This window comes from Streptomyces meridianus, assembly GCF_023703325.1.
Taxonomy (GTDB): domain Bacteria; phylum Actinomycetota; class Actinomycetes; order Streptomycetales; family Streptomycetaceae; genus Streptomyces; species Streptomyces meridianus.
In genome coordinates, this window is record NZ_JAMQGM010000037.1 from 1 (window position 1) to 56459 (window position 56459).

Sequence of the window (56459 nt, forward strand, 5' to 3'; positions counted from 1 at the left end):
CCAGACCGTGCAGCAGACCCTTTTTTGGGTGGCATGGTCGGCAAGCTGGCGGCGAAGTACGGGATGCCGTGGAAGTGGGCCAAGGCCGTCGCGCTGGGCAAGAAGCTGTGGAATCTGGCGGGCAAGCTGATCGACGGGCTGAAGGGCTGGTGGAAGAACTCCAAGATCGCGCAGAGGTTCGCCAAGAGCTGCAGTATCGCGAACAGTTTCGTGCCTGGGACGCGGGTATTGATGGCCGACGGGTCGACCAAGGCCATCGAGGACGTCGACATCGGCGACAAGGTCCTGGCCACTGACCCGGAGACCGGTGAGACCAAGGTCGAGACGGTCACCGCGGAGATCAAGGGCAAGGGCGCCAAGAAGCTCGTCAAGGTCACCATCGACATCGATGGCGACAAGGGGTCGAAGACCGCCTCGGTCACCGCGACCGACGGTCATCCCTTCTGGGTCCCCGAACTCGGCGAATGGATCGACGCCACCGACCTCAAGACCGGCCAGTGGCTGCGCACCAGCGCCGGCACCCACGTCCAGATCACCGCGATCAAGCGCTGGACGGCCCAGTCGGCCACCGTCCACAACCTCACCGTCAGCAACCTCCACACGTACCATGTGCTGGCAGGGACCACCCCGGTACTCGTTCACAACTGCGGCGGCGGGGCGGCCGACCTAGGTCATCTGACCGATAGGGCCGACGACTTGCATTCTCTGATTCCGTCAGGCGGCCAGCGGTACAGGACTACCGGGGTGTTGCACGCCGACGGCGTTGGTGGAGGCAATGATCTGTCTGCTGTTGGAGCGAGGAGTAACCTCACTCTGATTCAAAGGGCTGATTCTCTTGACGCTGGAGAATTGGCTATATCGATGAGTAATGGTGCGCATGCTGAAGTGAAGCTAGTAACTGCAGCTCAGCACCTAGGTCTTAGTCCTGGTGGGATTGCAGCCAGTAGGCCTTTCTGTCCTGCTTGTTCTCAGTTCCTGACAAATCAGGGTGCGACACTTGTGAGCCCTAGGACCGCTCTCTGGCTTCCGCCCGGCGTAAGGTAACTCTCGATCGTGGCGGCATCGGAAGGGGTGCAAATGCTCACAAAGGAAGAGATTGGCCGGATCGAGGCAGCGTGTGGCGAGCTGGCCCTGGAGAGAGTCTTCGTGCTCTCTCTGGCCGCAGCCCACCGGACTCTTCCCGTCTATCAGGCGTACAGCGAGGCTCACGCTGAGCTGGAAGGATACGGATTGGTTCACGATGGCCTGGTGGGGGCGTGGCGAGTTCTGCGCGCCAGGCCGGGCGCCTCTGCCATCGAACTTTCTCCCAGGCTTGAGGCTGCGATCAGGAGTGCAGAGTCAGACCTTGAGTCGATCAACACGGTTGATGAATTTGGCCTCGCGCAAGCTTTGACTGTGGAGTCAATTTCTACCGCGATTCTGGCGTTGCGCGCCTACCTCGAAGAATCGCGAAGTGGCGCATTCGGTGCCATTGTTGGCGCTCTTGAGGTTGATTCTGTTTGGGCGGAAGGCGAGGCCGAACGTCCAGGCGCCGAAGGCGACGTTTCGTGGGACAGGTTGATGACTCACTACGGGCAGCAAGTGCGGGATATCGCCCTCCTGACTGGTGCTGATGAGTCTGACGAGAAGCTCCTGTTCCGTGATGTTGCGATGCGCGCCGAAAGGGAAGGTATGCCTTTCCTTGTCCGGATGAGGGAATTGGTGTCGACCACGACCCCTTGATCTCATAAGGGGTCGTGTGCCGCCGTGTGGTGGACGGGCAGGGGCGAGGCCATCAGCAGCCCCCTTCGGCCGCGAACTGCCGTTCCAGTTCCTTGCGGTGCCAGACACCGGCGGCGAGGAGGGCCGCACCGGGGCCGTAGCCCGAGCCGAGGTAGTCCCAGTGGCCGACGACGAGGGTGGTGCCCGGGTCGTGCTCGGGCAGGCTGGCGTGGGCGCGGGCCTGTTCGGTGCGCCAGGCACGGCGGGCGTCGCGTAGCGCGCCGAGCGTGGTGGAGTAGGAGCGGGATTTGGTGGAGAAGTGGCCTCGGAAGCCGAGCATGTGGGCCCACTTCCAGAGCTTGAGATCCGCGAACTCCGGCAGTCGGCCCAGGTCCCAGCAGGTGCGGATCATCTGCCGCATGTGCCGGGCGACGGCGAGGTGGGACAGCGGCCGGGCCTGTCCGGTCCCGTCGCAGGCCGTGCACGGGAGCGGAGTTCCCTGAGGCAGGAGGGTGGCACCGCGCCCCTGGCAGGGGCGGCAGATCAGGGAGCGGTCGAGGGTGCCGGAGGCATCGGCGGACTTGGTGGCGTACTTCGCCACGTACGCGGCGACCGCTTGATCGGTCAGTTCGGCGTCGGTGCCGAAGGCGGCGATCTCGCGCACGTCGAGCTGTTGCCCCCAGCCGAGTTCGCGCTCCCCGACCGCGTCCGAGACGACGGAGATGCGGGCGCGGGGTGCGGCGGCCCGGATGGCGTCGGTGAGCACGCCGACGGTGGCGTACGGGGGCGGGGGCTGGGTACTGCCGTCGGGGCCGTCGAGCCGGATGACGGCGTGGAAGTGGACCAGGCCGCGCTTCTGGTACTCGGCGACCTTGGCGAAGGACACCCGCAGAACTGCGCGGGCGGCCTTCTGGGTGAGGCCGAGCCGGACGGCGAGTTCGCGGCGCAGGTAGGTGGTGAAGCGCGCCCACAGGGCTCCGGCGTGGGCGTTGAAGAGGACCGCGCCCGCGTAGTCGTACGTCGCCGGGTTCAGCGGCGTGCCGAGCAGAGGGTCAGCGGGTTCGTGGCGGGTTCCGCAGCGGCAGGGCCGGGCGTCGGGGCGGTTGTGGACGGGGCCGAAGGAGGGTGCGGTGAGGGTGGCGAAGACGCGGGGGTGGGTGCGGACGGTGTCGGGCACGGTCTTGCCGCCGGAGAGGCCGGCGCGGATGAGGTGGTAGGTGTCGGCGGCGTAGAGACGGGAGCAGGCCGGGCAGCGCGAGGCGCGGCGGTTGCCGCACGTGGTGAGCAGGCTGCCCGTCGGCTCGGCGGTGGAGGTGTAGGAGCGCAGCACTTCGCCGGTCGTGGTGTCGACGGTGGTGGTCTGTCCGGTCAGGCGGATGGGTTCGGCGCAGCCGCCGAGGCGTTCGATCTGCTGTTGTGCGCGGTCGAAGTCGGGGTGGTTGACGAGGTGGAGCAGGTCCCGTACGGCGGGGCTTGCCACGTGGCGCAGGTCCAGGGTGACCATTCGGGGCGTGTCCCTTCTGTTCGGGTGGGTGGCCCCGAGCAGCAACCAGCGGAGCCAGAGGGCGTGTTGGTGCTGCTCGGGGCATGACGAACCAGGCCCAGGGGCGGGCGTGGGTTCAGCGAGGGGGATGTGGCCGGTGGGGGCCGGGGCTCAGAGCTGAGCGAGTGCGGTGGTGGCCACCGGGAGGGCGATGCCCATGCGTGTGCCCAGGTGGGCGGCGGTGATCGGTGTTCCGTGCTCGGCGCGGTGAGTGTCCGCGATGCGCCGGGCCGCGTCCAGCAGGGCGGCCGGAAGGGCAGGGCCGGAAGCGGGTCGGCCCGTCGTGGTGACGGCGACCGGCAGAGCGGCGGCCGCAGCGGGCTCCAGCTCCTCGATCAGGGAGGCGGCGATCTGCGGGGCGGTCGTCGGGGGTGCCGATTCGGGTGATGGTGCGACGTCGGGCACCGGCTCGGTGGCAAGGGTGGCGGCGGTGGCCTCCAGGTGGGGGTTGGGGCGGGTGTGGGTGTGGAACTGGGCGAGGAAGGCGGGGCCGACGTGGCCCCAGCCGAGGAGCAGGAGCGGGGCGACGGTGTCCAGGCAGGCCCGTCCGTAGCGTCCGGCCAACAGCGGTTCGGCGGTGTTCAGCGCGAGGGTGAGCAGGCCGCACAGGTGCAGCAGCCGGGCGCCGGCCTTCAGCTCCGCCTTGGGGACGCCGCGCAGAGCGAGGAAGCGCAGGGCGACCAGGAGCCCGACGACGGACAGGTCGACCATGGGGGCGATCAGTGGCGCGATCGGGTGGGGGACGCCGAGCCGCAGGGCGAGGGCCCAGACGTTGCCGAAGGAGAAGACGAAGGCCAGGGCCGCGATGACCGCCATGACCACGGTCACGGTGCGCCGGGTGAACCGTTCCTCCGCCATGTCCTCAACCTCCTTTCCGGTGTGGGCTTTCGGGGCTACTTGGCGGGCGACGGCCGGGGTGCCGTGGTACGGCCGGTCGAGGAGAGGAGGGCGTCCAGGCACAGGTCCGGATCGGCGGTCAGGTGCGAGGTGGCTTCGGCGACGCGGGCGGCGTCGGCGTCGGAGACGTAGGGGGTGCGGATGCGGGTGTAGCCGGGGCGGCCCTGCATCGCCATCACCCCGACGCCGACGTAGGCGGAGTCCTGCAAGGTGACCGGGCTGGCATCGGGCCAGTTGCGGATGTCGTCACCGAGCGCGGCCACCGCGGCTTCCACGGTCTTCTGCGCGAAGGACAGCCCGATGGGGCACACGTCGCGGATGAAGGTGGGGATGGCGTCGCCGGTGGTCTTCTGGCTGATCAGGATCACCAGGATGCCGACACTGCGGCCCTTCTTGACCAGGTCCTCCACCAGGCGGGCGTTCTCCGCCGTCAGCGCGGCCAGCCGTTTGGTGGTGGCGTCGCTGCCCTTGTACTCGCGGAAGAACGTGTGCGCCTCGTCGATGATCAGGACCGTGAGCGGCCACTGCGGCGAGGGGCCGACGTGCCACATGTTCTTCACGCCCAGCACGTCCCGGATGGTTGCCGAGCGCCGCTTGCGCAGTTCCACCAGGCGCTTGAACAGTGCATTCGCCTCATCCAGGTCGTCCCCGCAGAACGCGAACATCCGCTTGACCAGGTCGGCGTAATCGCCCTCCGAGGCCCGTGACACCTTTCCGTCCGCCGTCGCGATTTGCACGGCCGGGGACGGTGCGAAGTCGCAGACGAACTTGTTGACCCCCGAGGTCTTGCCCGCACCCGGGACGCCGGCCACGGTCACCCCGGGAACGTTGGCCAGGGACACGCACACCCGGGCGGCATACTCGTCCACGCCCAGCTCCCAGCGCGTCAGGTCCGTGGGAGGGTGGCCGGTGGGGCGGTGTTCGGTCGGCGTGGTCAGCGGGTCGGAGCGCACGCCCCGGATCACCACCCTGCCGGGGCCGTCCGGCAGCACGGACACCCGCGTGCACCGCCAGGCGTCCGCCAGGAACCGCGCCGACTTCTGGTACTCCTCCAGCCCGACCTGCGGCAGTGTCCGGGCCCGCACGATCACCCCGAACCGGTCGGGCTTGACCTTGATCTTCGGTGTCAGGACGCGGGGCGCGGGGGCGGGGCCGTCCTTGGACGCGGTGATCTGGGCGAGCAGGCCGGGGGTCTTGTCGGTGACCGTCAGCCCGGCCATCCGCGCGAGGCGTACCCAGCCCCAGCGCACCCGCACGGCCTGTCGCATGCTGACCCGCGTGCCCTTGTCTGCGCGGACGTAGCGCACCACCGTCACCAGCAGCCACGCGCCGACCAGCACGACTGAGACCAGCAGCGCAACCGTCGCGTATCCCGTGATGGCTTCCATGTCAGGCCCCCTCTTCGTGTATCAGGTGGAGCACGTGGGCCAGGTCGAGGCGGGCCGCCTGCTCCGGGCTGAGGCTGAGCAGATCGAGCACGGCTGCCGAGACGGCGAACGTGGCCTTGCCCTGAGTCCCCGGCAGGGGCCGGAGCGGAGACAACTCCCGCCCCGGCACGCGGCGTGCGAAGCGGGTCACTGGGTTGCCTCCACGGTGATCAGCTCCAGACGGGCCGCCCGGTAGGCGACGCCGTCGGACAGCTGACCGTTGAAGATCCGCGCCCACGGGGTCGCGAACAGCTCCACCGGCCGCACCATCGCCCCCGGCTTGAGCCCGGCCGCCAGGCCCGTCTCCGGGACGGTGATCTTCAGGACCTCGGCGCGGCCGTCCTCCATGAGCATCACGGTCACCGTGTACAGCGACGCACCGGTCTCCCGGTCGGTGGCGACCTCCCCGGTCTGCTGGTCCTTGATCTTCAGCACCGGTTCAGTGCCCGCGATACACACCGCCGACGGCAGCAGGGCAACACGGATACGGGTCATGGCCATGCCATCACATCCTTAGTTCGATGGAGTCGCTCGATCGACTCGATCATGACCATAGCGCTACAGCGATACGGATGCAACGCACGCATAGGTGGGACGGTCGATAAGGGCGGTGGTGCGGGCGTGTGCGGCGGGCGCTACGGACGCTACGGTTGGCCCATGACCCTGCCCTTGGACGACGACCCGCGGCCCCCCTATCTCCAGGCCGCCGAAGTGCTGCGGGCCGCCATCCTCAGCGGCGAACTCCAGCCCGGTGAGCGCCTGCCGTCGGCGCGTGAGCTGCAAGAGCGGTTCGGCGTCGCCAGCTCCACGGTCCAGAACGCCCTGCGCGTCCTGCGACAGGAGGGGCTGGTCTACTCCGTCCTCGGCCGGGGCAGCTACGTCAGCCTGCCCCTTGACCAGCAGGACACCGGAGAAAAGGACGGCGACGAAGGTGCGGCAGGAGACGGCCCCTTCCCTCCTGGGTGGCGTTCGGCCCGCGCAGAGGACAACCGCCCCCCCTTCGTCCGGACCGCGGACACCCTGCGCGAAGAGATCAAGGAAGGACTCTTCCCCCCGGGTAGCAAGCTGCCCTCCGCGCGTGAGCTGCAAGAGCGGTTCACCATCGCCAACTCCACCGCGCAGAACGCCCTTCGCCTCCTCAAGAGCGAGGGGCTGATCTACGCCGTCAAGGGGCGCGGCGTCTTCGTCCGCACCGCCCCGACACCCGGCAAGAACTACAGCTCCAAGGTCGTCCAGCACCTCCAGCGCGAGGAGGTCGAACGCCAGGCCCACAGGGCTGCTGGCGAATTCGCACATCTCGCCGACGCCGAGCTCAAAGCGCTTGCCGACCAAATCCATGACGAGCTCAACCAGACCCGCACGGCCTACCAAGCAGCGGTCGAGAAGGGCCGGAAGGTCACCCGCGAACTGGCCCGCCGTGGCCAACTCGCGCCACCGCTCCACGACGATCCCGCAGCCGCCCGCAAGGAACTCGAAGAGAGACTCGCCGACGCGAAGAAGCGCCGCCAGCAGGGCCCCTGACGGACATGCTGACAGCTCGGCCCGTGGGTGAGCTGTTCAGAGTTTCCTTACTTGATCAAGGCGGCCCGCTGTCGCGGCCCGCGCGCGCTCCGGCCCTGCGGGGCCGCCGCCCGCTCCTGTCTCCGCCCCGCTTGCCGTCGGCCCCGCCGGTCCGGGCGCGCAACAGCCAGCAAGCAAGCTACCTGGGGCTCTGCCCCAGACCCCGGCCCTCCCTCGGAGGGGCAGGGGGCCGTCTGCGGGTGCGGCTTCGTCGTGGTGTGGGATCGCGGTCGCGGGAGGGGGTCCCTCGTCGCCCGGTCACCGAAGGCGTACCAGGAACCCCCGGGGGCCGCCAAGGCCGAGCGCACGCGTCACGGAGTGAGCCTTGGCGGCCCCCGGGGAACCCTGGCACGGCGAAGCTGCCCGACCGACGAGGGACCCCCACCCGCTCAGGCCCGGATCGTGCCGGGTGCTGGCCCTGGCCGGTGAGTGCCTTCTCCGAGGGCGCTCAGGACGCCAGCAGTTCGGCGACTTCGGGCACGTCGCGAAAGGCCCGCAGGCGGTCCAGGACGATCCGTGTCCGCTCTGCTGTTCGTTCGCTGCCGCTCTGCCCGAGGGCGAGCATGCGACCCGCGGTCTGGGCGGCGGCTTCGGGCTCGTTGGCGTCGGCGTAGGCCACGGCCAGCCATGAGAGGTACAGCGCCAACTCCCGGGCGTGGCTGGCGTCGTAGCGCCCGAGTACGTCCGCCAGCAGGGGTACGGCGCGCAGCGGACGGCGTAGCTCGGTGTAGACGCGGGCCTCCATGACCTGCAACTCCCCGGCGTCCATCCAGTACAGGTAGGTCGGTGATTCAGTGCCGGCCGAGTCCTCGGCCAGAGCCTCGGCCGCTTCTCCCAGGGCGGTCATCGCCGGGCGGTCCTGCCCGGCACGGGTATGCGCCCAGGCCACGCGGTCCAGGTACAGTGCGCGAGCCTTCGGGGGGGCATCCGGACCGGCGTCCTCCAGCGCGGCGTGGGCCAAGCCGACCGCGTCAGTCGTGCGCCCGGTGTTGCTCCATTGGTAGGCCAGCGAGCCCGCCACGTTCCCGGACAGCACGCCGTCCCCGGCGGCCTGCGCTGCGCTCATACCGAGCCGGTAGATCCGCTCCGCCTCGGCATGCTCCCCGGCATCAGAGGCCACCCACCCGGCAATCTGCGCCAACTCGCCAATGGCTCGAAGTAGTTCGCGACCTACTGCTTCGCTGTGCACGCCCTCGCGGTAGAGCTTCACCGCCACCCGCAGCTCGCGCAGCGCGGGCCCGATCAGGTCCTTGCCGTACACCACATCGTCGGCCAGCCGCAGGCCGTGCACCCGCTGAGCCAGGTCAGCCACCTGCCCGGCCCCGATCCGCCGGCCCGTACGGGCACGCAGCGGGGAGAGCGGGTCGCCCTCGGGCAGGAAGTCGGCCACCGACCGCACCGGCGGCGTGAGCTCGACAGGGTGAACGGCCTTCGCCGCTTCCAGCATCTCGCGCGGGACCTCCAGAACCCGCGCGAGGAACGGCAGCCACTCACGCGGCGACCGCGTCCCGATCTCCCAGCGGGACACGTCATTCCGCGTCGGAGGAACGCGACCAGGAGCAGCCTCGGCCAGCGCCTCGGCGAGCCGCCGCTGACTCCAACCACGCGCCACGCGCAGCCGCCTGACCAGTTCCCCGACCGTCTCCCGCACTCCACCAGCTTGGCAGACAGAAAGGCAGACACGCTGGCTACTCCGCAAGGTCCACACCAGCGAGACCCTGATCAACACCCCCGAGCCAAGCAGAGGAGAGGGCAACACGATGGCCGAGCACGCGACACCGTGGCCAGGGCGTCCCGCAGCAGAGGGCCCACGCCTGCTGCCCTGGAACACCGCCGAGGGGAAGCCCTGCTACCAGGTCAGGAAGGCACTTTCGCGTTTTCGCCCAACCAGCCGCCGTACCCAACCGAAACGGCGAGGCTAAGGGATGTCGACCCGCGCCATTCCGAACTGCAAAGCTGAAGCCCCGTCAGGTGTGTCCTGACGGGGCTTCTGCATGGGGTGACGGCAGTAGTTGACGGCAACGTCAGCGGACGATGGCTCCGCACGGTGGCGGGTCGTTGCCGTCGCCGCGGGTCGGCTCGTGGCCGGCAGGACCGTCGAGCACGGTGCTGAGGGTGTCGATGGCGTCTCGCTGGAGGCGTAGTCGGACGTGGGCGTAGACGGTGGCGGTGACCGATGTGGGCGTGACCGAGTAGTTCCTTGATCACGACGAGTTCGACGCCTTGCTCCAGGAGGAGGGTCGCGGCGTTGTGCCTGAGGTCGTGGAACCGGATGCGGCGGAGGCCCGCGTGGTCGAGGAGGGTGGTGAAGGTTCGGGTGAGGTTTGTGGGGTCGATCGGCCGGCCGGTGGGCGTGACGAAAACGTAGCCGGTCTCCTGCCAACTTTCCCCGGCCTCGGCCCGCTCCTCTCCCTGGCGCTGCTGATGGCTCTGAAGCGAGCTGACGCACGTGGTGGGGAGGGTGATGCGGCGTTCGGAGCTGGTGGTCTTGGTGGGCAGGGTGCTCAGGCCGTGGCTGTGGGTTCGTTGGAGGGTGCGGCGGATGCTGGCGGTTCCTGTCTCCACGTCGAGGTCGGTCCAGCGGAGGCCGAGGAGTTCGCCTTTGCGGGGCCCGGTGTGGAGGGCGAGCTGGAACAGGGCGTGGAGGCGGTGGCCTTCGGCGGCTTGGAGGAGCTGGCGGGCCTCGGCGGTGGTGAGGGGCTCGGTGCGCTTGGGCCGGGGTGTGCCTGCTGGCACGTTGCGGGCGATGTTGCGGGAAAGTTCGTCTTCGCGGACGGCGTGCTGGAGCGCGGATTTGAGGACGGAATGCACATAGTTGACGGTCAACGGCGACAGCCGCTTGCCGCAGCACGTCCCGACGGTGCAGCAGACGCCCTGGGTGTCGAGCCCTCGTGCGCAGCATTGGCACTGGGTGCGGAGCTGGTCGAGGAGAGCACGCACGTCCTTGGTAGTGAGCCTGCCGAGCTTCTTCTTGCCCAGGATCGGGGTGATGTAGAGGCGGGCGGTGGCGCGGTAGCGGGTGTGGGTGGTCTCGCGGAGCTGGTGGACGGCGACGTTGTCCAGCCAGTGCTGGAGGTAGACGCCGATGGTGCAGTCGGCGGCGGGGGAAGTTCATCCACGCCCGCCTCGACCAGGAAGCCGCCGCCTGATGCCGTCCCCGCGCCGTGCCTGCAAGTCCCGCGCCAACGGCGAAGGCATCGTCTACCAGCGCAAAGACGGCCACCTCACCCCCGGCGCGAAACTCCCGCCCCGGCAGCAATTGGCCGACCAGTACGAGGCTCCCGTCACCGTCGTCGACGCAGCCCTCGACCGGCTCATCGACGGCCACTGGCTCCGCCGCGACGAGAACAGCACCGACGTCCACGTCCAGGACGCCAACGACCCCGCCATGGCGAACCGGCTCGCCCACGCCACTCTGACCCGGAAGATCGACGACGGCAGCCTCGCCGAGGGCACCGAACTCACCACCGAGGCCGCAGCCGACCTCCTCGACACAGACGCACGGACCGCGCAGCAGGCACTGAACCTGCTGACCATGGAGCACAAGGCCACCCGCGTACGCCGCGGCGCCACCACCAGAGACGGCGGCATGAGGGTCGAGGAAGTCACCGTCATCGGACCCGACCCAGCACAGGGAACCCCCGGAACCCTGGAAGCCTTCACGGGCCCCAGCCCTGAGGAGATGCAGGCCCGCACTCGCATGGACGCACCGGCAGACGCGCTGGAAGACGCCCTCGGCCGGATCCAGGAACTGCGCGAACGACTCGACCGCATCGAAGGCGGCCACCCCCAGGACTGATGACGGCAGGACTGCACCTGGCTGGCCATGGGCGCGCCGTGGTGAGGGTTGCGTCGATAGTCTCTCTGCGGTTTCAAGGCAGGCCCGCTGATGCGGACCCGCGCGCGGCCGGTGCGCGGGCCCGGCCGCTATGGCGCCGCCCCGCTGACCCGAACCCGGCCCCTGGCCGCGCAAGACCAGCACCCCGGAACAGCCGGAAGCCACCAGAACACGCGACGGGCGAGCACCCCCGGCAGCCCGGGCCAGCCATGGGTGACCACACGCCGACGTCTACCTCGACGGACCGCTGCATAGCACGCGTGTTCGGGTAATCGCTTATGGCAGCGGAACCCGGTGTCAGCAGGCGAGAGCGCCCGTATGCTGGCCACGTACCGTCCGTCGAGGTCACACTGGGACTTGCCGGTCGGATGAGGAGGTGAAAGGGATGAGCGTTGCCATCGATCACGTCGGGCCCTGGACAGTCGCCGACGTCCTGGCACTGCCCGAAGACCGCACCATGCGTTACGAGCTGTTGGGGGAATCCCTCGTAATGTCCCCCGCTCCCGGTGTCCGCCACCAGCGGGCCTCATTCCGCCTCCACGTCGCGTTGGACGCGGCCGCCCGGGCCGTCGGTGCCCCGGTGGAGATCCTGGAAGGCGTCAACGTCGTCCTGCCGTCGGGGTTGGTCGTGCCTGACCTGGTCGTGGCCGACGCCGGCGCGACCGCCGACGACCCTGTCACCGTCGACCTCGATGCCGTCCAGCTCGCCGTCGAACTCGTCTCCCCCGGCAACCGCACCATGGACCGCAAGGTCAAGCCCATGCTGTATGCGGAGGCTGCCGTCCCGCACTTCTGGCGACTCGAGTTCGACCCGGCACCGATGCTCGCCGTCTACGAACTGGAAGGCGGGCGGTACGTGGAGCGGACGACCGCTCTCGCGGGCGCGACCACCCACCTGGATGCCCCGTTCCCCGTTGCAATCGACCCGGCGGGTCTCTCCCGGCAGTAGATGCCGTCTGACGGCAACGCCGACGGCAACCGGACCCGCCAACGGCATACATCAGCGGACGTCCCCGCATACACGAATCGGTGCTGACCTGCAAAAATGCAGGTGATAAGCCCCTGCCCAGCACACGTACTATGTGCTGGCGGGCGAGACTCCAGTCCTGGTTCACAATTCAAACTGTGCACCTGCCGAAACGGTCAAAAACCTGCCGGAGGTCACGGCCCCCAAGCCCCTTAAGCCTTCTCAGGCCGATCAGGCGTGGAGTGATTTCTTGGGGCCTGGTCCGTACACAAACATTCACCCGCGAACTGGGCAGGTGGATCCCAACCGTCTCGTGTCTTCCGATGGGGCGCCGCAGCAATCCGGAAGGGGGATCACGAGATGAACAGCAAGCCCACGAAATTCTACTTCCATATGGAGACGTGGGATTGGAACTCCGTCACAGATGAATGGACTGTCGGCAATACGATGCAGCGAGTTCCCTTGGGGGTGAAATGATGAGAGTAGAAGTTCTGCAAGTCCTGACCCCATCGCAAGGGATCGTGCGTTTCAAGTGCGAGTCTGGCATCGCATCTGGCCGCTGGATGGGGGCGAACCCCGCTGAAGTAGGTCAATTCGATGTCGAGATCGAAGTTCCGGAAGAGGTCGCAGATTGGATGGCGGGCCCCTCGGGCGCCACTTCCCTCTCGGAGGTCGGGGCAGATTCTGCCACCCTCATCACGGGCCGAGTTGTCAGATTCGACGATGGCGATGATTCGGTCGTGGAGATCAGAGTAGGGTCGGACATTCTCCTGATTGAAATCCCGGCCCGAAGGTCGGAGCTTCCTGTGGAGGGTTTCATTTCCTTCCGGGCCTCCGAAATGAAACTCTACCCGTATGACCTGTAAGTGACCCACCCGAAAGGCGTAGGTAGGAATTCCACGGGATTCACCCTGGAGGTCCCTGCGTGGGTTCTCGTGAGATTGGTGTTTGACTCTCGGGCCGCTATCCCGCACTTCTGGCGTCTGGAGGTCGATCCTGCGCCGATGCTCGTCGTCTACGAACTGGAAGACGGCCGGTATGTGGAGCGGACGACCGCCCTCGCGGGCGCGACCGCCCACCTGGACTCCCCGTTCCCCATCGCAATCGACTCCGCTGGACTCTTCCGGCAGTAGCTGCCATTTGACGGCGACCGGACCCGCCAACGGCATGCGCCAGCGGACTTCCCCGGACGCACGGATCGGCGCTGACCTGAAAAAACGCAGTCGATAAGCCCTCGCCCCGCACACGTACTACGTGCAAGCGACCGTGGGCGAGGAGGCGCAGGCCGCCGGTGGTGCGGCAGGGGGACCGGTGACGCGTCCGACACCGGGGGGCTCGCGTTCACGGGCGCCGGTGGTGTGCTCCTCGGCATCGGGTCCGCTGCGGTTGCCCTGGTCACGGGGGCGGTCCTCTTCGTGGCCTCGCGTCGCAGCGGAGTGAGTGAGGACGTGGCAGCGGTTTGACGATTCGCTTGACGATCCGTCCCGGGCGTATCCGGCGAAGCGGGGTAACCGGGACGGATCCGAGTGACCTGAGGAAAATTTTGAAACGGGCAAAAAGGACCGTGCTGCGATATCCGCATATCAAGTGAAACGCCCAATGCCTTGTAATCGCAGGTCATTCTCTCGTTCAACCTTGCTCGCTGCAACTCGCGTCCACCTGCGGCGGCAATATGCAAGATCACTTGCCTCGCGCGCCATTGTTACGTCTGCGAATTCAGCAGCACCTAGCGTCCTGTCCCATGGTTCAGGTAGACCCGCGGCTCAGCGCCGCAGAGAAGGCAGGCGGTACCGGCGGCGCTCAGCGTGCGTCGTCCCCGAAGGACATCACCCGCAAGGGCCTCAGCGGCAACTCGGTCGGTCTGGTCGGCAGTGCGGTCATCGGCGTCTCCGCCGTGGCGCCCGTCTACTGCCTGACGGCCACGCTCGGCCCGACGGTCGGCGAGGTCGGTGTGCAGATGCCGGCGATCTTCCTGGCGGGCTTCCTGCCGATGCTGCTCGTCGCGTTCGCCTACCGGGAGCTGAACAAGGCCGTCCCGGACTGCGGCACGTCCTTCACCTGGTCGGTGAAGGCTTTCGGCCCGCGCATCGGTTTCATGTGCGGCTGGGGTCTGGTGATCGCGACGATCATCGTGCTGTCGAACCTGGCAGGCGTCGCGACCTCCTTCTTCTACCTACTGCTGGGCGAGATCACCGGCAGTGAGGCAGTAGCGGCCCTCGACGACAGCAAGCCGGCGCACGTCGCGACGTGTCTGGTCTTCATCGCCGTCGCCACCGCGATCAGCTACCGCGGGATGACCGCCACCAAGGGTCTCCAGTACGCGCTGGTCGGGCTCCAGCTCGCCGTCCTCGCCCTGTTCGCCGTGATGGCGATCGGCAAGGCCGGCTCCGGCGACCTGCCGAACTCCATCGACTTCTCCTGGACCTGGATGAACCCGTTCGCGGTCCAGTCCTTCGCCGCCTTCACGGCCGGCCTCTCCCTGTCCATCTTCATGTTCTGGGGATGGGACACCTGCCTCACCGTCAACGAGGAGACCCAGGGCAGCGACCGCACCCCCGGCCGCGCCGCGATCCTCGCCATGGTCGTGCTCGTCGGCGCCTACCTGCTGACGGCCGTCGCCGCGCAGATGTACGCGGGCATCGGCGAGAAGGGCACCGGCCTCGGCAACCCGGAGACCTCCGACAACGTCTTCGCGACCCTCGCGAACCCGGTCATGGGCACCGGCCTCGGCGTCCTTCTGTTCCTCGCCGTCGTGGCGTCCGCCGCCGCGAGCCTGCAGACGACGTTCATCCCCGTCGCGCGCACCGTTCTCGCCATGAGCACCTACCAGGCGCTGCCGCCTTCGTTCGCCCGCGTCCACCCGCGCTTCAAGTCCCCGGGCCGGGCGACGATCACCGCGGGCGTCGCCACCGGCGTGTTCTACGCCGTCATGACGTTCCTCAGCGAGAACGTGCTGATCGACACGATCTATGCGCTCGGCCTCATGATCTGCTTCTACTACTCGATCACTGCCTTCGCCTGCGCCTGGTACTTCCGCCGCGAGCTGCGGAATTCCACCCGCGACCTGGTGTACAAGGGTGTCCTGCCGGTCCTGGGCGGCGTCCTGCTGGCCGCGGTGTTCGGCAAGACCCTGTACGACATGTGGGACCCGGCCTACGGAACCGGCAGCTCGGTTCTCGGGGTGGGCAGTGTGTTCGTCATCGGTGTCGGCCTGCTGCTGCTCGGCGCGGTGGTGATGCTGGTGATGCAGCGCCGCAGCCCCGCCTTCTTCCGCGGCGAGGTGCTGACCCGGGAGACCCCGGCGCTGGTCGTCGAGGACTGAGGCTCGCTGGTCCGCTGAGCGCCCGTACCGCGGTTCCGGCCGCCGGTGCGGGCGCTCAGCCGTGGCGTCGGACCCACCCCTCAGCCCCGGCGCGGCGGGCTGTCGTCGTTGCCGCGACGCACCGTCCGCAGGGGCGCGCCCGGCCGCCACACCTGCACGACGAGGTCCGGGTCGGCGACGGTCGTGCGCACCACCTCGGCCGGCTCGAGGCGGAAGAGGTGAAAGGGGCCCGGCGGCGTCTCGACCTCCCCGGTGAACCGGGAGATCGCCTCGGGATCGGTGACCTCGACCGCCCGTCCGCTGATCCGGACGTCGCCGTCGGCCATCGAGTCGTCCGGGCCCGGGTTCGCCTGGAGCGCGCACCGCGGATCGCGCCGAAGGTCCAGCGCCTTGCGGGAGTTCGGCATCATGCCGAGCCACAGCTCACCGAACCGGAAGTTCGCCTCGATGCCCGTCACGCGCGGGGAGCCGTCGGCCCGCACGGTGGCCAGAACGTGGTGCTTGTACTGCTGGAACCGGGCCGCACGGTCTGCGCGAACTCCGGCTCGGCCGCCTCGACGTCTGCCCAGCTGGTCGTCATGGGTCCATGATGGCGTCGAGGACCGACAACGGCCGGTCGGCCGGCCGGACAAGGAGTGCTCATGACCGCAGTAGTGCTGGTGCACGGGCTGTACGAGGGGCCGGAGCACTTCGCGCCCGTCACGGAACGGTTGCGCGCGGAGGGTGTCGAGGTCGCCGTCCCCGAGCTGCACCGCGGCTCGCTCGCCGCCGACACCGCGGCGGTCCAGGAGGTCGTGGACGCGATGGGCGGACCGCCGATCGTGGTCGGCCACTCCTACGGGGGGTCCGTGATCACCGGCCTCACCGGCGTCCGTCACCTGGTCTACCTGGCCGCTTTCGTCCCCGACGAAGGGGAGAGCGCGGCCGGCCTCAGCGTCGACACCAACCTGATCGGCCCGGCGATCGTCAAGCGCCCGGACGGTCTGACCGACCTCGACCCGGTGCTCGCCCGGACCGTGCTGTTCAACGACTGCACGCCCGGGCAGACGGACCGTGCCGTGGCCCTGCTGCGCCCCCAGGCGCTCGGCTGCGGGCGGGGCATTCCCGAGCGCCAGGCGTGGAAGGACGTCCCCTCCACGTACGTGGTTTGCACGGAGGACCGCACCGTCGACCCCGGCCTGCAACGCACCATGGCGAAGCGCTGCGGATCGACCCGCGTCTGGCCCACCGGCCACGCGCCCTTCGTCAGCCGTCCCGATCTGCTGACCGGGCTCATCGCGGAGTTGCTGTCGCGGAAGGGGAGTTGACCCGGAACATTGCGTCCCGTGTCGGCTTGCAGCTCTCGATGGCCGACAATCGGTCCATGGACAGCGCACCCGATCAGGACCGGTTCCGCTCCACCTTGCGCGGACTGCGCGTGTGGGACGTCGAGCTGCCCGGCTTCGACCCCGATGCCGCGCCCGCCGATCCGTTGCCGCTGTTCCGGCGGTGGCTGTGCGAGGCCGCGGACGCCGGGCAACCCGAGCCCCACGTCATGTCGCTGGCCACGGCCGACGCAGACGGCCGTCCCGACGCGCGGATCGTGGTGCTGCACGACGCCGACGAGCACGGCTGGCACTTCGGCTCGCACGCCGGCAGCCGCAAGGGGCGGCAGCTGGCGGACCGGCCCGAGGCCGCGCTGATCTTCTACTGGCACACCGTGGGCCGTCAGGTGCGAGTGCGGGGGACCGTGACGACCGCAGCGCCCGAGGAGAGCGCGGCCGACCTGCACGCGCGCTCCACCGGAGCACTCGCCGCCGCGCTCGTCGGCCGGCAGAGCGAAGTGCTCCCATCCGTCGCTGAGTTGGAGCGCGCCTCGGACGACGCCTGGCAGCGGGCGCAGGACCAACCCGAGGCGGATGTGCCGAGCTGGACGCTGTACCGGCTGGACCCCGACGAGGTCGAGTTCTTCCAGGGCGACGCCCGCCGCCGCCACGTCCGGCTGCGCTACCGGCGCCACGCGGGCGGCGACGTCTGGACGCGCGAGCTGCTCTGGCCCTGAAGCGCTCTGCTCCCTTCGCAAGCTCAGGAAGGAGATTCCGCCCTCCCTTGCGGTGGGAGGCGTGGATGGTCGGGGAGGGTCGGTGCCCGGATGCGCCGCGTCCCGTGCCCGGGACCCGACCGTTCCACACCTCGACGGCGTCCGCATCGTTCAGCCCGAACTTCCAGTTGCAGCCGATGCAGGTGGCGTGCGGGTGCGCGGGCACCACCAGCCCGCCCACCCGGCGAATCTTCCGCGCGTAACTGCCGAAGGCGTTGTCGCGGGCCCGGTGGCGCCAGTCGACGAAGACACCCGGGTCGATGCCGAGTGCCACGACGTGCCCGTTGCGGGTGGGTGACCTCCTCGCCGGAAGAAGGTGACCGTAAGCGCCGCTGACGCACCGGTCAGGACGGACGCGCGCAGCAGGCCGCGGCGGTCCCCTGCTCGGGGCCGGTGGACGGGTTTCGACGGGGATGGTCCTCGCACATGCCGTGGCTCCCTGGGGTCGAGAACGAGAAGGGCAGAGTGGTGCTCCGGGTGGTACGGGGGTGCGGATCGAACTCTCGTATTGAGCCGCCGACTCGTCTGCAAGGGCAGCCCGCAGGAAGGAAACGGCGTCTTTCGTTCCGGTGGTCGCCCGGATCGGGCCGGCCGCGCACGCCTCGGATCGGAGCGGCCCGTTCCCGCGCATCTGCCCGATCACGGCCCCGGCCCGGGTGAGTCGCCCTCGGCCGGGCACGGTTAGGGGGAGGATCGGATCGCCGTCCCGCATTCCCATCACGGAGGTCGCCCGTGCGGATCGCCACCACGATCTTTCTCACCGACGAGACCATCACCCCGGTCCGGCTCGCCCAGGAGCTCGAACAGCGCGGATTCGCCGGTCTCTACCTGCCCGAGCACACCCACATCCCGGTCAGCCGCGAGACGCCCTACCCGGCAGGGGGACCCCTGCCGCGCGAGTACGGGCGCACCCTCGACCCCTTCGTCGCCCTGGCCCAGGCCGCAGCCGTCACCGAACGGATCGGGCTTGCCACCGGCATCACCCTCATCGCCCAGCACGACCCGATCGACCTCGCCAAGAAGGCCGCCACGCTCGACTTCCTCTCCGGCGGCCGGTTCACCCTCGGCGTCGGCTTCGGCTGGAACGTCGAGGAGGCCGCCGACCACGGCGTCGACTGGTCCCGCCGCCTCGAACTCGGCCGCCAGCGCCTCGGCGTGATGCGCGCCCTGTGGGCGGACGAGCCGACCGCCTACGACGGAACCCTCGCCTCCGTACGGGCCAGCGACGCGTACCCCAAGCCCGTACAGCGCCCGCGTGAGCACCCGGACGGCCCGTTGACCGGCCCGCGCACCCTGATCGGCGGCGCGGCGTCGCCCAAGCTGTTCCGGCGGATCACCGCGTACGGCGACGGCTGGCTGCCGATCGGTGGCAGCGGTCTCACGGAGGCGGTGCCCCAGCTCCGGCGGACCTGGGAGGACGCCGGACGGGACCCGAAGACGCTGCACGTCGTGCCGTACGCGGTCCTGCCGTCCCCCGGCAAGCTGACCCGCTTCGCCGACCTGGGCATCGAGGAGGTGGTGCTCCAACTGCCGCCCGCCGACGAGGGCGAGGTGCTGCGGACGCTGGACGCCTACGCCCAGTACCTCTGACGCCGTCCGATCCGCCGTGGAGGCCGGACCCCCGCTGTGGGGCCCGGGCCCCGGCCGACGTGACCAGCGGAACATACCTGCTGGTCAGCAGAGAGGCGACGGGCCGATCGCCCGCTCGTATGCTCGGGGGATGACGACCAGCGAGCCCGGACCGCAGGAAACCGCACCCACCGCCAACGCCATGCGCCGGGCATTGCGCCGCGCGCGGGACGGCGTCGCGCTGGACGTCTCCGAGGCCGCCGTGCTGCTCCAGGCGCGCGGCGGCGACCTCGCAGACCTGTGCGCCACCGCCGCCCGGGTCCGCGACGCCGGGCTCGAGGCGGCGGGCCGCCCGGGTGTCATCACCTACTCGCGCAAGGTGTTCATCCCGCTGACCCGGCTGTGCCGGGACACCTGCCACTACTGCACCTTCGTGACCGTTCCCGGCAAGCTGCGCCGTGCCGGCGAGGGCATGTACCTCTCCCCGGACGAGGTGCTGGAAATCGCCCGCCGCGGCGCCGAACTCGGCTGCAAGGAGGCTCTGTTCACGCTCGGCGACCGCCCCGAGGACCGCTGGGGCGAGGCCCGTGAGTGGCTGGACGCGCACGGCTACGACGACACCCTCGCCTACGTGCGCGCCATGGCGATCCGCGTCCTCGAGGAGACGGGACTTCTGCCGCACCTCAACCCGGGCGTGCTGTCCTGGACCGACCTGCAGAGGCTCAAGCCCGTCGCCCCCTCGATGGGCATGATGCTGGAAACGACGGCGACCCGGCTGTGGTCGGAGCCCGGCGGCCCGCACCACGGTTCGCCCGACAAGGAGCCGGCCGTCCGGCTGCGGGTGCTGGAGGACGCGGGCCGCTCCAACGTGCCGTTCACCACCGGGATCCTCATCGGCATCGGCGAGACGTACGAGGAGCGCGCGGATTCGCTGTTCGCGCTGCGCCGCACGGCACGCGCGTACCACGGCATCCAGGAAGTCATCGTGCAGAACTTCCGCGCCAAGCCGGACACGGCGATGCGCGGCATGCCCGACGCCGAACTGGAGGAGCTCGCCGCGGCCGTCGCCGTCACCCGGGTGATCCTGGGGCCCGCCGCCCGCATCCAGGCGCCGCCCAACCTTGTCGACTCCGAGTACGCGCTGCTGATCGGCGCCGGCATCGACGACTGGGGCGGCGTCTCCCCGCTGACCCCCGACCACGTCAACCCGGAGCGGCCCTGGCCGCACATCGGTGAACTCGCCGAGCGCACCGCCGCGTCCGGCTACACCCTGCGGGAACGGCTCACGATCTACCCCGAGTTCATCCACCGCGGCGAACCCTGGCTGGACCCGCGGGTGCTGCCGCACGTCCGCGCGCTCGCCGACCCGGAGACCGGGCTGGCCCGCGAGGACGCCGTTCCCGCCGGTCTGCCCTGGCAGGAGCCGGACGAGGGGTTCGCCGCCGCCGGCCGCACCGATCTGCACCGCACCATCGACAGCGAGGGCCGCACCACCGACCGGCGCGACGACTTCGACGAGGTGTACGGCGACTGGGAGGCGCTGCGCGAGGCCGCCGTTCCCGGTATGCGGCCCGAGCGCGCCGACGCCGACGTGCGGGCCGCGCTCGCGCAGGCGGCCGACGACCCCACCCGGCTGACCGACGAACAGGCGCTCGCCCTGCTGCATGCCGACGGCCCGGCGCTGGACGCGCTGTGCCGTGTCGCGGACGACGTCCGCCGCGACACCGTCGGCGACGACGTCACCTACATCGTCACCCGCAACATCAACTTCACCAACGTCTGCTACACCGGCTGCCGTTTCTGCGCCTTCGCCCAGCGGCGCACCGACGCCGACGCCTACACCCTGTCGCTGTCGCAGGTGGCCGACCGGGCCCGGCAGGCGTGGGACGTGGGCGCGGTCGAGGTGTGCATGCAGGGCGGTATTCACCCGGACCTGCCGGGCAGCGCCTACTTCGACATCGCCCGCGCGGTGAAGGAAGGCGTTCCCGGCATGCACGTGCACGCGTTCTCGCCGATGGAGGTCGTCAACGGCGCCACCCGGACGGGGATGTCCGTGCGCGAATGGCTGACCGCCGCCAAGGAGGCCGGGCTCGACTCGATCCCGGGCACGGCCGCCGAGATCCTCGACGACGACGTCCGCTGGATCCTCACCAAGGGCAAGCTGCCGACGGCCACCTGGGTCGAGGTGATCACGACGGCGCACGAACTCGGCCTGCGGTCGTCCTCCACGATGATGTACGGGCACGTGGACCAGCCCCGTCACTGGCTCGGGCACCTGCGGCTGCTCGCCGAGATCCAGCAGCAGACCGGTGGGTTCACCGAATTCGTCACCCTGCCGTTCATCCACACCAACGCACCGGTCTACCTGGCCGGGATCGCCCGGCCGGGCCCGACCGACCGGGACAACCGGGCGGTGACGGCGATGGCCCGGCTGCTGCTGCACCCGCACATCCCCAACATCCAGACCAGCTGGGTCAAGCTGGGGACCGAGGGCGCCGCCGAAATGCTGCGCTCCGGGGCGAACGACCTCGGCGGGACCCTGATGGAGGAGACCATCTCCCGTATGGCGGGCTCCGGTTACGGCTCCTACCGGTCCGTACGCGACCTCGTCGCCATCGCGGACGCAGCCGGGAGGCCCGCGCGGGCGCGCACCACGACCTACGGTGAGGTCCCCGCCGAACGACAGCGCACCGCAGCCGAGTTCGACGGCCACCTGCCGGAACTGCTGCCGGTGCTGGGGGACGCGTAGCAGGTGGTCCCGGTCCCGGCGAAGGGTCCGCGCACACGGCGTCCGGGTGGCAGGATTCCGGTACGTGAGCGACGAGCGCAGTGTCTTCCGGACCGTGGTGAGAGCAGCCGCGCCGCTGTACCTGACCACCCTCGCCGCCTCGGCCGGCGCCCTTGTGGACACCGCGCTCCTCGGGCGGCACGCCACCGTCTCGCTCGCCGCCTTCGCGGTGACGCTGGCGGTGTTCGGTCCGGCCACCGCCACGGTCGCGGGCGCGCTGCGCGGGGTGATGCCGTTCGTCGCGCCGCACCGGGACGCCCCGGAAGGACTGCTGCCGCTGGTGCGCAGCGGCATGTGGCTGGCGTTCGGGGTGGGCGGCGTGTGCGCGGCGACGGTGGCTGCCGTGCCGCTGATCGGCAGAGTATCGGGAGTGGATCGCGCCGCCCTGCTTCAACTGGGCGCTTTCCCCTGGATGCTGGCGGGCAGCGTGCTGCTGATCGCGGTCGGCTCGTCGGCGGCGTCGGTTCTGGTCGCGCTCGGCCACTCCGCGCGGGTGATGCGGGCGGGCCTGCTGGGCACCGCCGCGTCCGTCGCGCTGTCCGTCCTGCTCGTGGGCGGGCCCGGACCGCTGCCGGGCCTCGGGCTCACCGGGGCGGGGATCGCCATGCTGGCGTCGAGCCTGATCAGTGCGGTGCTCAACCAGGTGGCGCTGCGGCGTGACGCGGTACCGGCCGGCCTGCCCCTGGGGCCGGGCAGGCCGGACGTCCGGCAGATTCTCCGGCTGGCCGCGGTGGGCGTCCCGCTCGCCGGAACGGTGCTGGTCAAGTTCTCCGTGCTGGGTGTTCTGACGTTCGCGGCGGCGCGGCTCGGCACCGGCAGCGCCGCGGTGCACAGCGTGTCCGAGTCACTGGTGAACGTGTTGTTCACGGTGGCGGTCGCCGTCGGCCAGGCCGTGGTGCCGCTGATCGCCCGCAGCGCCGCCGAGGGTGACGTCGAGGGTGTCCGGCGGAGCATGTGGGCCGGGGTCCGGGTGGTGCTGTGCGCGGTGACGGTGCTCGGGACGCTGCTGCTGACGGCGGGAGGTCCGGTCGCGGGACTGTTCACCGAGGATCCGGCCGTGGCCCGGCAGGTGGCCGGGTTGCTGCCGTTGGTCCTCGTGGTGCTGGTCGGCGACGCACTGCAGGCGGTGGCGGGATTCGCCCTGGTCGGGCTCAAGCGGTCGGGGCCGAGCCTGGTGTCGACCCTGGTGTGGTTCGGCGGCCTGGCCGCGGTGGCGGTCCCGGTCGCCGACACGACCGGGCTGACGGGGCTCTGGATGGCGCTGGCCTGCGCGAATCTGCTTCAGGCCGTGACCAAAACGGTGTCGTTCCTGCGGCACGGAGACCGGGTGCGTGCGGCGGAGGCGGCGGGCGCGGTGCCGGTGCCGGCCGGGGGAGTGCCCGTCCCGGAGGCCGGGGGCCGGCACGTCCGATAGCCCGGTGCCGGCTGCTCGGTCGCTGCCGGCCCGGCGCGGTCCCTATGCCCCTGTGAGACGCCGTGGCGGCGTGGACCGTTCGAACTCCGTGCCGTTCGTTCCGGCCACGGAGCCGGCCAGGATCCCGGCATCCGCCAGGCCGCCCGGGGTGCCAGGGGAGTGCAGCAGCGGGCTGTCGTGGCGCAGCAGCCACTGCCGGTACGTGGGATTGGCCCAGGCCACCTCGCGGTAGGCCGCCACCAGGTCGTCGAAGAGGGCACGGTTCGCGGGCGCGTTCTCGGCCGACGGGGTGCGGGTGAACATCAGTAGCCGTACCGTCAGCGGATCCCCCTGCAACGGGCGGATGGCCATCCCGTGCCGGGGCATCGACGTCGGCTGGCACAGACTCACCGCCTCGCCCGCGGAGACGAGTTCGGCCGCCGTGGTGACGTCCCGGACGTACACGAGACGGGGGTTGAGACCCGCGGCGGTGAACGCCCGGCGCATCGCGGCACATTCGTCGTCGACGGTCGGGTCGGCCATCCACTGCTCCTCCGCGAGCCCGTGCAGCGGAACCGCGGGCAGCCCGGCGAGCGGGTGGGTGGAGGCCATGGCGATGAACTGCGGTTCCCGGTCGGCGACGACCCGCTGCTCCAGGCCGGCCGGAACACGCAGCGGAAATCCGTCGAGCTCGTGGACGAAGGCCACGTCGAGCTGGTGCTCCGCGACCATCCGCAGCAGCGTGTTCGCGGACATGTCGATGTGGATGGTCGTGTCGGTGTCGGGCAGTCGGGTGTGCAGCCGGCGCAGCCAGCCCGGGATGGCCCGGCTTCCGCTGCTGCCGAGCCGCAGCCGCGCGCCCTGGGCGTTGACCGCGGCGTCCCGGGCGGCGGTGACGAGGGCGCTCATGTCGGCCAGTATCGGCCGGGCCCGGGAGAGCACGGAACGGCCCAGGGGAGTCGGCAGGCTGCCGGTCCGCTCCCGGGTGAACAGCAGACCGCCGATGGTCCTCTCGATGCGCCGCAGCTGTGTGGTCAGGGACGGCTGCGACATGCCCAATTGCCGTGCAGCCTTTCGCATGCTGCCGGTGTCGGCTATCGCGCACAGTGCACGGAGGTGCCTCACGTCGAGCTCCACAACCGGAGCATAACGACGCCTCATCGGCCGCACCAGATGAAGGAACCGCACGAACCCCTCATGAATGAGTAATTCTGACGACTATTCATCATGTGCCCACGCTATTGCGCTCTGCTCGGGTGCCGATAAGTGCAGGGTATATAGCCGGGGGTTATCGCGAGTTGACAACATCCCGGGTGCGCAAATCTCTCCGACACTTCTCGTACCGGAAGTCCACCCCCACGGGACACCCCGGTCGTCACCCCACAGGCGACCCGTCCCGGACGAGAAGGAGAACTCCCCATGCGCCTTACCAAGATGGCTCTGGCCGTGGCCGTCAGCGTCGGTGCGGCTCTCAGCATCGCCGCCGTGCCGGCCGGCGCGGCAGTCGCGCCGCAGACCTCTACGCCTTCCACCATCGCCGCCTACACGGGGTCGGCACAGGACGAGGCGAACACGAAGGCCTTCTACGAGGCCGTCATGGAGAAGGTCAAGGAGAAGCAGGCCGCGCAGCCCGGCATCCAGTCCGTGACCGTCTACTACAACGCCAGCAACGCGCCCAGCTTCGCCTCCGAGATATCCCAGAGTGCCTCGATCTGGAACTCGCGGGTGTCCAACGTCAAGCTCGCCGCCACCAGCGGCAGTGGGGACTTCGCCTACTACGAGGGCAACGACACGCGGGGTTCGTACGCGAGCACCGACGGCCACGGCAGCGGCTACATCTTCCTCGACTACGCCCAGAACGAGCAGTACTACTCGCTGCGGGTGGTGGCCCACGAGACCGGGCACGTGCTCGGCCTGCCGGACCACTACTCCGGCCCGTGCAGCGAGTTGATGTCCGGTGGCGGCCCCGGCACCTCGTGCACCAACGCCTACCCGAACTCGACGGAGGCCTCCCAGGTCAACTCCCTGTGGGCGAACGGTGTGGCTCCCTTCGACAAGCCCGAGCTCACCAAGGTGCGTTGATCGCCGAATCGATCGCCCGCACCGTGCAGCGATGGCTGCAGGCACGGTGACATGAACGCTGTTGCGCCCCGCCGGGAAAATCCGGCGGGGCGCATCGCGTTGCACCGGCAGTGCGTCACGCAGGGAAAGCACGGGAAACCGAGGCATTACTCCGGGTCACTTTCCCGGCGGGGTGAACCACGCAATACCCGGACACGTAGCGCATTCCACAGGTCCTTCCCCGGCCGGTCCCGGATCGCCCGCATCCCGGTCGATTACAGTCTGGGCGGGACGGGGCGCGACGGATTGGCGCCGGTGGAAAGGAGAAGCCGTGGTCGCATCGGCCGGCGGTGGGCCGACCGCCATATGGGGACGCACGGAGCAGCAGGACTTCCGCAGCCGGGTCCGCGGCTGTCTGCTCGGCGGCGCGCTGGGTGATGCGCTCGGCGCCGGGATCGAGTTCCTTTCCCTCGGCGACATCAGGTCCCGGTACGGTGCGGAGGGTGTGACCGACTTCGTGCCCGCCTACGGGCGCCGGGGCGCGGTCACCGACGACACCCAGATGACCCTGTTCACCGTGGACGGGTTGATCCGGGCCCAGGTCCGACGGGACACCGGCGCCTGGCACCCGCCGACGGACGTGTACCGGGCCCATCTGCGGTGGGCCGCCACCCAGCACGACTGGGGCCCCGACGAGCGGCGCAAGGACAGCGGCTGGCTGGCCGGTCAGGAGTGGCTGTACGCCCGGCGCGAACCGGGCCAGGCCTGCCTGTCCGGCCTGTCCGGCGGCACCATGGGGACCCTCGAGAAGCCCCGCAACCCGGACTCGAAGGGATGCGGGGCCGTGATGCGCTCCGCACCGTTCGGGCTGCTGGTGGGCTGGGAGCCGCAACTGGTCTTCCAGCTCGCCGTGGAGTGCGCGGCCCAGACGCACGGCCACCCGACCGGGTACCTCGCGTCGGGGGCGTTCGCGGTCATCGTCCATGCGCTGGCACGGGGCGAGAGCCTGGACGGGGCCGTGCAGCGGGCGCTGGGCCTGCTCGCGGCCCGGCCCGGCCACCAGGAGACGTCGGACGCGCTGCGGCACGCGCTCGGGGCTGTCCGCCAGGGCATGCCGTCCGCGGCGCGTGTCGAGACGCTCGGGCAGGGCTGGACGGCGGAGGAGGCGCTGGCGATCGCGGTCTACTGCACGCTGGTCGCCGAGGACGTGCGCCACGGACTGCTGCTGGCGGTCAATCACAGTGGGGACTCGGACTCGACCGGCTCGATGTGCGGCAACCTGCTGGGCGTGCTGCACGGGGACACGGCACTCCCCCCGGGCTGGGTCGCGGAGGTCGAGGGGCGGTCCACGATCCTCGAGATGGCGGACGACTTCGCGATGGAGATGACGCAGGGTCCCGCGCTGCACGGGCCTGCGGGCTCCGCGCCCGGCTGGCTGGCCCGCTACCCCCGTGCCTGACCGGCATCGCCCCGCCCCGTGATCCGTCCCGCCCTGCGCCGGAGCGGGACGAGCCCCCTCGGCCGGAACGGGGAGCCGGCCGAGGGGGCTCTCGAGGGGGTGGTGCTTCCACCCGGTCTGTCAGCGCAGGTCGAACCGTCCGGACGCGACCTCGGTCACGAACGCCGTCCAGGCCTCCGGGCGGAACCCGAGGGAAGGCCCCTCCGGGTCCTTGGAGTCACGCACGGCCACGGTGCGAATCGCGGGGGACTTCACTTCGACGCATGCGCCGTTCCCGGTCGAGTAGGTCGACTTCGTCCACATGTCGGTGGCGCCTTGCTGGATTGCCATGTCTGCTCCGGTGCTGCCCTGGGGGTTTGCCAACGTTTTTGCAGGCGTGATCGACGCTACTCGCCAACATCGCTGAGTGAGACGGCCGTTCACTCGACCGGATGGCATATTCCTTGCAACGCTTCCGTGTCGCACACGGTGCGTGTACCGTCGCGCGCCCCCGGCAGGCGTGTGTTCCGCGGTCCGGGGCGTCCGCTCAGCGCACGTACTCCTTCGCGATGCCGGCGATGAACTCCCGCGTCTGGTCGGCGTTGAGTGCCTGGGCTCGCAGGTGCTCGTACATCACGCTGTAGCTGTGGACGTCGTTGGCCTTCTCCAGGTAGAGGTCGCTGGTCACGCCCTCCAGGTAGACCACGCTCGAGTCGGAGGCGTCGGGGAACTCGAGGATGGCGTACTGCCCGTTGACCCCGGGATGGGCGCCCATGTCGAACGGCATGACCTGCACCGTCACGTGCGGCAGCCGCGACAGTTCGATCAGATGGCCCAGCTGGTCCCGCATGATCTGCCGGTTGCCGACGACCCGGCGCAGTGCCGCCTCGTCGAGAACGGCCCACAGTCGCAGCGGATGCTCGTCGGACTGTATGCGGTCCTGACGGCGGAGCCTGACCTGCACCCGCTTGTCGATGTCGGCGGATGTGGCCTCGGGCAGTGCACCGCCCACCACGGCCTCCGCGTACGCCCGGGTCTGCAACAGCCCCGGGACGACCTGCGGTTCGTAGACGCGCAGTGATGCCGCGTCCGTCTCCAGCCCGATGTAGACGCTGTACGGGATGTCGCCGAAGGCGTGCCACCAGCCCTGCTGGCGCGAGTCCTTGGCCATCTGCATCAGCGACTCCACGATGCGGTGGTCCTCCACCTCGTAGACCCCGCACAGGTCGCGGACGTCACGCTGGCTGATGCTGCGGCGGCCGTTCTCCAACCGGCTGATCTTGGACTGGGAGACCAGCAGCCGCTCCGCCACCTCCTCCGCCGTCATGCCCTTGAGCTCACGGAGCCTGCGCAGCTCCTGGCCCAACCGGCGTCGCCTGACCGTGGGATTGACGTTGGACGCCACCAGGACCGTCCCTCCGAGTCGTGCCGCTGTTGTCCAGCAGACTGCCACCCCTGACCAGGGCGGCGCTGGGAAACGGCAACAGAGGGTCCTCCCGCGGCCACAGCGGGCAGCATCGAGGTCCGCAGGCTCAGGGCTTCGACGTGGTGCGGGCGCAGAGCCTCCGGGACGGACCGTCCGCTCGCCCCGGAGACCCTGCGCTCCTGTCGTCGGTGATGCCGGACCGCGGTGCGCTTGTGGCGCGGGCGGTCATGCGGTTGTGGTGTTGCCCTGCGGCCTCGTCAGTGCGCTGCGGCGCGGGCCATCGCCGAGTGCCGCGTCTGCGCCGGAATGCCTGCCGGGGCGGAACGGACCGCCTGCGGCCGCCGGGCTGCGACGCCGTTCTGCACGTCCATCACGGCGTGCGCGACCAGGCCGCCCATCGGGTCGTGCCTGATCAGGTCCCGGAGCCTGGAGCGGCAGGACCGCCCCTCGTTGCCCGGGTAGAGGTGCTTGCCGAGACCGACCGCGTGGGCCAGGGCGGCGAGCGCCGCCGTCCGCGGGTCCGGCGGTACACCGGTGCGGATGGCGCTGTCCAGCCGGGCCCTGATCTCCCGGCTGATGTCCGAGTCGACGGCCTGGTAGCGCGTCGTCGGAAGCACCCCGCACATCTGGCCGGCCACGGCATGAACCATGCCGCACCGCTCCAGGTGCGAGAGGTACGTCTGGCGCAGCCCCAGCCGGGGCCCGCCGATCCAGTGCACGGCCCGCACCGGACTGCCGCGCCTGCGCAGCAGTTCGAGTGCGGAGTCCAGCGTCGGATCTCCTGTCGGCCGTGGCAGCACCACGGCGATACGATCCCCATCTGGGGCTATCCGTCCTGCCAGAGCCAGCTCCACTAGCTGTGCCCCGGCGAGGCCGAGGTCGAGCGACTGCGGCTGCGCCGTGGTTCCCGTGGTCGGGTCCAAGGCGAGCAGCAGAAGCTCCTCCGGAATTGTTCTGCGGCTCCTGCCCATCCAAGCCTCCCCGCGTGGATGAATGACAGGGTGACCCCTGCCACATCGGTCTGTCGAGGGTGCGTGGGTCTTTTGTGCACTAATCGATAAGTATGTCTTTCTCGTATCGCGGGTCATTGCGCTCCGGCGTTGCCGGGATGTGACCTTGGAGGGCCGTCCGGCGTTCCGAGGCGACAGCTGTGTTGTGTCGTGGTGAACATCCGGCGGCGGAGGGCAGGACACTGGTATGGCGACGGGCAGTGGGGCGTGGCCGCCGGAGGGCGGGGGGCGTCTTGTGGGAGACCTTGAGGAGGCATCGGTGGCGGGCGAGTCCCCCGACAAGTCGAAGCAGCAGGAGTCGTCGGGGGAGGCGGCCCGGATCCCGGCGGATCCGGGGCTCGGCGTTCTCCGGGAACGCGAACCGGCCGACACGCTGTCAGCGGGTGCCGCTGCGGGAGACTCCGACGGCCCGGCCCATGGCCCCCAGGGCGAGGCCGGCGTCGACCGCGGGGACGCCTCCGTAACCTCCGCCGGTGCGGGCGGGGGCGACGATCCGGCGCCGGACAAGGGGGACGAACGGCTGCGCGCGGCGGTCGCCGCCTGGATGGCGAGCGGATCGGAGGACTCCGAGGATGATCCGACGACCGCCGGCGAGCCTGCTGCCGCAACTGGGGACGGCGTCGGCGCCGGCGCCGGCGAGGCACGTGCGGAGACCGCCCGGCCTGCGGACCGGCCTACATCCATGCTGCGTGTGGCGTCCCTGCCGCCGGTGGCCGAGGACGCCCGGGCGAAGGCCGGCGTCGAGGAGAGCGCTTCCGGCACCGCTTCCGGCGCCGGGGGTGACCGGGACGGCGCCGCCTCGGGAACGGACGCGCGCCGCGACGATGTTCCGGACGCCGCCGGGGAGAGGGCCGGGAAGAGCGAAGCGGACGCCCGGGGGCGGGGGGAGCGCGCGAACGCCGCCGTCGACGTGGACGCAGATGTCGAGGCGGGGGATGCCGACGTCGTGGACACGGACGGGTCGACGGTCGAACGGGCCGTCGGCGACGGCGAGTCGGACCCTGACGGCGGGGCGAGCGGGAACGCCGCTGACGCCGCTGCGGCCGAAGCCCCGGCCGGCACGCAGGACCGCACCCATGGCGCCGTGGAGGACGATGCGGAGGTCCGTGCGGAGCGCGCAGAGGGGCCGGCCGAGACCGGTGAGGAGTCCGATGAGGACGCCGGGGGCCGGGCCGGGGCCGCAGGTGAGGACGATGTTGCCCCGGCCGAGGGCGCCGACGCGAAGCGGTTGCGGGATCAGCCCACGACCGCGCTGGTCCTCCCCGACGCCGGGCAGCCCGGCGCCGCGCAGCGCGACGCCGACGCCGGCGCCGAGGCCGACGCCGGCGCCGAGGGTCGTGGCGAGGAACCGTCCGAGGAGGAGCTGTCCGAGGAGGAGGCGTCCGGCAGCGGCACGGACGCAGACGCTCCGGGCGACCGGGCGACCCGGATGTTCCGGGCCGTGAAGCCTCCGGCGCCCACCGCGCCGAAGGACGCCGGGGGCCGGGGTGACGATGCCGCCGGCGCGTCCCCGGCGGACCGGACCCCCGACTCCGGCACCCCCGACTCCGGCACCCCCGACGTCGCGAAGGCCGCCGCAGCAGCGAGCGCGGGGGGCGGAGGCTCGCCCGAGTCCCGCGCCGTCGAGCGGCCCGCCGAACGCACCAGCCGCTTCGTGCCGTTGCCACCGGAGACCCCGCTCGGCGGCCGCACCGTCACCTCCGCCTCGCGCACCGGCACCACCACCGCGTCCCGCCCCGCCGGCGCTCCGCCGATGCCCCCGCACCGCCCCGGCTCCGGCCCGCTGCCGGAATCGGAGCGGACGAAGAAGCAGCCGTTGCCGCCCCAGCCCTCCGAGGGCCCGTCGGCCCCGCTGGATCTGCTGGCCCAGCTGACCAACACCCCTCCGCCGCCGGAGACTCCGCTGCGGATCGCGTTGCGCCGGGTGAAGATCTGGACGCCGCTGCTCGTCCTGCTGCTGATCGTCTTCGCGACCGCGCAGGCCCTGCGTCCGCTGCCGGATCCGGAACTCGCGCTCACCGCACGTGCCACGTACACCTTCGCGGGGGACCGGCCCGCGCTGCCGTGGCCCGCCGAGGGCCAGGCGTACGTCGAGATCCCGGGGCTCGGGAGCCTCGGTTCGTCGGGTGAGCAGAAGCCCGTGCCGATCGCCAGCGTCGCCAAGGTGATGACGGCCTACGTCATCCTCCGGGACCACCCGATGAAGAAGGGCTCCAAGGGGAAGACCCTGACGGTCGACGCGAAGACGGTGAGCGACTACCGGACCGGGAAGGCCGGGCACGAGTCCGTCGTCGAGGTGACGGAGGGGCAGAAGATCAGCGAGTACGAGGCCCTGCAGGCCCTGATGCTGCCGTCGGCGAACAACATTGCCCGTCTGCTGGCCCGTTGGGACGCCAAGTCCGAGAAGGCGTTCGTCACCAAGATGAACGACGCCGCCAAGGACCTCGGAATGAAGAACACCCACTACACGGACCCCAGCGGTCTCACCCGCTCGACCGTCAGCACTGCGAGCGACCAGGTGAAGCTCGGCAGGAAGGCCATGGAGGATCCGGTGTTCCGGGAGATCTCCGCGCAGCCGTTCTACACGGACAGCAAGGGCAACAAGCAGAACAACTACAACCAGTTGATCCCCTATACCGGCATCGGCATCAAGACGGGCACCAGCACGGCGGCCGGCGGCAACCTGCTCTTCGCCGCCGAGCAGCCGGTCGGCGGCACCACACAGCTGATCATCGGAGCGGCGCTGGGTCAGCACCGGGCGCCGATCATCGACACGGTGACGGCGGCGAGCAAGCTGCTGATCCAGGCCGCCCAGGACTCCCTGGTGTCGCACACGGTCGTCAAGAAGGGCCAGGTCGTCGGGCAGGTGGACGACGGTCTGGGCAGTACGACCCCGGTCGTGGCCACCAAGGACGTCAAGGCCGTCGGCTGGCCGGGCCTGAAGGTCGACCTGGCGATCACCGATGCGGGGAAGCGGATCCCGCACGAGGCGAAGGCCGGGACGAAGGTCGGTGTGCTGACCGTCGGCAGCGGCCCCGGTCAGGTGCGGGTGCCGGTCGAGACCCGGAAGGATCTCGTCGAACCGACGTTCGGCAGCAAGCTCACCCGCATCCTCTGACCCACTGGCCTCTCCTGTTCCTGCGGCCCCGGCGCTTCACCACCGTGCGCCCGGGGCCGCAGGCATGCGCGCCCCCGTGCGCCTGCAACCGGCCGTCCGCCCGGTGTGTCCTGGATGGCGGACCCCGCTCGACGGGGACTCCGCGCGCCGCGTGGTTGCGCGGGCCGATACGGCCACAGGGGGCACACGGACATGGCAGAACCGGTTACGGCAGGGCGCAGAGCCGGCATCGCGCTCGGACTGGCGGGAATGCTGGTGCCGTTGACGGTCGCAGCGGGCACTCCCGCGCAGGCCGCCCACTGCACCAGCTGGACGGGCCCCTACCAGCGCAGCGTCGAGAAGTTCCTCGGACGTCCCGTCGACGGCCGCCAGTCGACGGCCGACTGCACGGTGATCCGGGCGTTTCAGACGCGGCACGGTATCAGCCCGAACATCGGCTACGCCGGGCCGATCACGTGGGGCGTCATGAGCATCATGAAGGCGCAGAAGGCTGCGGGAAGGACTCCGAACAAGGCCGGCAAGTGCCCCGTCAACCGGGGCCGCATCGCGTGCGTCGACCTGACCCGGCAGCTCAGCTGGATCCAGGACGGGCGGAAGCTCCGGTTCGGCCCGGTGCCGGTGCGCACCGGACGCAACGGTCACGAGACGCGCACCGGATCGAGCCGCGTCTACTGGCGCAATCTGAACCACTGGTCGACGCTCTACGACGTGCGCATGCCCTACAGCCAGTTCTTCGACGGCGGTCAGGCGTTCCACTCCATCAGCGGCAGCGTCTGGTCCCCGCCGGGCTCGCACGGCTGCGTGAACATGCGCAAGGCCGACGCCCGGACGTACTGGGGGCTGCTGGGGACGGGTGACGACGTGTTCGTGTACGGGCGCAAGCCCGGCACCTGAGCGAGGGTCCGGCGTACGGCGCAGTGGCGTACGCCGGAGCGGCGAGCGCGGGCACCGATGGAGCAGCCCGGGTGGCTCTCGGCGGGCCGCGCCGGGGGCCTGCTCCTAGCGTTCCTCATGACCTCACAGGTCCTTTCGGAGAGGAACGCCATGAAGAAGATCCTCGCTCGCGGTGTCGCGGTGGCCGGGTTGTCGGCCGCGCTGCTCGTGCCTCTGACCGGTGCCGCCGAGGCGGCGGTTCCGTATCGCACGGACACGGTGTCCGCTGCCGGCCATCACGGTCAGAGCACGCACGGCAAGAAGGCGACGCACGGCAAGAAGGCCCACCACGGCAAGAAGGCTCACCACTCCAAGAAGGCGCAACACGGCAAGAAGCACGGCCACAAGAAGAAGTCCCACCACGGCTACGGCAAACACACGGGATACGGACAGAAGGCACACCACGGCTACGGCAAGCACTCCAAGGGCCGTTCGTACCACCGGGGTTACGGCGCTCCGTTCCGGACGGTCCAGGAACGGCCGAACGGCGTGGTCGGCGCCCTCCTCGGGGTGGTGGACTCCCTCCTCTGAGACTCCGGACCCGCTGCCGTCCGCGGGGCGCTGCCGGGGGCGGCGGCGGATCGTTACGCACGCGTGATCGCCCCGGCTATTACCGCGGGTAAGTCCTCTTGGTTACCGTCGGTTCGGCCTGAATGGTGTGCCAGGGGCTCGGGTTCGGCACCGACGTGAGGAGTCGAACGTGAGTCACCGTCCGCGGAGTGCGCGCACCACCACCGCCTGCGTCATGGCGGCCACGGTCGTGGCCGCCGCCGTGCTCGGCGCCGCACCCTCGGCCCAGGCCGCGTCCCCGGGAACCGGCGCCGTCGCCCGCGTCTCCGGGACTGCCGTCGAGTCGCCGGGGTTCCGGTTCGTCGACATCCCCGGCGCGGACGGGGTCGGGCTGGCCGGAAACGTCTTCGCACCCACGGGCGGTGACGGCGACCGGTACCCGCTGATCGTGCTGCCGACCAGCTGGGCGTCGCCGCAGGCGGAGTATTTCGCCGAGGCGCAGAAGCTCGCCGACAGCGGGTACGTCGTCGTCTCCTACAACCCGCGCGGCTTCCTCCAGTCGGGCGGCGAGATCCAGGTTGCCGGGCCCAAGGACACCGCCGACGCCTCGAAGGTCATCGACTGGGCCCTGGCCAACACCCCCGCCGACCCGCAGCGCATCGGCATGGGAGGCGTCTCGTACGGCGCGGGCATCAGCCTGCTGACCGCCGGCGAGGACGACCGGATCACGACGGTGGCCGCGCTGAGCGGATGGGCCGACCTCATCGACTCGATCTACAGCGGCCGGACCCAGCACCGTCAGGCGGTGGCCATGCTCACCGGGCTCGGCTACCTCACCGGCCGGCCGAGCGAGGAAACCGCCCGCTACATGCGGGAGTTCCTGAGCGGAAGCCTCGAGCACGAGGCCGAGATGATCGCCTGGGGCAAGCAGCGCTCGGCCTCGGCCCGGATCGACCGGATCAACGCCAACGGCGCCGCGATCATGCTGGCCAACGGATGGGGCGACTCGATCTTCCCGCCCAATCAGTACGCCGACTTCTACGAGAAGCTGACCGGCCCGAAGCGCCTGGAGCTGCGCCCCGGCGACCACGCCACCGCCGAGGGATCCGGCCTGCTCGGCCTGCCGAACGACGTGTGGGACGACACCGCCGCTGGTTCGACCACCACCTCAAGGGGGCGGCCAACGGCATCGACCGCGAGCAGCCGGTGCAGCTCAAGGCCCGTACCGGAGGCGGCTACGAGGGCTATCCGAGCTGGCGGGACGTTCCCGGGACGACCGCCCGCATCCCGCTGTCCGGCGCCCGGAGCATCCGGACGGACACCGACTCCGGAGCCGACGGCGGGACGGTCATGCTCTCCGGCGCCCTGGACCAGTTCCTCGCGGTGCCCCCGGTCACGTCGGTCCCGCTGCTGCCGCGCGGCCTGGCGGCGGTCTGGCAGGGCGAGCGCCACGCCGAGCCGCAGCGGCTGCGCGGAACGGTGAAGCTGCACACCACGGTGACCGCCCGCGACAGCGACGGCACTGCGGTCGCCTACCTCTACGACGTGGGCCCGCTCGGGACCGGCAAGCTGGTCACCCACGCCCCCGTGTCGTTCCACGACCAGGCGCCGGGACGCCCGTTCGGCCTCGACCTGGAACTCAACTCCACCGCCTACGACGTTCCGGCCGGCCACCGGCTGACGCTCGTCGTCGACGGCAAGGATCCGCTCTACACGGACCACAACCCGCGTGGCGGAAAGCTGGCCTTCTCGTCGCCGGCGGACGACCCGTCCTGGCTGGAACTCCCGATCCGCCGACGCTGAGAAACACTCTCGCACGCCCGTCCGTACGACCGTGCGGGCGCTGCCGGAACCGGCCTTCCCCCGGGGCCGATCCGGTCCGGCGCCGCCGGTCCTCCAGCGGCGGCCGGTGCTCGATCCCCCCGCCGGAAGGCGCGAGTACCGGGCGCCCGCGCATGGCGTCGTCCGCTGCCCGCGTTCCGGCGGCCTGGTGGACGACGTGCTCAGCAGCGCCGGCCTCCATGGGCCGCCCTTTTTCCCCGCGGGGCCTGTCGGCACGGTGCCCCGCCGCCCCTGCCCGGTCCGGGTGATTTCTCCCGACATTCCGTGCTTTTCGGCCGCGCGACGACGCCAAGGTCGGCCTGCTGAAAGGAAATTGAGAGATGAAACGCAATTGGCGCCGAGCGTCTTTCATTTGTTGAACCCAGGTCGGCGCAGTATCCGATCGCCTACCCATGAGACGCTCTGTATATGCCTGGCGACGCAACGAATCGTGGTGCTGATGTGCGAACATCAACTCCGTTTTCGTGGTTGTGATCGGATGGGCAATCTGTCCCTTATAGGGTGATATGCACACCGGGAATTCAAGAATTGAAGAAAGAGATCGCGCCAAGCCATGGACCTCGGGCGGCAACGTTTCTAGAGTCCCCTGCAAGCCAGCGGCCGAGCCGCCGATGGGACCGCAGGGAATGAAGGAGACCACCAATATGAGGCACTGGTTGCCGAAAGCGGGCATGGCCGTCCTGGCTGCAAGCCTGCTGGCCGGCTGCGGTAGCGGATCAGGGAGCGAGGATGCGGGCAGCAAGCCCCCGTCCTTCAAGGGCAGAGGCCCCATCACCCTGGCCACGGGCAAGGACACCACCGGGGTCATGGACAAGGTCCTCGATCAGTGGAACAGCACGCACCCGAAGGAAAAGGTGCGGATGATCGAGCTCTCCGAGTCCGCGGACGAGCAGCGTCAGCGCATGATCCAGAACGCGGAGCTGAAGTCCGGTGACTTCTCCGTGCTCAACATGGACGTGGTCTGGAACGCCGAGTTCGCGGCGAACCGCTGGATCGTGCCGCTCCCCAAGGGCGAGATCGACACCGGTTCGATGCTGAAGCCGACGGTCGAGGCGGCCACCTACCGCGGCAACCTCTACTCCGCCCCGTGGACCTCCGACGGCGGCCTGCTGTACTTCCGCAAGGATCTTCTCGAGAAGGCCGGGGCCGAGCCCCCGAAGACCTGGGCCGAGATGAAGAAGACCTGCGACAAGGTCCTGAAGCTGCCCGAGGCCAAGGGCATGTCCTGCTACGCGGGCCAGTTCGACAAGTACGAGGGCCTCTCGGTCAACTTCTCCGAGATGATCCACGGCGCCGGCGGTTCCGTCGTAGACAAGGCCGGCAAGCCGACCGTCAACACCCCGGAGGCCAAGAAGGGCCTCAAGTGGTTCGCCGACGCGTTCAAGGACGGCACGATTCCGAAGGAAGCCATCACCTACAAGGAGGAGGAGGGCCGCCAGGCGTTCCAGAAGGGCGACCTGGTCTTCCACCGGCAGTGGCCCTACCAGTGGGCGCTGGCGAACGCGAAGGACGGTTCCTCGAAGGTCGCGGGCAAGTTCAACGTCGCCCCGCTGCCCGGTCTGGACGGCCCCGGCACCTCGAGCCTCGGCGGTCACAACCTCGCGATCAGCTCCGACGCGAAGAACAAGGCCACCGCGCTTGACTTCATCAAGTTCATGACCAACAAGGAGAACCAGAAGAAGCGGCTTCTCCTGACCTCGCAGGCGCCCACCAACGCCGCGCTGTACGAGGACAAGGAACTGCTCAAGAAGTTCCCGTACCTGCCGACGCTGAAGGCGTCGATCAACGGTGCCGAGCCGCGTCCGCGGGTCGTCCAGTACGGCGACGCCACCGCTGCGATGCAGGAGGCCGCCTACGGCGCCCTGAGCGGCAAGACCTCGCCCGATGCGGCTCTTGCCCAGCTCCAGAAGAAGTTGGCCGGGGTCAACTCCAAGTAATCCCCGGGACTGCCGTGCGGCGGGTGCTCGACGACCCGCCGCACGGCATCCGCCGTTGACCGTCTCCCAGAGGTGATCCGACCCCATGTCGACCGTGGCGGCACCACCGCCTTCCCCCACCCGGCCGTCATCCGGCCAGCAGCACGACCCCGCGTCCGCCGCGAAGAAGCGCAAACGCGACACCACCCGCCTGGTCGCCTTCCTGGTCTCGCCGACCGTCGCGGTACTGGGCCTGGTGGTCGGCTACCCGATCATCGCCGCCCTCCGTGAATCGCTGTTCTCGGAGAAGAAGGGGCTCGACGCCAACGGATTCGTCCAGCAGGGCGAGCAGTTCGTCGGCTTCGAGCACTACATCGACCTCCTCAGCGGCGAGGCCGGCGAACGCTTCTGGAACGCCTTCTGGAACACCAGCTTCTTCACCGTCACCACCGTCACCATGGAGACGGTGCTGGGTATCGCCATGGCGCTCGTGATGCACAAGGCGGTGCGCGGGCGCGGCCTGGTCCGCGCCAGCATTCTGGTGCCCTGGGCGATCCCGACGGTCGTGTCCGCCCTGCTCTGGCAGTGGATCTTCCAGGCCAACGGCGTGGCCAACGCCATCCTGGGCCACAAGGTCCTGTGGACCACCGAGGGCTTCCAGGCCCAGCTCGCCGTCATCGTGGCCGATGTCTGGAAGACTGCGCCGTTCGTCGGACTGCTGGTCCTGGCCGGACTCCAGCTCATACCCACCGAGGTCTACGAGGCGGCCCGGGTGGACGGCGCCAAGGCCTGGCAGCAGTTCGTCAGGATCACCCTGCCGCTGATCCGGCCCGTGCTGCTGGTCGCGGTGCTGTTCCGGCTCCTCGACGCGCTGCGCATGTTCGACCTGCCGTTCGTGCTGATCGGCGCCCACAAGGGCTCGGTCGAGACGCTGTCGATGCTGGCCTACGACGAGGCAGCCAACACCCGCTACGGACCCGCCGCCGCCTACGCGGTCATCCTCTTCCTCTACGTGGCCGCCGTGGCCTTCGTCTTCGTCAAGCTCCTCGGAGCGGACGTGTTCTCCTCCGACAAGGCCGCAGCCAAGAAGTCCAAGAGCCGCCTGAAGAAGCCGGCAGCGACGGAGGTCCCCGCATGAGCGCCATCGCTCCCGAGCGCCCCCGGCGCTTCACCCGGCCGTCCCCGAAGGCACTGCTCGGCCTGGCCGGCACGGCCGTCATCGTCGTCTACTGCCTGGCGCCGTTCTACTGGATGGCGGTGTCGGCCTTCCGCCGCAGCTCCGACCTGTTCGCCATCTCCGCGCTGCCGTCGCCCTGGTCGCTGGAGAACTTCGGCGCCGTGATGGAAGCCAAGAACGGGTTCCTCAGGGCACTGCTCAACAGCGTCATCGTGGCCGGTACGACCACGATCCTCACCCTGATGATCGCCACCTTCACGGCATACGCCCTGGCCCGCCTGGAGTTCCGCGGGAAGAACCTGCTGCTCGCGATCGTCATTGCCACGTCGATGTTCCCCACCATCTCGCTGGTGGTCCCGATGCTGAAGCTGTTCACGAACACGCTGCACTGGGTGAACACCTACCAGGCCATGATCGTGCCCAGCATGTCGTTCGCGCTGCCGCTGGCGGTGTGGAACCTGACGGCGTTCTTCAAGCAGCTCCCGCGCGACCTCGAGCAGGCCGCCATGGTCGACGGCTGCACCGCCGGACAGGCCTTCCGGAAGGTCATCCTGCCGCTCACCGCGCCCGGTGTGTTCACCACGGCGATCCTGACGTTCATCATGGCGTGGAACGAGTTCGTGATCGCCCTGTCGATGGTCAACCGCGGCTCGATGCAGACGGCGACGGTGGCCATCTCCCGGTTCACCGGCGCCACCGGGTTCGACGTCCCCTACGGCACCAAGATGGCGGCCGGCGTCCTGGTCACCGTGCCACTGGTGATCGTCGTCCTGATCTTCCAGCGGCGGATCATCGCCGGTCTGACCGCGGGAGCCGTCAAGTAGGCCGGCCCGCAGGCTGCTTCACCGAAGGGGCAGCGGCCCGCCGGCCGCTGCCCCTTCCCAGTCCCACCAGCACCACCATCCGAGGAGTCACCCCGTGCCGCAGTCCCAGCACACCGACGGCAGCAACCCCGCCCCCTGGTGGCGCGACGCCGTCATCTACCAGGTGTACATCCGCAGCTTCGCCGACGACAGCGGCGACGGCATCGGGGACCTCGACGGTCTGCGCCGTCGGCTGCCCTACCTCGCCGACCTCGGGGTGGACGCCCTCTGGCTCAACCCCTGGTACACCTCGCCCATGGCGGACGGCGGTTACGACGTCGCCGACTACCGCGACATCGACCCGTCCTTCGGCACCCTCGAGGACGCCAAAGCCATGATCGCGGAGGCGCACGAGCAGGGGCTGCGGGTCGTCATCGACATCGTCCCCAACCACACCTCGGACCAGCACGCCTGGTTCCAGGAGGCTCTCGCGGCCGAGCCGGGCGCGCCCGCCCGCGACCTCTACCACTTCCGCCCCGGCAAGGGCGTCGAGGGCGACGAGCCGCCGAACGACTGGCGCAGCGTCTTCGGCGGCCCGGCCTGGACCCGCACCACCAACGCGGACGGCACACCCGGTGAGTGGTACCTGCACCTGTTCGCCTCCGAGCAGCCGGACCTCAACTGGGACAACCAGGTGGTGCGGGACGAGTTCGAGTCGATCCTGAAGTTCTGGTTCGACCTCGGCGTCGACGGCGTCCGCATCGACGTCGCCAACTCGCTGCTCAAGGAGCCCGGACTGCCGGACGTCGGCACCTCGGACATCGAACTGCTCACCAGCGACCCCGATGCGGGCGGCCCCGAGCACCCGCACTGGGACCGCAACGGGGTGCACGAGATCTTCCGCGGCTGGCGGGCCGTCGCCGACTCCTACGACGACCCGCGGGTGTTCGTCGCCGAGGCGTGGGTCGGTACGCCGCAGCGCCTGGCCCGCTACGTCCGCCCGGACGAGCTGCACACCGCCTTCAACTTCGACTATCTGCAGGCTCCGTGGCGTCCGGCTCAGCTGCGCAGTGCCATCGACACCTCGATCGCCGCCCTCGGCGCGGTCGGCGCCCCGCCCACCTGGGTGCTGTCGAACCACGACGTGGCCCGGCACGTGACCCGCTACGCCGTGGAGCAGACCGAGAAGCAGATCCGTTCGCTGGCCCACGTGGCCGACGCCGACATCGACCTGGAGCTCGGCACCCGCCGGGCCCGCGCGGCCGCCCTGCTGATGCTGGCGCTGCCCGGTGGCGCGTACGTCTACCAGGGCGAGGAACTGGGCCTGTGGGAGGTCACGGACCTGCCCGAGGAACTGCTCCAGGACCCGACGTGGAAGCGGTCGGAGCACACCGACCGCGGACGTGACGGCTGCCGGGTCCCGTTGCCGTGGTCCGGCGACGAGCCGCCCTTCGGCTACAGCCCGGAGGACGCGCACGCCGAGCCGTGGCTGCCGCAGCCCGCCGCGTGGAAGCACCTCACGCCCGAGGCGCAGGCCGGTGACCCCGGCTCAATGCTGGAGCTGTACCGCTCGGCGCTGCGGATCCGCCGTGCGCAGAGCGCCCTCGGCGACGGCGAGTTGACCTGGGAGTCGGAGCCGGACGCCGCCGTCCAGTCCTTCACCCGTGGCGCTCCCGACTTCCGGTGCGTGGTCAACTTCGGCAGCGAGCCGGCCGAACTGCCGGCCCACCGCGAGGTGCTGCTGTCCAGCGTCCCGCTGGAGGACGGCCGGCTGCCCGGCGACGCGGCCGTCTGGCTCGCGATCTGACCTCCTCCGACGCCCTGATGTGGCCGGCCTCCCGAGAAGGGGGCCGGCCGCGGCGTTGTCAGCCGCTGATCTTCTTGCGTGCTTGCGCCAAGTCGTCCTCGGCGAAATGGCCGTGGGCGTCCTGGTACCGACGCAGGTCCTCGCCGAGGAGCCGGTGACGTTCGCGGCGGTCTGCCGCTTCGGCGCCAGTGTCTGCTTCGTGCGGTTCCGGCTGTCCCTCGGCCATGTCTCAGTCGCCCTTGGTGCGGCAGTCGCGGCACTTGCCGGGCGCGGCGGAGCGGAACGCGCGCTCGCAGCCGTCGCAGGTCCGCAGGGGTGCGGGACGCCCCGGAGCGGGGATGCGGGGCGGACGCACCGGGGCGACGGGAAGTGTGGTCGGGCCGGGCAGTGCGGGCGGCAGCCATTCGGTGAGCCGGTACGCGATCAGTCGCGCGGGATGCTGGATCCCGCCCAGCGGCAGCGAGCCGCTGAGCGTCCGGGTGATCTGCTCCGGCCCGACCCCGCGGTCCAGCCACGCGCAGACACCGGGGACCAGCCGCCGGACGTCCAGCTCGGACAGCAGCAGCCGCGGGTCGCGCAGCCGTAGCGACGCGAGCAGCTCGGCGGCGGTGCGGCTGTGCAGCGGGACCACCGTGTCGTCCCCGGGGCCGAGTGGCCAGCTCCCGGCGTCCGGGGCGGGCTCCGGTGTCCGGGGCGCGGAGGGCGGCGGGGTGACGGGGACGGCGGGCACCGGGGCGTCCGGGATCACGGACCGCACGCGCGGGCCGGGGATCAGCCGGGGCTCCGGCGGGCCGGGAGCCGGGCGGTGGTGCGGCGACGGCGCGGGGGCGGCGTCCGGGTTCTCGCGGAACGTGGTGCGGCTGACGATCCGGCCCGCGTCGGTGCGCTCGCGGCGGCGCTCCAGGTAACCGGCGGCTTCCAGCTCGCGCAGGGCGCGGGCGATGGTGATCTCGCCCTCGGGGAAGCGGCTGCACAGGTGCTTGACGCCGACCGAGGCGCCGTCCGGCAGCGACTGGATGTGGACGGCGATGCCGATGGCCACCGCCGAGAGCGTGGGGTGCTGGGAGAGGTGATGTCCGACCACGGTGAAGTGAGTTTCGTGTCGGTGCCGGATGTGGGTGACCCCGGCCTGCCGGGACTCGGTGTGCGCGCGGGGTTGCGCGCTAAACTGCGCTGCAGTCATCGGGAAGGTCCGTTCTTCCTGGATGATCAGGCCCTCGTTCGGGATGCCAGTCCCGGCCGGGGGCCGTCGTCGTTGTGAGGTTGTTGGCGCGACCGTACCGCCCCCGACCTGTCGCTCACCACTTCGTCACCCGATGGAGTGACAAGGGTGGTTGGGGTGGGGAAGGAGTTTCTTTCCCGGTTTCTTTTCAGGACGTCGAGCCGCACCGCGACGCGGCCCACCGGGTCGCGGAAACCCACGACGTGGTTCCGGTCAGGGCGTGTTGGCGCCGGTGACGCGAACGTCGGCGACGAAGGCGCTCCGGGCGTCGGGGGTGAAAGCGAGTTGCGGGCCGCTGCGGTCCTTCGAGTCGCGGACGGGCACGGCCCCGGCGCGCGCGGCGACGCCGACCGTGCGAGTACGTCCCTTCCCTCCGCATTCGAGGTCGGGGCGGCAAGGCTGAGCCACGGGTCCGAATCCGGGCACGACACCGGCAGGGTTACGGTGTTACTCTAAATTTGGTCGTTCGTTCAAGGCGATCGACCAAGAGGGATCGGAGAAACATGGCGGAGGGAGCAGCGGCCCGCGGCGCGGCGACGCGGGAAGCGCTGATGCGGGCCGCGATCGAGCTGATCGGCGAGGTCGGCTGGGGCAGTGTGAGCACCCGGATGGTCGCGGAGCGGGCCGGCGTGCCCACCGGGTCGGTGCACTACCACTTCCGGTCGCTGGACGGCCTGCTCGCCGACGCGACGCTGCCGCTGCTGAACGGTCTCGTCGCCGAGGCCGAGTCCGCGTTGGACGCCGCGGAAGGCATCGACGGCGGCATCGACTGGATCACCGGAATGATCAGTCACTACACCGCGGACGCGAGCGAGTTGCGGCTGTCCGGCGAGATCTTCCTGGCCGCCGCCCGCAGCGAACGTCTCGGAGCGGAGATCGCGGCCGCCCTGGCCCGTTTCCGACGGGCGGTCGCCGCATGGCTGACCCGCTGCGGCCGGGACCGGGACGCCGAGGCCGTGGCAGTCGTCATCGCCGCGTCCGTCGACGGCCTGATGCTGCACCGCGCCGTCGACGCGAGCGTCGACCCGAACGCCCTCGCCGACGTACTGCGCACCATTCTCAAGACCGACGGGACACGGAGGAACGCGAAGTGAGAGCTCTCATCTGCGGCGCCGGGATAGCCGGGCTCACCCTGGCCTGGTGGCTCGAACGGGACGGCTGGGACGTGCAGATCGTGGAGAAGGCCCCGGGACTCCGTGCCGACGGGTACATGATCGATTTCTTCGGGTCCGGGTATGACGTCGCCGAACTCATGGGTCTGCTCCCGGAACTGCGCCGCGTGCACACCTCGATCGAGGAGCTGCGCTACGTCGACCGGGAGGGCCGCAGCGAGGGCCACGCCTCGTACGAGCGGTTCGCAGCCACCATCGACGACCGGGTCTTCTCCTTCATGCGCGGCGAGTTGGAGCAGGTCATCCACGACGCGCTGGACGGCCGGGTGCGGATCCGCTACGACGCGACCGTCGACGCCGTCCGGGAGACCGGCGGCGGACTCGCCGAGGTGACCCTGGACGACGGCTCGGTCGAGCAGGTCGACCTGCTCGTGGGAGCGGACGGTGTGCGTTCGCGGGTGCGCGAACTCGCCTTCGGGCCGGCGGACCGCTACCTGCGTCATCTGCCGTACCACACGGCCTCGTACGTCTTCAGTGACGACGAACTGCAGGCGCGGGTCGGCCGGAGGTTCCTCCTCATCGGCGAGCCCGGCCTCCAGGGCGGTCTCTATCCCACCACCGACGGCCGGCTGGCCACCACTCTGATTCACCGGGTGCCGGACCCGGCGCTCCCGGCCGATCCGGCGGCCGAGGCGCGCTCCGTGTACGGCGGCATGGGCGGGATCGTCGAAGAGGCCCTACGGCACTGCCCCGACGGTCCGGGCCTCTACTACGACCAGGTCACCCAGGTCGAGATGGAACGCTGGTCCCGGGGCCCGGTGACGCTGCTGGGCGATGCCTGCCAGGCCGTGTCCCTGATGGCGGGGCAGGGCGCGTCGATGGCCATGGGCGGTGCGTACGTCCTGGCGGCCGAATTGCGGCACGGCGGCACCGTCGCCGAGGCTGCCGCCCGGTACGAGCACCGGATGCGTCCGTTCGTCCTGCAGAAGCAACGGTCGGGGCGGCGCAGCGCCGCGTGGATGGTCCCGACCGAGCGGTGGCGCATCATCGCTCGCGGTCTGCTGCTCGCCGGAATGGGACTGCCCGGGACCGCAGCTGTGCTGCGCGCTCTCTTCAGCACCCTGCGCACCAGCGTCGTGCCGAAGGGGGAGCGGACCGCGGTACCCGGTCACTGAGACCGCCGCGGACACCCGGCGGGGGCGGTACGAGCCGTGGCCCGTACCGCCCCCGCCCGTTGCGGAGCTGCCGTCAGCCCGCCATCGGCAGGACCGTGCGCGGGCGGACCGTCAACAGGTCGTCGGCCACGGCCTCGCCGGTGTCCGAGTCGACGATGCTGACGCGGACCGCCGGTTCCCCGGTGGTGTCCCGGCTGGTCGTCGCGTCGAGCGCGAACACGACGGAGACCGGCCGGCCCGTGTGCACACCCGAGTAGAGCAGGATGCGCCAGCCGTCCTCCTCCCAGTGGTCCAGCAAGCCGGACCGCACCACCGGGGAAGCGGCCTGCCAGGCGAGGGAGTTCTCCAGCAGTTCGACCGTCGCGGCGGCCGGGACCCGTTCGCCGCCGGACGTGCCGGTGAGCGGATGTCCGAGCAGCCGCAGCCGTGTCCGGCGCACCGGCAGCAGCCACCAGCGGTCCAGGTCGGCGGAGAGGCCGCCCAGGACCGCGGCGGCCACGGCCAGCAGACCGAGCGAGACACCCGGCCGTGCGGACACCGTGGCCCACCAGGTGCCGGTGGCCGTCGCAGCGGTCGCCCCGCCCGCGAGAACCAGACCCGCACGCGCGAAGGCCCGCCAGGTGATCGGCGCGGACTCGTTCGCCGAGCACCCGCACGAGGACTCCGGGGCGATCGCCCGCCCGTAGGCGAGGTAGCCGACGAACCCCGCCCCCAGCACGCCCGCGGAAACGGCGGGCGCCGGATGCCCCGGAAGGGCCAGCAGCCCGACGGCAACGACGAGTTCCGCCGCGCCGACCGCCCGGAGCACGAGACCGGCCCGCTCACTGCTGCGCAGCATGCGGGCCAGCGCCGTCTTCGGCGCCTGCCGCACGGTGGCGCGGCTGACGAGTTTGACCGCGCCGGTCCAGCCGAGGAGGACGCCGATCACCAACGGGGTGAGGCTCGTTGTGGTCGTGAGCATCGCGCTCCCCTTCCCGGGTCAGTGCCCGACGGTGACGCGGACGATGTCCACCGAGTCGTCCGCCGGCCGCCAGGCTCCGAGGACCTGGGCGGCCTGCCCGATACGCAGCCGCGAGAGGTCGGACGTGGGGGCCCGGCCCGCGTACGAGGCGTTGCTGGTCCCGTCGATGATGTTGCCCACGAGTTCGTGCCGGCCGTGTGCGAGGTGCAGCCGGCGCTTCTCGATGCCGCGGATGGTGGTGTGCAGGTTGACGATGTTCACCCACACGGCGTCCGCGGCGACCGTGCCGTCCGGCATCGGGACACCACGGGCGTAGAGGCCGTCGCCGACCTCGATCACCTCGGCGGTGGTCTCGCGGACCTTCCACACGCTGGTGGCGTTGGTCATCTGCACGCGCGAGTTGTCGCCGTGCGATCCGGCGACCTCGAGGATGCTGCCGGTGATGCCCGTGATCCTGCCCTCGACGAAGGAGGTCGTGGCGATTGCGGGATCCAGTGAGGGCGCGGGCGCCGCGAAGGCCGCGTCGGCGTCGAGTCCGCCGAGTGCGGTCGCCCCGACGATGGTGGCGCCGCCGAGGGCGGCGGTGGTGAGGAAGCGGCGACGGCCGAGGCCGTGGTGGTCCTGGCGTGCGGTCATGTCAGGTCCTCCTCACTCGTAGATGTAGACCGGCAGCTTGCCGGAGCTGAGGCTGCCGATGGCCGAGAAGGCGGCCGGAGTCAGGTCCAGGACGCGGTTGGTCCGGCAGGTGCCGTTGCAGCAGGTGGCCTCGCCGCACCACTCCTTGGTGCGGGGGCCGCAGTCCGTGATGGTGATGCAGACAGTGGCACCGGAGCACTGGTGCCTGACGTTCATCACGGAGCCGCACCCGCGTCTGGGGATGTTCTCGCCGCACAGGTCGGGCCGGGTGATGTCCCAGCATGCCTGCGAGGCGTTGGGCCAGGCGCCGTGGTTCGCGCCGGACCGGCAGTTGCCGCAGGCGCCGCCGCCCGTGCTCGCGCACGGGCCCCAGGCGTTTCCGCAGCAGAACCAGCTGGTTTCGCCGGCCCAGAGACTGGTTGATCCGCAAGCCATGGTGCAGTCCCTCTCTGTGTGGGGGGAAAGCATTGTCGCGTGCATGACATGTGCACTGCCGGGTGAGGCCCGCGCTGGGATTCCAGGGGGCGGGGCTCACGGGACAGACGGTGCTGGCTGTACTGGCGGAGCACCTCAATCATGGCCGCACGACGCCCCGTTGGCCAGATGTCATGAGCCGTGAGTGTGTCCCGCTGCTCTTCGCGCGGAGGGAGACCCCCCTCACGGATCGGCGCCGCCCCCGCATGGATCGGCGCCGATCCATGCGGGGGGCGGCTGGGGTCCCGGCCTCAGCCGGCGTACGGGTTGCCCGGCATCGGGGTGTGCTGCGCGCCGTAGGGCGACGCCCCCGGCCGGTCCGCCGGAGAACCGTACGGCGGCTGCTGCTGCGGTGCGGGGGAGGGGGCGGACCCGCCGTACGGCGGAGCCTGCTGCGGGTGAGGAGCCGGTGCCGGAGTGCCGTGGGGCTGCTGCTGGGAGAATGCCGGTGCCGGTGCGGGAGCGCCGTAGGGAGCCATGGACTGCGCAGGCATCCCGTGCTGCGGCACCCCCGGCGCGGACATGCCCTGCGGCGCCATCCCGTGCGGAGCGCCCGTGATCATTCCGATCACCTGGTCCATCTCGTCCCGCCAGATCCGGTGCACGTTCATCCGGGTCGGCTGCATCTCGCCCGGCAGAAGGAACCGGAAAGAACTCCACAGCGGATTGCGCTGGACGTCGCCCATCAACTGCGGTGCCTGGTCCCGGGGGATCGCGTACGCGACCTCCTGCGGCCGCTGCGTGAAGCGGTTGTACCGGTGGAGGACGACGGCCTGGTCCGTCACCGTCACGAAGTAGAACTTCACCAGCAGCTGGCCGACCAGGCCCATCGCGTTCGTCAGCCAGGGGCTCGGGCCGGTGACGGTTGCGATCGTGACGTGCGGCCGGTCGCCGGGATTGGCCTGCGCGATGGCCTGAGCCACGTGTTCCTTGATGGTTGCCTTGCGGATGGCCATACGGCTGGTCCCCCCAGTGGTGCCGGCGAGCAGAGTTGGTTTCCGGAGCGTGCGGCTACGTTTTCCGGGCCGCGCCCGGACGGGGCGGCAGTGCAGCGTACCCGGCGACCCGGGGCTCCGGCGGGGGAACCGTTCACACGTGGCATGGTTGCCGGGGGAAGGAGGGGAAGGGATCAGACCATGGACGCACAGGAATGGGACACCCGCTACACGAACACCCCGTGGGTGTGGAGCGCCGACCCCAACATGTGGGTGGTGCAGGAGTTGGAGGGCCTCCGTCCGGGACGGGCCCTGGATCTGGGGGCGGGCGAGGGGCGCAACGCCGTGTGGCTCGCGCGCCGCGGCTGGCAGGTGGACGCCGTCGACTTCTCACGGGTCGCGCTGCTCCGGGCGGACGAACTCGCCGCGACGCACGGGGTCCAGGTGGCCACCCGGGAGGCCGATCTGACGCAGTACGAGCCGGAGGGGGACGCGTACGACCTCGTGATGGTCGTATACATCCACCTGGCCCACGCGGACATGGAAGCACTCCTGCGCCGGGCTGCCCGTGCGGCACGGCCCGGTGGCACTCTGCTGCTCGTCGGCCATGACGTCAGCAACATCGAGCACGGCACGGGCGGCCCGCAGGATCCGGAGATCCTCACCTCGGTCGCTCAAGTCAGCGCCCTCTGGGGCGAGATGGCGGACCTGGAGGTCGCCGAGGTCCGCAGGCGGCCGGTCGCCCGCGAGGACGAGGTGGTGTCGGCCCTCGACACGGTGGTCCGTGCGGTGCGGCGCTGACGTCCGGGGCCGCCGTCGTCCGCGGCCGCCCGGCCACGCGGGCCTCCGGTGTGACGGGCACCTCCCGGATGTTGACCGCTGTACAACCTTCCGGGGCCCCTGAGGGTCACATGCAGCGCATCCGGGCACGCATGGATTCGACAGGGGATCGATACATGGCCTTCACATCAGGGCGTTCGCCCAAGGGACAGGGTTTTCCCAGGAGTTGGACGGACCGGGCTCCCGGGCCCGACTCAGTCCTGGACCAGCCGGGCGGGTCCGCCGGACGCGCCGCCGTCGGGGACGCGACGCTGACCGCCGTCGGACTCCTCTGCGTGGTCGTCGTCGTGCTCTGCGGCATCGCGGCGAAGGGCGATGCGGGCAACCGCGCGCGCAGTTACGACTCCGAGTACACGGCCGGCTTCGGAGAGGGGCGGCACACCGTGGGGGAGGACGTGCCACCCGGCACCTACGTCAGCAACGGCGCCAGGACCCCGGACGGCGAACGGTGTTCGGTGACTACCGAGCGGGCCGACGGCGGGACCGCTCGGGTGAGGGCGGCCGACCGGGGCGAGCGGGTCGTCGTCACCCTGGGCCGGGACGACAGCGCCGTGACGGTCCGCGGCTGCCAGGACTTCGCACTGCGCGAACTCGACCGCTCAATGCAGCGGCCCTCGGGCGCAGGGCGCTCGAGGGCCGGTTGACGCGAGGAGCCGCCCGACAGCGGCCGGGCGGCGGCGCGTTCAGGGTGCCGTGATCAGCTCGGAGTTCTTGCCGCAGTTCGAGTTCTGCCGGGAGTTCTGGGCGGTGTTCGTCTGGATCGGGCCGTCCCCGCCGGTCGCCCGGACTTCGCCGCGGCCGTGGACTGGGCTGCCGGTCGACCGGTCCACGGCCGAACAGGACGTCTTGTCCTGCACGTCGCTGAGGACGTTGGCGGTGGCCACCCCGGTGTGGTTGCCGCAGTTGAGGTTCTGCTTTCCGGCCTGGGCCGTGGTCAGCGATGCGGGGGAAGTGCCGCCCGCGGCACGGGTGTTGCCCTTGATATGAGTGGGGCTGCGCCGGGACGTGTCGACGGCCTTGCACTCGGTGCGGTGCACGCCCTCGCTCAGCACGTTGGCCGTCACCAGGTTGGCGCTGTTTCCGCAGTCCAGGTTCTGCTTGCCGCTCTGAGCCGTCGTGCGCTGCCCCTCGGTGCTGCTTCCGGATGTCCGCCGCTCCGCCTTGACGTGCACGGGCCGGTTCCGGGTGCGGTCCACCGCCTTGCACCGGATCACCCGATCGTCCTTCTCGAGCACCCGGACGACGACCGGATCGTCGTTGTTGCCGCGCACGCGGTTCTGCACGCCACTCTTGGATGCTGACGTGGAGGTGTGGTCCGGAGCGGTGCGGGGCGCCTTGCCCGCCGGTGCTCCGGCAGCGTGGGCCATGCCCGTGGAGGGGAGGGCCAAGCCGCTCGCCGCCAGTGCCAGCACCGCTGCATGCATGATCTTCCGCACAACTGCCCTTTCGCCGGGTCGGCTTGTTTTCTGGCGTCCTGGGACAACGCCGCGACATCGCAGGGGCAACGCCCCGGTCCGGCACGTCACCCCTTCGGCCGTACGGTGTGCTGTCCCCAACGTCCCTTTTCCACTGGTGTGTTGCCCTCGATCGCCGCGGTCGCCCCGGTCCGGCACGGCCGTCGGTGGACGACTGCCGCCGACCGTGTGACGTCACGTGCCGCCGCATGGGGGACGAATGGTGCAAATCCGTGTCACTCGGTTCCTTGCGGCGTTGAAGGCGGTGCCGGGGCCTGTGGGGCTTCCGGTGAATGTCAGCGCAAAGGACGGAGTGTCGATGCGGAGCGTGAGCAAGGCCGCGATGGTTGCCCTCGCCGTGAGCGGACTGTTGTCCGCAGCCTCGGGTGTGGGCATGGCCGAAAGCAGCGGGCGCGGTGCCCGGGCCACCGGTGGCGACGGAGCCGGTCAGGTGACCCAGCAGAACGCCGCGCAGGAGGGCAGGCAGAACAACTCCTGCGCCGACCCTGGGGACATCAACCCGCTCCAGGGTGAGGCGGAGGCCCGGTGCCTGACCGTCGACAAGTCGAAGATGCTGTTCAGCAAGGTCCGCGGTGGCGGAGCGAAGGCCAAGGGCGGCGACAGCTACTTGGGTTCGATGTTCCAGCGGAACACGGCGCAGGAGGGGAAGCAGAACAACCACTGCGGCAACCCCAACCGCGTCAGCATCTACGACTCGGCCGAAGTCGACTGCCTCGCCCTGGACAAGTCGGTCAGCAAGAAGACCTACACCTCCGGTCGTGGCGCCAAGGCCGAGGGCGGCGACGGTGTGTACACGGTGGACCAGCAGAACACGGCGCAGGAGGGCCGTCAGAACAACAACTGCGGCAACCCCAACCTGGTGACCTTCAACGACTCGACGAAGGCGAAGTGCGTGCTCGTCGACAAGTCGGTGAGCAAGAACACCAGGACCCGTGGCGGCGGCGCCAAGGCCGAGGGCGGCGACTCGCTGGGTGAGCTGTTCCAGCAGAACACGGCGCAGGAGGGGCGGCAGAACAACAACTGCGGCAACCCGAACAACGCCACGCTCAGCGGTCCGACCGAGGTCACGTGCGTGGCTGTCGACGAGTCCGTCGAGATCGATCACCCGAAGAAGAAGCACCACGGCAAGAAGCACCACGGCAAGAAGCACCACGGCAAGAAGCACCACGGGAAGAAGCACCAGGGCAAGAAGTACGGCCACCGCTAGTCGTGTTGCCCCCCGGAGCGTCGTCGATGCTCCGGGGGCTCGGCGTGGGACACCGGGACGGCGGCCTGTGATCGCAGTACGGGGGATCGAGGCACGGGTGCCCGCCGCACAACTGCGGCAACCCGAACAACGCGAGCGTCAACGCCTCGGCGGAGGCACACCCTCGCTGCGGGACTCGTCCGTCGGCAGGAAGACGGTGAGGCGCGGCGGCGGGGCGGCGGTAGTCGGCGGTGACAGCACGGCCGGCACTGTGTTCCGGCAGACGGTGGCGCAGGAGGGCAGGCAGAACAACAGCTGCGACAACGCCTTCCCCGCGACCCTGAACAATTCGTCGGACTCCCGGTGCGGAGCTGCCAATGAGTCCGTCGAGATCTGTCATGGCGAGAAGTAGCGCGCGGCCGTGCGGCAGCTCCTGCCGGGGCTGCCGCACGGCACCGGCGCGGATCGCACGTAGGGACGCGGTCCGCGCCCGCATCAGGAGAGACCGGCCGGGCACTGAGGACGATCTGCCCTACCTCCCCTCGTACGCCTTCTGCAGTGCTCCGATGTCGAACTTGACCATCGAGAGCATGGCTTCGGTCGCGCGCTGGGCCTTCTCCGGGTCGGGGTCGCCGATCCATCCCAGGATCATGCGGGGAACGACCTGCCAGAACAGCCCGTACTTGTCCTGCACCCAGCCGCACGCGTCTTCCCGTCCGCCCTCGGCGAGCCGGTTCCAGTAGTGGTCCACCTCGGCCTGGTCGTCGCACATGATCTGGAACGAGACGGCCTCGTTGAACCTGAACTGCGGGCCGCCGTTCAGGGCGAGGAACTTCTGGCCGTTCGCCGTGAACTCCACCGTCCACACGTCCCCGGTGGTGCCCGGGCCGGCCTCGTTGTAGCGGGTGATCCTGCTGATCGCCGAGTTCTCGAAGACCGACACGTAGAACTCCGCGGCCTCTTGGGCCTGCCCGTCGAACCACAGGCACGTCGTGAATCCGTCAGTGGCCATCGGTACCTCCCGATTCGCAATGAATGCCCACCAGTAGACACCCCTCGGCACGGTGCGCGAACGTCCCGCGCCGAAAGCTGCACCGGCCCGGTGACCGGATCACCGGCGTCGCGCACCGACCAGCAGAAACGGTGGAAGCCCTGCTCTGTGCGGCTGTCGGGCCACAACCCCCGGGCTCGGCGCCGGCTCGTCGACCACCTCGACGGCGAAGCCGTCGGCGATCAGCATGGTGAGATACGTGGACAGCATCCGGTGCTGGTTGCCGGCCCGGCGCACCCCCCGGGGGTTGGCCGAGCGCCAGAAGCCCTCGGCCGGATAGTCGCCGACGACGCGGCGTGCCGGTGCCTCGCCGCCCTCGGTCCAGGTGCTGTGCGGAGCCTCGAAGCACGGATGCGGGACGGTGAAGACGAGGCGCCCGTCCGCCTCCAGGACGCGTCGCACCGCCCGGAGCGCGGCCCCGAGGTCGGGCACGTTGTTCAGGGACAGGCCGGCAGTCACCCACGCGACGGATCCGGTGGGCACCGTGGCGAGCGTGCATCCGTCGTCCACTGCGTACACCGCCCCGGTCGGCCGGAATTTCTCCGCCGCCCGGGCGTACTCGACCAGGGACACGGCGGGGTCGATACCGGTCACGGACGCGCCCCGGGCGGCGAGGGCCCGGGTGATGATCCCCTCCCCGCACCCGAGGTCGAGGACGGACGCGCCGCGCAGGTCCGCAGGGAGCCGATCCAGGAGGATGTCCCGACCGAAGTCGTGCATGGGGGAGCCCGAACGCAGCTGCTCGGTGTACCAGTCGGCGATGGAGTCCCAGGATTCGGTCACATGACGACCATGCCGGAGGGGAGACCGGAGAGGAGGCGGAATGCGGGCATTGCAGGGGCCGGAATCCGGAACGGCGTCTGCTGCGGGGCCGCTGTGCATCCTTCGTCCGGCCGCCGTGAACCCGGCAGTCGTCACGCGTCGAACAGTGCGCTCACCGATTCGCCGTTGTGGATTCGTCGGATGGCCTCGGCCAGCGCCGGGGCGATGGACAGGACGCGCAGCTTGTCGGTGCCGTGGTCGTCGGGGACGGGCACGGTGTTCGTGCAGACGATCTCCGACACGTCCGGCTGTTCCGACAGCCGCTTCAGGGCACCTGCGGAGAACAGGCCGTGCGTGCACGCCACCCTGACCGACCGGGCCCCCAGCTCCCTGAGACGGCCGAGGAGTTCGATGACCGTGCTGCCCTTGGCGATCTCGTCGTCCAGGACGATGATGTCGCGGCCTTCGACTTCTCCTATGACGGAGCTGATGCTGACCCGGTCGTCGGCGAAGCGCTGCTTGGCCCCGGCCGCCACCTTGGTGCCCAGCAGGCGGGCGAACGCTGCGGCCTCCTTGGCGTTGCCGAGGTCGGGCGAGACCACGGTGGTGTTGGACAGGTCGCTGCCCCGGAAGTGCTCGGCCAGCTCGCGCAGCGCGTGCAGATGGTCAACCGGCACCGAGAAGAAGCCGTGGACCTGCGGCGAGTGCAGCGTCAGTGCCAGAACGCGACTGGCGCCCGACGCCACCAGCAGGTCGGCAACCAGGCGTCCGCCGATGGAGATCCGCGGGGCGTCCTTCTTGTCCGAGCGGGCGTAGGAGTAGTGGGGCATGACCACGGTGATCCGGCTCGCGGACGCACCGCGGGCCGCATCGCACATCAGCAGCAGCTCCACGAGGTGCTCCTGCACCGGGGTGACCAGCGGCTGGATCAGGAACACGTCCCGTTCCCGGCAGTTGGCCTGGAGTTGCACCTCGAGGCAGTCGTTCGCGAACCGGTTCACCCGCACCGGGCTGAGGGGGACTCCCAGGTGGCCGCACACCTCCTCGGCCAGCCCGGGGTGGGCGCTCCCGCTGAACACGGCGATGTCTCGCACGAACCGCTCCTCGCTCGGTCGGCACTGCCGGCCCCTGTGTCGCAGGGGCGGAAGGGTTTCCACGCGTCTTCGGTCGGCGGGCAACGGCGACGGCACCGCGCTCGCTGTGCGGCCGGTGTCGGCTAACCGGCCACGAACTGCGTCAGAATGGCCTGCACTTCGTAGATGTCGACGCCCTTGGTGAAGGTCTTCTGGATGGGTGTGGGACTGCCGGAGATCCAGAGCTTGAGCTCCGCGTCCAGGTCGAACGTGCCGGCGGTCTCGACTGCGAAGTGGCTGATGCTCCGGTACGGGACGGAGTGGTACTCCACCTTCTTGCCGGTGAGTCCCTGCTTGTCGACCAGGATCAGCCTGCGGTCGGTGAAGAGGATGGTGTCGCGGATCAACTGGTAGGCGGCGTGGATCTGTTCGCCGGGACCGAGCAGCCGGGCGTACTCCTGCTGGGCCGACGACCTGTCGACGGTGTGTGCGTTTCCGAACAGCGCCACAACAGTCCCCATCCGTTGAAAGTGCATGATCTTCTGCGGTCTTCCGCGAACTGCCCGTTCACCTGGACCCCGTGATCTTCACCGAGGATAGCGGTCCGGGGGTGTCGGGCTCCGGCGAACGGCCGGGTCCGGGGGCGCCCGTCGGCCGGCGGAGACCCGGTCGGGTGCACCGGAGAAACCCCGGCGCGTACGTACGACCTGCCGCCGCGGATGCCGAAGACCCCCAGCCGTGGCCGGGCCGGGGGTCGTGTCACCGGAGCCCGGCCATGTCGGAACGACGAAAGTCCAGGACGGCTAACGGTACGAGGAGCCGACGTTCTTGGAACGGTCGACAGCCATGCAGCGGGTGCTGCTGCTCGACCCGGACGCGGTGAGCGTCGTGTTGTTCGCGCTGGCGCAGTTGTTGTTCTGGCGGCCCTCCTGGGCCGTGTTCTGCTCGAAGACGCTCCCGACGGTCGCGGCACCACCCTTGGTATGGCGGGATCGGCGTGTTCCGCCCGGACGGCGCACTGTTCGTCTTAGCGCGAGATCGGCGGACCGGTGGGCCGGGACCCGTGTGACTCCGAGCGGGCGGACGATGATGCGGAGTCAGTGCCACGGACCCGCGGCGAAGCGTCCCGCAGCATCAGGAAGACCACGGCCCAGGCCAGCAGGACGAACCCGCCCGCGCACAGGAAGGCGAGACTGTAACCGTCCCGCATCGCCTGGACCTGCTCGGACCCGCGTGCCAGCAGGGTGTTGCTGTGCGAGGTGGCCACCGTCGCCAGGACGGCGAGACCGATGGCCGCGCCCGCCTGCTGGGCGGTGTTGTTCAGCCCCGAGGCGAGTCCGGCGTCCCGGGGCCCGGCCCCCGACATGGCCAGCATGATGACCGCCGGGACGGCCAGGCCCATGCCGACCCCCTGGACGACGAGGCTCGGAGCCACGTCCGACCAGTACTGACCGTTCACCGGCGCACGACTCAGCAGGACCAGTCCGGCGCCCAGAGCGGCCAGGCCGGTCAGCAGGACACGCCGAGTGCCGAACCGGGCCGTGAGCCGTGCCGAGAAGAACAACGACATGGTGCCGATCATCAGTGGCGCGGGCAGGAACGCGAGCCCGGTCTGCATCGAATCGAAGGCCAGGCCTCGTTCCAGGTAGAGGGCGTTGAGGAACTGGAAGCCGAACCCCGCGGCGAACACGAGGATCACGACGATGTTGGCGCCGGCGACACCTCGGTCGCGGAGGACGGAGAGTCTCAGCAGTGGTCGGGCGGCTTTGGCCTGGCGTACCACGAAGGCGGCGAGCAGCAGAACCGAGAACGCCCCGTACCCGAAGAGTTCACCGATGCCTGCGCCTGTCCCGGGGATCCGGGAGATGGCGAACACGCCCAGGGAGAGGCCGGCGGTGACGAGCAGGGCTCCCAGGGCGTCGGCGCCTGCGCGCAGTCCCGGCCCGGAGTCAGAGGCCGGTAGTCCCTGCCCGGCGACGACGGCGGCGATGCCGACGGGAAGGTTGACGAGGAACACCCAGTGCCAGCCCAGGACTTCGGTGATCGCACCGCCGACGATCAGACCCACGGACGACGCTCCGCCGGCCGAGACGAAGCTGTAGATGCCCATGGTCTTGGCCTGCTCGGCGGGGTCGGGGTACAGGCCCACGATCATCCCGAGGACCACGGCGGAGGCCAGCGCGGCCCGGGACGCCTGTTCGGTTCTCGAGGTGCTCGGCAGGGTCAGTGGGAAGTGGAGCATCGGGATCCTGCTGGTCACCACGCAGGGGCCGGCACGGTTCACGGAACTGGAGCGGCTGGTCAAGGGCATCAGCCGGCGCATGCTGACGCTCACCCTGCGCAACCTGGAACGGGACGGGCTGCTGACCCGCACCGTCTACCCCACCGTGCCCCCGAAGGTCGAGTACACCGCGACCCCCATGGCCCGTGA

General features: G+C 70.2%; 51 protein-coding genes and 4 pseudogenes (1 of these 55 running past the window's edge). 29 read left to right on the plus strand and 26 right to left on the minus strand.

Features of this window, described 5'->3' with window-relative positions:
• Both M1E25_RS16815 and M1E25_RS16820 read left to right on the plus strand, forming a co-directional pair.
• The coding region (locus M1E25_RS16815) for a polymorphic toxin-type HINT domain-containing protein (protein WP_251416316.1) at positions 1 to 1044 on the plus strand (1044 nt) is incomplete at its 5' end.
• 9 nt (positions 1045 to 1053) lie between these two features.
• The gene (locus M1E25_RS16820; RefSeq protein WP_251416319.1) at positions 1054 to 1722 is read left to right on the plus strand and encodes a metallophosphoesterase family protein; all 669 of its coding nucleotides are present in this window, start codon (positions 1054 to 1056) and stop codon (positions 1720 to 1722) included.
• Positions 1723 to 1774: 52 nt separating this feature from the next.
• Here the strand turns inward: M1E25_RS16820 and M1E25_RS16825 are convergent, their stop codons facing one another.
• The 5 genes from M1E25_RS16825 to M1E25_RS16845 form a co-directional block, all read right to left on the minus strand.
• Positions 1775 to 3205 (minus strand): replication initiator, encoded by a 1431-nt coding sequence (locus M1E25_RS16825; RefSeq protein WP_251416323.1) that lies wholly within the window; start codon positions 3203 to 3205, stop codon positions 1775 to 1777.
• Between the two features lie 150 nt (positions 3206 to 3355).
• Positions 3356 to 4102: a DUF2637 domain-containing protein gene (locus tag M1E25_RS16830; RefSeq protein ID WP_251416326.1), complete on the minus strand. Its 747-nt coding sequence runs from the start codon at positions 4100 to 4102 to the stop codon at positions 3356 to 3358.
• 35 nt (positions 4103 to 4137) lie between these two features.
• The gene (locus M1E25_RS16835) at positions 4138 to 5529 is read right to left on the minus strand and encodes a cell division protein FtsK (RefSeq protein WP_251416328.1); all 1392 of its coding nucleotides are present in this window, start codon (positions 5527 to 5529) and stop codon (positions 4138 to 4140) included.
• 1 nt (position 5530) lies between these two features.
• Positions 5531 to 5719 carry a hypothetical protein gene (locus M1E25_RS16840; protein ID WP_251416329.1) on the minus strand — a complete coding sequence of 63 codons (189 nt, stop codon included), beginning with the start codon at positions 5717 to 5719 and terminating at the stop codon, positions 5531 to 5533.
• A complete protein-coding gene (locus tag M1E25_RS16845) occupies positions 5716 to 6069 on the minus strand; it encodes an SCO3933 family regulatory protein (RefSeq protein WP_251416331.1) in 354 nt (117 codons plus the stop codon). The genes M1E25_RS16840 and M1E25_RS16845 overlap by 4 nt, the downstream gene beginning before the upstream one ends.
• Positions 6070 to 6225: 156 nt before the next feature.
• Between M1E25_RS16845 and M1E25_RS16850 the strand changes: the two genes are divergently transcribed.
• Complete coding sequence (locus tag M1E25_RS16850; protein WP_251416334.1) at positions 6226 to 7089, plus strand: GntR family transcriptional regulator; 864 nt, start codon at positions 6226 to 6228, stop codon at positions 7087 to 7089.
• Between the two features lie 487 nt (positions 7090 to 7576).
• On the opposite strand, the gene M1E25_RS16855 is transcribed toward M1E25_RS16850, so the two are convergent.
• Both M1E25_RS16855 and M1E25_RS16860 read right to left on the minus strand, forming a co-directional pair.
• Positions 7577 to 8857 (minus strand): NsdA family TPR-like regulatory protein, encoded by a 1281-nt coding sequence (locus M1E25_RS16855; protein ID WP_372500946.1) that lies wholly within the window; start codon positions 8855 to 8857, stop codon positions 7577 to 7579.
• 295 nt (positions 8858 to 9152) lie between these two features.
• Positions 9153 to 10227, minus strand: a pseudogene (locus M1E25_RS16860) (tyrosine-type recombinase/integrase); the annotation flags it as partial.
• Between the two features lie 49 nt (positions 10228 to 10276).
• On the opposite strand from M1E25_RS16860, the gene M1E25_RS16865 reads away from it, so the two are divergent.
• From M1E25_RS16865 to M1E25_RS16880, 4 genes are all read left to right on the plus strand, one after another.
• Entirely contained in the window at positions 10277 to 10927 is a 651-nt protein-coding gene (locus tag M1E25_RS16865; RefSeq protein ID WP_251416338.1) for a GntR family transcriptional regulator, read from the plus strand.
• A 424-nt stretch (positions 10928 to 11351) separates the two neighbouring features.
• Complete coding sequence (locus M1E25_RS16870; protein ID WP_251416340.1) at positions 11352 to 11915, plus strand: Uma2 family endonuclease; 564 nt, start codon at positions 11352 to 11354, stop codon at positions 11913 to 11915.
• Positions 11916 to 12877: 962 nt separating this feature from the next.
• Positions 12878 to 13066, plus strand: coding sequence for a hypothetical protein (locus M1E25_RS16875; RefSeq protein WP_251416342.1), 189 nt, complete (start codon positions 12878 to 12880; stop codon positions 13064 to 13066).
• Between the two features lie 608 nt (positions 13067 to 13674).
• Positions 13675 to 15255, plus strand: coding sequence for an APC family permease (locus M1E25_RS16880; RefSeq protein ID WP_251416344.1), 1581 nt, complete (start codon positions 13675 to 13677; stop codon positions 15253 to 15255).
• An 80-nt stretch (positions 15256 to 15335) separates the two neighbouring features.
• On the opposite strand, the pseudogene M1E25_RS16885 reads toward M1E25_RS16880, so the two are convergent.
• A pseudogene (locus tag M1E25_RS16885) lies at positions 15336 to 15835 on the minus strand (pyridoxamine 5'-phosphate oxidase family protein).
• A 61-nt stretch (positions 15836 to 15896) separates the two neighbouring features.
• Between M1E25_RS16885 and M1E25_RS16890 the strand changes: the two are divergent.
• Positions 15897 to 16562, plus strand: a complete 666-nt coding sequence (locus tag M1E25_RS16890) for an alpha/beta fold hydrolase (protein ID WP_251416346.1) — start codon at positions 15897 to 15899, stop codon at positions 16560 to 16562.
• Between the two features lie 56 nt (positions 16563 to 16618).
• Complete coding sequence (locus M1E25_RS16895) at positions 16619 to 17296, plus strand: pyridoxine/pyridoxamine 5'-phosphate oxidase (RefSeq protein WP_251416348.1); 678 nt, start codon at positions 16619 to 16621, stop codon at positions 17294 to 17296.
• Positions 17297 to 17414: 118 nt separating this feature from the next.
• On the opposite strand, the pseudogene M1E25_RS16900 reads toward M1E25_RS16895, so the two are convergent.
• Positions 17415 to 17643: pseudogene (locus M1E25_RS16900) on the minus strand (CehA/McbA family metallohydrolase); the annotation flags it as partial.
• Positions 17644 to 18067: 424 nt separating this feature from the next.
• Between M1E25_RS16900 and M1E25_RS16905 the strand changes: the two are divergent.
• From M1E25_RS16905 to M1E25_RS16915, 3 genes are all read left to right on the plus strand, one after another.
• Positions 18068 to 18925 (plus strand): LLM class F420-dependent oxidoreductase, encoded by an 858-nt coding sequence (locus M1E25_RS16905; RefSeq protein WP_251416350.1) that lies wholly within the window; start codon positions 18068 to 18070, stop codon positions 18923 to 18925.
• 130 nt (positions 18926 to 19055) lie between these two features.
• On the plus strand, positions 19056 to 21653 hold the full coding sequence (locus tag M1E25_RS16910; RefSeq protein WP_285830865.1) for a bifunctional FO biosynthesis protein CofGH: 2598 nt from the start codon (positions 19056 to 19058) through the stop codon (positions 21651 to 21653).
• A gap of 64 nt (positions 21654 to 21717) precedes the next feature.
• Positions 21718 to 23106 (plus strand): MATE family efflux transporter, encoded by a 1389-nt coding sequence (locus tag M1E25_RS16915; RefSeq protein WP_251416352.1) that lies wholly within the window; start codon positions 21718 to 21720, stop codon positions 23104 to 23106.
• A 42-nt stretch (positions 23107 to 23148) separates the two neighbouring features.
• On the opposite strand, the gene M1E25_RS16920 is transcribed toward M1E25_RS16915, so the two are convergent.
• On the minus strand, positions 23149 to 24246 hold the full coding sequence (locus M1E25_RS16920; RefSeq protein WP_285830866.1) for a LysR family transcriptional regulator: 1098 nt from the start codon (positions 24244 to 24246) through the stop codon (positions 23149 to 23151).
• A gap of 258 nt (positions 24247 to 24504) precedes the next feature.
• Between M1E25_RS16920 and snpA the strand changes: the two genes are divergently transcribed.
• Both snpA and M1E25_RS16930 read left to right on the plus strand, forming a co-directional pair.
• The gene (gene snpA, locus M1E25_RS16925) at positions 24505 to 25167 is read left to right on the plus strand and encodes a snapalysin (protein ID WP_251416357.1); all 663 of its coding nucleotides are present in this window, start codon (positions 24505 to 24507) and stop codon (positions 25165 to 25167) included.
• 310 nt (positions 25168 to 25477) lie between these two features.
• Positions 25478 to 26605 (plus strand): ADP-ribosylglycohydrolase family protein, encoded by a 1128-nt coding sequence (locus tag M1E25_RS16930; RefSeq protein WP_251416360.1) that lies wholly within the window; start codon positions 25478 to 25480, stop codon positions 26603 to 26605.
• Positions 26606 to 26725: 120 nt separating this feature from the next.
• Here M1E25_RS16930 and M1E25_RS16935 read toward each other — a convergent pair whose 3' ends face one another.
• The 3 genes from M1E25_RS16935 to M1E25_RS16945 all read right to left on the minus strand — a co-directional run bounded on the left by M1E25_RS16935 (position 26726) and on the right by M1E25_RS16945 (position 28981).
• Complete coding sequence (locus M1E25_RS16935; protein WP_251416361.1) at positions 26726 to 26935, minus strand: DUF397 domain-containing protein; 210 nt, start codon at positions 26933 to 26935, stop codon at positions 26726 to 26728.
• A gap of 196 nt (positions 26936 to 27131) precedes the next feature.
• A complete protein-coding gene (locus M1E25_RS16940; RefSeq protein WP_251416363.1) occupies positions 27132 to 27989 on the minus strand; it encodes a helix-turn-helix domain-containing protein in 858 nt (285 codons plus the stop codon).
• A 278-nt stretch (positions 27990 to 28267) separates the two neighbouring features.
• Positions 28268 to 28981, minus strand: coding sequence for a GOLPH3/VPS74 family protein (locus tag M1E25_RS16945; RefSeq protein WP_251416365.1), 714 nt, complete (start codon positions 28979 to 28981; stop codon positions 28268 to 28270).
• Between the two features lie 298 nt (positions 28982 to 29279).
• Here M1E25_RS16945 and M1E25_RS25790 point away from each other — a divergent pair, with 298 nt between their 5' ends.
• The 8 genes and pseudogenes from M1E25_RS25790 to M1E25_RS16985 all read left to right on the plus strand — a co-directional run bounded on the left by M1E25_RS25790 (position 29280) and on the right by M1E25_RS16985 (position 41126).
• Positions 29280 to 32138, plus strand: a complete 2859-nt coding sequence (locus M1E25_RS25790) for a D-alanyl-D-alanine carboxypeptidase (RefSeq protein ID WP_251416367.1) — start codon at positions 29280 to 29282, stop codon at positions 32136 to 32138.
• Between the two features lie 192 nt (positions 32139 to 32330).
• A complete protein-coding gene (locus M1E25_RS16955) occupies positions 32331 to 33032 on the plus strand; it encodes a L,D-transpeptidase (protein WP_251416369.1) in 702 nt (233 codons plus the stop codon).
• Between the two features lie 150 nt (positions 33033 to 33182).
• Positions 33183 to 33602 (plus strand): hypothetical protein, encoded by a 420-nt coding sequence (locus M1E25_RS16960; RefSeq protein WP_251416371.1) that lies wholly within the window; start codon positions 33183 to 33185, stop codon positions 33600 to 33602.
• Positions 33603 to 33816: 214 nt separating this feature from the next.
• A pseudogene (locus M1E25_RS16965) lies at positions 33817 to 35384 on the plus strand (CocE/NonD family hydrolase).
• Positions 35385 to 36067: 683 nt separating this feature from the next.
• On the plus strand, positions 36068 to 37360 hold the full coding sequence (locus M1E25_RS16970) for an ABC transporter substrate-binding protein (RefSeq protein ID WP_251416373.1): 1293 nt from the start codon (positions 36068 to 36070) through the stop codon (positions 37358 to 37360).
• Between the two features lie 85 nt (positions 37361 to 37445).
• Positions 37446 to 38477, plus strand: a complete 1032-nt coding sequence (locus M1E25_RS16975; RefSeq protein ID WP_251416376.1) for a carbohydrate ABC transporter permease — start codon at positions 37446 to 37448, stop codon at positions 38475 to 38477.
• Positions 38474 to 39340 (plus strand): carbohydrate ABC transporter permease, encoded by an 867-nt coding sequence (locus M1E25_RS16980; RefSeq protein ID WP_251416378.1) that lies wholly within the window; start codon positions 38474 to 38476, stop codon positions 39338 to 39340. Before M1E25_RS16975 ends, M1E25_RS16980 begins: the two co-directional genes overlap by 4 nt.
• 94 nt (positions 39341 to 39434) lie before the next feature.
• Complete coding sequence (locus M1E25_RS16985; protein ID WP_251416380.1) at positions 39435 to 41126, plus strand: glycoside hydrolase family 13 protein; 1692 nt, start codon at positions 39435 to 39437, stop codon at positions 41124 to 41126.
• 58 nt (positions 41127 to 41184) lie between these two features.
• Here the strand turns inward: M1E25_RS16985 and M1E25_RS16990 are convergent, their stop codons facing one another.
• From M1E25_RS16990 to M1E25_RS17000, 3 genes are all read right to left on the minus strand, one after another.
• A complete protein-coding gene (locus tag M1E25_RS16990) occupies positions 41185 to 41352 on the minus strand; it encodes a hypothetical protein (protein WP_251416382.1) in 168 nt (55 codons plus the stop codon).
• A gap of 3 nt (positions 41353 to 41355) precedes the next feature.
• Positions 41356 to 42309, minus strand: a complete 954-nt coding sequence (locus M1E25_RS16995; protein ID WP_251416384.1) for a helix-turn-helix domain-containing protein — start codon at positions 42307 to 42309, stop codon at positions 41356 to 41358.
• Between the two features lie 252 nt (positions 42310 to 42561).
• A complete protein-coding gene (locus tag M1E25_RS17000; protein WP_251416386.1) occupies positions 42562 to 42756 on the minus strand; it encodes a DUF397 domain-containing protein in 195 nt (64 codons plus the stop codon).
• A 95-nt stretch (positions 42757 to 42851) separates the two neighbouring features.
• Between M1E25_RS17000 and M1E25_RS17005 the strand changes: the two genes are divergently transcribed.
• The gene (locus M1E25_RS17005) at positions 42852 to 43442 is read left to right on the plus strand and encodes a TetR/AcrR family transcriptional regulator (RefSeq protein WP_251416388.1); all 591 of its coding nucleotides are present in this window, start codon (positions 42852 to 42854) and stop codon (positions 43440 to 43442) included.
• A complete protein-coding gene (locus M1E25_RS17010; RefSeq protein ID WP_251416390.1) occupies positions 43439 to 44635 on the plus strand; it encodes an FAD-dependent monooxygenase in 1197 nt (398 codons plus the stop codon). The genes M1E25_RS17005 and M1E25_RS17010 overlap by 4 nt, the downstream gene beginning before the upstream one ends.
• Before the next feature lie 73 nt (positions 44636 to 44708).
• On the opposite strand, the gene M1E25_RS17015 is transcribed toward M1E25_RS17010, so the two are convergent.
• From M1E25_RS17015 to M1E25_RS17030, 4 genes are all read right to left on the minus strand, one after another.
• Positions 44709 to 45596 (minus strand): MauE/DoxX family redox-associated membrane protein, encoded by an 888-nt coding sequence (locus M1E25_RS17015; RefSeq protein ID WP_251416392.1) that lies wholly within the window; start codon positions 45594 to 45596, stop codon positions 44709 to 44711.
• A gap of 18 nt (positions 45597 to 45614) precedes the next feature.
• Positions 45615 to 46232 carry a cell wall protein gene (locus M1E25_RS17020; protein WP_251416395.1) on the minus strand — a complete coding sequence of 206 codons (618 nt, stop codon included), beginning with the start codon at positions 46230 to 46232 and terminating at the stop codon, positions 45615 to 45617.
• Between the two features lie 12 nt (positions 46233 to 46244).
• Positions 46245 to 46667, minus strand: coding sequence for an RlpA-like double-psi beta-barrel domain-containing protein (locus M1E25_RS17025; RefSeq protein ID WP_251416397.1), 423 nt, complete (start codon positions 46665 to 46667; stop codon positions 46245 to 46247).
• Positions 46668 to 46957: 290 nt separating this feature from the next.
• Positions 46958 to 47662 (minus strand): hypothetical protein, encoded by a 705-nt coding sequence (locus M1E25_RS17030; RefSeq protein ID WP_251416399.1) that lies wholly within the window; start codon positions 47660 to 47662, stop codon positions 46958 to 46960.
• 180 nt (positions 47663 to 47842) lie between these two features.
• Between M1E25_RS17030 and M1E25_RS17035 the strand changes: the two genes are divergently transcribed.
• The gene (locus tag M1E25_RS17035; RefSeq protein WP_251416401.1) at positions 47843 to 48442 is read left to right on the plus strand and encodes a class I SAM-dependent methyltransferase; all 600 of its coding nucleotides are present in this window, start codon (positions 47843 to 47845) and stop codon (positions 48440 to 48442) included.
• 155 nt (positions 48443 to 48597) lie between these two features.
• Positions 48598 to 49125, plus strand: coding sequence for an Rv1352/Rv1906c domain-containing protein (locus M1E25_RS17040; protein WP_251416403.1), 528 nt, complete (start codon positions 48598 to 48600; stop codon positions 49123 to 49125).
• A gap of 39 nt (positions 49126 to 49164) precedes the next feature.
• Here the strand turns inward: M1E25_RS17040 and M1E25_RS17045 are convergent, their stop codons facing one another.
• The gene (locus M1E25_RS17045) at positions 49165 to 49905 is read right to left on the minus strand and encodes a hypothetical protein (RefSeq protein WP_251416405.1); all 741 of its coding nucleotides are present in this window, start codon (positions 49903 to 49905) and stop codon (positions 49165 to 49167) included.
• A 349-nt stretch (positions 49906 to 50254) separates the two neighbouring features.
• Here M1E25_RS17045 and M1E25_RS17050 point away from each other — a divergent pair, with 349 nt between their 5' ends.
• Both M1E25_RS17050 and M1E25_RS17055 read left to right on the plus strand, forming a co-directional pair.
• The gene (locus M1E25_RS17050; RefSeq protein ID WP_251416407.1) at positions 50255 to 51163 is read left to right on the plus strand and encodes a hypothetical protein; all 909 of its coding nucleotides are present in this window, start codon (positions 50255 to 50257) and stop codon (positions 51161 to 51163) included.
• Between the two features lie 67 nt (positions 51164 to 51230).
• Positions 51231 to 51554, plus strand: coding sequence for a hypothetical protein (locus tag M1E25_RS17055; protein ID WP_251416410.1), 324 nt, complete (start codon positions 51231 to 51233; stop codon positions 51552 to 51554).
• A 120-nt stretch (positions 51555 to 51674) separates the two neighbouring features.
• Here the strand turns inward: M1E25_RS17055 and M1E25_RS17060 are convergent, their stop codons facing one another.
• The 5 genes from M1E25_RS17060 to M1E25_RS17080 all read right to left on the minus strand — a co-directional run bounded on the left by M1E25_RS17060 (position 51675) and on the right by M1E25_RS17080 (position 56270).
• Entirely contained in the window at positions 51675 to 52154 is a 480-nt protein-coding gene (locus tag M1E25_RS17060) for a VOC family protein (protein WP_251416413.1), read from the minus strand.
• A 99-nt stretch (positions 52155 to 52253) separates the two neighbouring features.
• Entirely contained in the window at positions 52254 to 52976 is a 723-nt protein-coding gene (locus M1E25_RS17065; RefSeq protein WP_251416415.1) for a class I SAM-dependent methyltransferase, read from the minus strand.
• Positions 52977 to 53107: 131 nt separating this feature from the next.
• Positions 53108 to 54049 (minus strand): ribose-phosphate diphosphokinase, encoded by a 942-nt coding sequence (locus M1E25_RS17070; protein ID WP_251416417.1) that lies wholly within the window; start codon positions 54047 to 54049, stop codon positions 53108 to 53110.
• Between the two features lie 122 nt (positions 54050 to 54171).
• Positions 54172 to 54537 carry a PH domain-containing protein gene (locus tag M1E25_RS17075; RefSeq protein ID WP_251416779.1) on the minus strand — a complete coding sequence of 122 codons (366 nt, stop codon included), beginning with the start codon at positions 54535 to 54537 and terminating at the stop codon, positions 54172 to 54174.
• A 518-nt stretch (positions 54538 to 55055) separates the two neighbouring features.
• A complete protein-coding gene (locus M1E25_RS17080; protein ID WP_251416419.1) occupies positions 55056 to 56270 on the minus strand; it encodes an MFS transporter in 1215 nt (404 codons plus the stop codon).
• Here M1E25_RS17080 and M1E25_RS17085 point away from each other — a divergent pair.
• Positions 56239 to 56459, plus strand: the 5' portion of a protein-coding gene (locus M1E25_RS17085) for a winged helix-turn-helix transcriptional regulator (RefSeq protein ID WP_372500960.1). Its footprint extends 115 nt past the window's final position; 221 of the gene's 336 nt are visible here — the first part of the coding sequence; the start codon lies at positions 56239 to 56241; its stop codon lies off the right edge, out of view. The two genes, M1E25_RS17080 and M1E25_RS17085, sit on opposite strands and share 32 nt — an antisense overlap.

Bases quoted from the DNA above. Each gene is read 5' to 3' on its own strand.
- M1E25_RS16825 (WP_251416323.1), bottom strand. From the start codon at position 3,205: ATGGTCACCCTGGACCTGCGCCACGTGGCAAGCCCCGCCGTACGGGAC.
- M1E25_RS16830 (WP_251416326.1), bottom strand. From the start codon at position 4,102: ATGGCGGAGGAACGGTTCACCCGGCGCACCGTGACCGTGGTCATGGCG.
- M1E25_RS16835 (WP_251416328.1), bottom strand. From the start codon at position 5,529: ATGGAAGCCATCACGGGATACGCGACGGTTGCGCTGCTGGTCTCAGTC.
- M1E25_RS16845 (WP_251416331.1), bottom strand. From the start codon at position 6,069: ATGGCCATGACCCGTATCCGTGTTGCCCTGCTGCCGTCGGCGGTGTGT.
- M1E25_RS16850 (WP_251416334.1), top strand. From the start codon at position 6,226: ATGACCCTGCCCTTGGACGACGACCCGCGGCCCCCCTATCTCCAGGCC.
- M1E25_RS16865 (WP_251416338.1), top strand. From the start codon at position 10,277: ATGCCGTCCCCGCGCCGTGCCTGCAAGTCCCGCGCCAACGGCGAAGGC.
- M1E25_RS16870 (WP_251416340.1), top strand. From the start codon at position 11,352: ATGAGCGTTGCCATCGATCACGTCGGGCCCTGGACAGTCGCCGACGTC.
- M1E25_RS16880 (WP_251416344.1), top strand. From the start codon at position 13,675: ATGGTTCAGGTAGACCCGCGGCTCAGCGCCGCAGAGAAGGCAGGCGGT.
- M1E25_RS16890 (WP_251416346.1), top strand. From the start codon at position 15,897: ATGACCGCAGTAGTGCTGGTGCACGGGCTGTACGAGGGGCCGGAGCAC.
- M1E25_RS16895 (WP_251416348.1), top strand. From the start codon at position 16,619: ATGGACAGCGCACCCGATCAGGACCGGTTCCGCTCCACCTTGCGCGGA.
- M1E25_RS16910 (WP_285830865.1), top strand. From the start codon at position 19,056: ATGACGACCAGCGAGCCCGGACCGCAGGAAACCGCACCCACCGCCAAC.
- M1E25_RS16920 (WP_285830866.1), bottom strand. From the start codon at position 24,246: ATGAGGCGTCGTTATGCTCCGGTTGTGGAGCTCGACGTGAGGCACCTC.
- snpA (WP_251416357.1), top strand. From the start codon at position 24,505: ATGCGCCTTACCAAGATGGCTCTGGCCGTGGCCGTCAGCGTCGGTGCG.
- M1E25_RS16935 (WP_251416361.1), bottom strand. From the start codon at position 26,935: ATGGCAATCCAGCAAGGCGCCACCGACATGTGGACGAAGTCGACCTAC.
- M1E25_RS16945 (WP_251416365.1), bottom strand. From the start codon at position 28,981: ATGGGCAGGAGCCGCAGAACAATTCCGGAGGAGCTTCTGCTGCTCGCC.
- M1E25_RS16955 (WP_251416369.1), top strand. From the start codon at position 32,331: ATGGCAGAACCGGTTACGGCAGGGCGCAGAGCCGGCATCGCGCTCGGA.
- M1E25_RS16960 (WP_251416371.1), top strand. From the start codon at position 33,183: ATGAAGAAGATCCTCGCTCGCGGTGTCGCGGTGGCCGGGTTGTCGGCC.
- M1E25_RS16970 (WP_251416373.1), top strand. From the start codon at position 36,068: ATGAGGCACTGGTTGCCGAAAGCGGGCATGGCCGTCCTGGCTGCAAGC.
- M1E25_RS16975 (WP_251416376.1), top strand. From the start codon at position 37,446: ATGTCGACCGTGGCGGCACCACCGCCTTCCCCCACCCGGCCGTCATCC.
- M1E25_RS16980 (WP_251416378.1), top strand. From the start codon at position 38,474: ATGAGCGCCATCGCTCCCGAGCGCCCCCGGCGCTTCACCCGGCCGTCC.
- M1E25_RS16990 (WP_251416382.1), bottom strand. From the start codon at position 41,352: ATGGCCGAGGGACAGCCGGAACCGCACGAAGCAGACACTGGCGCCGAA.
- M1E25_RS16995 (WP_251416384.1), bottom strand. From the start codon at position 42,309: ATGACTGCAGCGCAGTTTAGCGCGCAACCCCGCGCGCACACCGAGTCC.
- M1E25_RS17005 (WP_251416388.1), top strand. From the start codon at position 42,852: ATGGCGGAGGGAGCAGCGGCCCGCGGCGCGGCGACGCGGGAAGCGCTG.
- M1E25_RS17015 (WP_251416392.1), bottom strand. From the start codon at position 45,596: ATGCTCACGACCACAACGAGCCTCACCCCGTTGGTGATCGGCGTCCTC.
- M1E25_RS17020 (WP_251416395.1), bottom strand. From the start codon at position 46,232: ATGACCGCACGCCAGGACCACCACGGCCTCGGCCGTCGCCGCTTCCTC.
- M1E25_RS17025 (WP_251416397.1), bottom strand. From the start codon at position 46,667: ATGGCTTGCGGATCAACCAGTCTCTGGGCCGGCGAAACCAGCTGGTTC.
- M1E25_RS17030 (WP_251416399.1), bottom strand. From the start codon at position 47,662: ATGGCCATCCGCAAGGCAACCATCAAGGAACACGTGGCTCAGGCCATC.
- M1E25_RS17035 (WP_251416401.1), top strand. From the start codon at position 47,843: ATGGACGCACAGGAATGGGACACCCGCTACACGAACACCCCGTGGGTG.
- M1E25_RS17040 (WP_251416403.1), top strand. From the start codon at position 48,598: ATGGCCTTCACATCAGGGCGTTCGCCCAAGGGACAGGGTTTTCCCAGG.
- M1E25_RS17045 (WP_251416405.1), bottom strand. From the start codon at position 49,905: ATGCATGCAGCGGTGCTGGCACTGGCGGCGAGCGGCTTGGCCCTCCCC.
- M1E25_RS17050 (WP_251416407.1), top strand. From the start codon at position 50,255: ATGCGGAGCGTGAGCAAGGCCGCGATGGTTGCCCTCGCCGTGAGCGGA.
- M1E25_RS17060 (WP_251416413.1), bottom strand. From the start codon at position 52,154: ATGGCCACTGACGGATTCACGACGTGCCTGTGGTTCGACGGGCAGGCC.
- M1E25_RS17080 (WP_251416419.1), bottom strand. From the start codon at position 56,270: ATGCTCCACTTCCCACTGACCCTGCCGAGCACCTCGAGAACCGAACAG.